Raw genomic sequence first — 57,671 nt, 5'->3', positions numbered from 1 at the left:
CTCGCTGATGTCCTGCGCATCACTGTAGGTGGCAGGCACGCCGTTGACCCACAACACCTCATCTTTCATTTCCAGGGTGTCACCGGGTATACCGACGATGCGCTTGATCAGGCGCATGCCATCCTTGGGCGACGAAAACGTGACCACATCGCCACGCTGGGGGTTATCAAGCTTGGCCAGGGAAATATCCGTCAGCGGCACCTTGAGGTCATACGCTACGCGATTGACCAGCACCACATCCCCCTCCAGCAACGTGGGGCGCATGGAGCCGGACGGAATGGGGTTCCAATCGGCCAGGGATGTACGGAAAATGCCGAAGCACAGCCAGAAAATGATTGCGTAACGGTAACGGCCCAACCAACGTCGCATACATCCTCGCAATACAGAAAGGGGCATTGGCACCCGCCAGACACCCAGATGATTTTTGGCTACGCTCGCTTGTTACACATCAGGATTAAATGACCATTAGCACTTGCGCTCAAGGTCAATGACACAAAAGGAAAGCGGCCCCATGGATATCAAATGCTCTGTCTTTATCGCAGCCAGCATCGACGGGTTTATCGCACGACCCGATGGCGATATCGAGTGGCTTCTTCGGCCGGAGTATGAACGTGCTGTCTTGAACGGCATGACGTTTGAAAGCTATATCGCCACCGTTGATGCACTGGTGATGGGCCGCAAAACCCTGGAGAAGGTGGCGTCCTTCGCCGAGTGGCTTTATGAAGGCACGCCGGTCATAGCGCTTTCGCACCGTCCGCTGGCGCTGCCTGCCCATCTGGAAGGCAAGGTCGAAGTCATGGCAGCCGACGCGCCTGCGGTGGTGGCCCAGCTAGCCGAACGCGGCATGAAGCATCTGTATATCGATGGAGGCCAGACGATCCAGGCATTTCTGGAAGCGGGCCTGATCGACGAGCTGATCATCACGCGTATCCCGGTTTTGCTGGGGCAAGGCATTCCACTGTTCAGCCAGGTTGGTCGTGAGCATGAGCTTCATCACGTCAGCACACATGTGTCGGACAATGGGTTTGTGCAGAGTCGGTATCAAGTGACGACAGACTCTCTCGCCGTGCAATAGGAACTGGAGGTCAGGGTGACTCAACACATTATTGTCATTGGTGGCGAGTCCGCAGAAGACATGACCCGCATGACACGCATTGACGAACACATCGTCGCATCATCAGGCAAAACGCACCCTAATATTCTCTATATCTCGACAGCCAACGGCGATGACCGAGTCAAGATCCGCGACTTCACCGCTAAATATGAAAGCGCTGGCTGCACCGTTAGCAACCTGACGGTATTCATTCCGCCGTTTCCCGATGCGAGCCATGTTTCATCTTTGTTTGAACAGGCCGACATCATTTACGTGGCGGGCGGTAATACACGCGCCATGCTGGCGGTCTGGCGCGAATTTGGTGTCACGGCCTTACTGAAAAACGCCTGGGAAAACGGCAAAGTCCTCAGTGGCGTCAGCGCCGGTGCGATTTGCTGGTTTGACTATGGGCACTCGGATTCAGGCGGAAGGTTTGCGCTGGTTGACGGCATGGGCTTGTTGCCGGGCGCATTGTGCCCGCATTTCAGTTCAGAGGCTGGAAGGGAAGCCTCGTTTGTCGAGCTGGTTCAGCACGAGCATATTCAGCCTGCCTACGCGCTCGACGATGGCGTGGCCCTACATTTCAAAAATGGCAAATGCCACCAGGTCATCCATAACAGCGCAGCAGGGCACGCTTACGAAATGACTACGCAAGCGCCCTATCCAATACCTTTGTCACACCGTTCGGAAAGATAAATGCCAAAGGCATCAACACAAGGAAATTTCCGACAGCGCTTTAGGGGGGGCGCTCGGAAGATGGCGGCCTAATCTCCGGTGGAGCCCGTTCACAGCTAAATCTGAAATCGAAGAATTCGCAAAGTGGGCACGGTAAAAATGTGGGAGCGGGCTTGCTCGCGAATACGGCGTGTCAGCCACTGCGATTGTGACTGGAAGAATGCATTCGCGAGCAAGCCCGCTCCCACAGTGGATCGAGTGGGCCGTTGAAACGGTGTGCAAAAAAAACGCCCCGAACCAGTCGGGGCGTTTTTCATTCAGCGTGCAGCAACCAATGGTCAGTCAGCCAACCGCCACGTCGTCCCGCCCTTCCCGTCTTCCAACACCACACCCATCGCGGTCAGTTGGTCACGGATACGGTCGGATTCCGCCCAGTCCTTGTTGGTACGCGCGGTCAGACGCGCCTGGATCAGCGCATCCACTTCAGCGGCGTCCACACGGCCTTCAGCGCCGGCTTGCAGGAACTCCTCAGGCTTCATTTGCAGAACTCCAAGCACACTCGCCAGCTCTTTCAAGCGCGCCGCCAGGCCCGCCGCTGCGTCGAGATCGCTCTCGCGCAGACGGTTGATCTCGCGCACCATCTCGAACAGCACCGCGCAGGCTTCCGGGGTGCCGAAGTCGTCGTTCATGACTTCGGTGAAGCGGGCCACGAAGGCTTCGCCGCCCGCTGGAGCGACTGCCGGCAAGCCCTTCAACGCATGGTAGAAACGTTCCAGGGCGCCCTTGGCGTCCTTGAGGTTGTCTTCCGAGTAGTTGATCGCACTGCGATAGTGGCTGGACACCAAGAGGTAGCGCACCACTTCCGGGTGATACTTCTCGAGCACGTCGCGGATGGTGAAGAAGTTGTTCAAGGACTTGGACATCTTCTCGCCATTGATGCGGATCATGCCGCAGTGCATCCAGGCATTGGCGTAGGTCTTGCCGGTGGCGGCTTCGCTCTGGGCGATTTCGTTTTCGTGGTGCGGGAACTCGAGGTCGCTGCCGCCGCCATGAATGTCGAAGGTCTCGCCCAGGCAGCAGGTGGACATCACCGAGCATTCGATGTGCCAGCCCGGACGCCCGGCGCCCCATGGCGATTCCCAGCTTGGCTCGCCCGGCTTGGTGGCTTTCCACAGCACGAAGTCGAGCGGGTCTTGCTTGGCTTCATCGACTTCGATGCGGGCGCCGATGCGCAGGTCTTCGATCTTCTTGCGCGACAGCTTGCCGTAACCCATGAACTTGGCGACGCGATAGTACACGTCACCATTGCCCGGGGCGTAGGCGTAGCCCTTGTCGATCAGGGTCTGGATCATCGCGTGCATGCCAGGGATGTGGTCCGTGGCACGCGGTTCCATGTCCGGCTTGAGGATGTTGAGGCGCGCCTCATCCTCGTGCATGGCGGCAATCATGCGCTCGGTCAGCGCGTCGAACGACTCGCCGTTTTCGTTGGCACGGTTGATGATCTTGTCGTCGATGTCGGTGATGTTGCGCACATAGGTCAGGTCATAACCGCTGAAACGCAGCCAGCGGGTGACCAGGTCGAAGGCAACCATGCTGCGGCCATGGCCAATGTGGCAGTAGTCGTACACGGTCATGCCGCACACGTACATGCGCACCTTGTTGCCATCCAGCGGCTTGAAGACTTCTTTGGTCTTGCTGAGTGTGTTGTAGATCGTTAGCACATCGGCTTCCTTAAGACTTGATCACTGGCCCCACGAATCACGCAAGGTCACGGTACGGTTGAAGACCGGAGCGCCTGGTTTCGAGTCCTTGATATCCGCGCAGAAGTAGCCTTCGCGCTCGAACTGGAAACGGTCTTCCGGCTGTGCTTCGCCCAACGAGGGTTCGGCACGACAACCAGTGAGTACTTGCAGGGAGTCAGGGTTGATGTTGTCGAGGAAGCTCGCGCTGTCTTCGGCCTTTTCAGGGTTTGGCGAGCGGAACAGACGATCGTACAGGCGCACTTCGCACTCGATGCTGGCTGCGGCCGGCACCCAGTGAATCACGCCCTTGACCTTGCGGCCTTCAGGGTTCTTGCCCAGGGTGTCCGGGTCGTACGAGCAGCGCAGCTCGACGATGTTGCCCTCGGCGTCCTTGATCGCTTCGTCGGCACGGATCACATAGCTGCCACGCAGGCGCACTTCGCCGTTCGGCTCCAGGCGCTTGTAGCCCTTTGGCGGTTCTTCCATGAAGTCATCGCGGTCGATGTAGATTTCACGGGCGAACGGCAGCTTGCGCACGCCGAGTTCTTCTTTCTGCGGATGACGCGGCAGTTCGAGGTTCTCGACCTTATCTTCCGGGTAGTTGGTGATCACGACTTTCAACGGGCGCAGCACGCACATGGCGCGCGGGGCGTTGGCGTCCAGGTCCTGGCGGATGCTGAACTCGAGCATGCCGAAGTCGACCACACCGTCGGAACGGTTGGTGCCGACCATGTCGCAGAAGTTGCGGATCGAAGCTGGCGTGTAGCCACGGCGACGGAAACCCGACAGCGTGGACATGCGTGGGTCGTCCCAGCCATGCACGTGCTTTTCATCAACCAGTTGCTTGAGCTTGCGCTTGCTGGTGATGGTGTAGTTCAGGTTCAGGCGGCTGAACTCGTACTGACGCGGCTGCGCCGGCACTGGCAGGTTGCTCAGGAACCATTCGTACAGCGGGCGATGGCTTTCGAACTCCAGGGTGCAGATGGAGTGGGTGATGCCTTCGATGGCGTCCGACTGACCGTGGGTGAAGTCGTAGTTCGGGTAGATGCACCACTTGTCACCGGTCTGGTGGTGGTGGGCATGGCGGATGCGATACATGATCGGGTCGCGCAGGTTCATGTTCGGCGAGGCCATGTCGATCTTGGCGCGCAGCACACGGGCACCGTCGGGGAACTCACCGGCGCGCATGCGGGCGAACCAGTCCAGGTTCTCTTCCACCGAGCGGTCGCGGAACGGGCTGTTCTTGCCAGGTTCGGTCAGGCTGCCACGGTATTCCTTGGCCTGCTCCGGGGTCAGGTCATCGACGTAGGCCTTGCCGGCCTTGATCAGCTCGACGGCCCAGTCGTGCAACTGGTCGAAGTATTGCGAGGCATAGCGCACTTCACCGGACCATTCGAAACCCAGCCACTTCACGTCACTTTCGATGGCGTCGATGTATTCCTGGTCTTCCTTGGCCGGGTTGGTGTCGTCGAAACGCAGGTGCGTGACGCCACCGAACTCCTGGGCCAGGCCGAAGTTCACACAGATCGACTTGGCGTGACCGATGTGCAGGTAGCCGTTGGGCTCTGGCGGGAAGCGGGTGACGATCTGCGTGTGCTTGCCCGAATCCAGGTCCGCCTGGATGATCGGGCGCAGGAAATTGACCGGGACGGCAGGTCCGGCCTTGGAATTCGAGGTAGGGTCGACAGTGGGCTTGCTCATAGGATCCTTGAACAGACAGGTACGTGGCCGGTGGGGGCCAGATAAAACAAAGCCGTTATCATAGCTGATGCTGTCAAGCCGCTGACAGGGTACGACCGAAAACTGCAGCTTTAATTGCTGTTTTAATGACGGACGCGGTAAAAAACCACCTCGAAATTCCTGCCAGGCACGCTAAACTGCGCGCCTTGGCTGCCATTGAGCCAAACCGGTCACGGCGCCCAGGCGTCCAACCCACGAATTCCTTGAAAGAGACACGACCATGACCCAAGTCAAACTGACCACCAACCACGGTGACATCGTCATCGAGCTGAACGCCGAGAAAGCGCCGATCACCGTCGCCAACTTCATCGAATACGTTAAGGCCGGTCACTACGAAAACACGGTGTTCCACCGTGTGATCGGTAACTTCATGATCCAGGGCGGTGGTTTCGAACCCGGCATGAAAGAAAAGAAAGACAAGCGCCCAAGCATCCAGAACGAAGCGGACAACGGCCTTTCCAACGACAAGTACACCGTCGCCATGGCCCGTACCATGGAGCCGCATTCGGCCTCCGCGCAGTTTTTCATCAACGTGGCCGACAACGCTTTCCTGAACCACAGCGGCAAGAACGTGCAGGGTTGGGGTTACGCGGTATTCGGTAAAGTCACCGAAGGCACCGCCGTTGTCGACAAGATCAAAAGCGTGCAGACCACCGGTAAAGCCGGTCACCAGGACGTACCGGTAGAAGACGTGATCGTCGAGAAAGCCGAGATCGTTGGGTGATATTACTGATTTCAGATTTGCATCTGGAAGAGGAACGCCCGGACATTACCCGGGCGTTTCTGGATCTGCTCCAAGGCCGCGCCCGTGGCGCCCAGGCGTTGTACATTCTGGGGGACTTCTTTGAAGCCTGGATTGGCGACGACGGCATGACCCCCTTCCAGCGCTCCATCTGCGAGGCTCTGCGTGAGCTGAGCGACAGCGGCACCCCGATTTTCCTCATGCACGGCAATCGCGATTTCCTGATCGGCAAGCGGTTCTGCAAAGCGGCAGGCGCCACCTTGCTCAAGGACCCGAGTGTCGTGCAGTTCTACGGCGAGCCGGTGCTGTTGATGCACGGCGATAGCCTCTGCACCCGCGACGTCGGCTATATGAAGCTGCGGCGCATCCTGCGTAACCCGATTGTGCTGTTTATCCTGCGCCACCTGCCCTTGGGCACCCGGCACAAGCTGGCGCGCAAGCTGCGCAGCGAAAGCCGCGCGCAGACGCGCATGAAGGCCAACGACATTGTCGATGTCACCCCCGAAGAAGTGCCGCGCATCATGCAGCAGTTCGGCGTACGCACCCTGGTCCACGGCCATACCCACCGCCCCGCCATTCATAAACTGCAGATCGGCGACCAGGCGGCCAAGCGCATTGTGCTGGGGGATTGGGATAAGCAAGGGTGGGCATTGCAGGTGGATGAGCAAGGCTTTCAGTTGGCGGCATTCGACTTCACCAACCCACAGTTGGCGCTGCCTGGCGCCTAACCCCCAGACATCACTGCTCCAATGTGAACAAAGATTCAAATGTGGGGGGGCTTGCCCCCTCCCACATTTTGACCGCGTGTCCCCCGGGATCAGTGGCCGGAAGCCGCAGGCCCCGCTTTGGCGGTGAACGGCGGCTTGGCCAGCCACACCAGCAGCATCAACGCCATGAACATCCAGCCCAGCAACGTGAAGTAATCCACGGTGGACATCATGTACGCCTGGCTGGTGAGGATCTGGTCCAGCTGGGTGTAAGCCTTCTGCCCTGCCCCGCCCAACGCATTCAGGGCGTCACGGGTGGCCGAGTCATAGGTGGTCATGTTCTCGCTCATATACGCATGGTGCTGGTCCGCCCGGCGAATCCAGATCCAGGTGGTCAGCGATGCCGCGAAGCTACCGCCCAGGGTACGCAGGAACGTCGCCAGCCCGGCGCCGTCGGCAATCTGGTGCGGCGGCAGGTCGGACATCAGGATGCTCAAGGTCGGCATAAAGAACAGCGCCACGCCGATACCCATGAACAACTGCACCAGGGCAACGTGCTGGAAGTCCACTTCATTGGTGAAACCGGCGCGCATGAAGCAACTCAAGCCGATCGCCAGGAACGCCAGGCCCGCCAGCAGGCGCAGGTCGAACTTGTGCGCGTACTTGCCCACGAAGGGCGACATCAGCACCGGCAAAATCCCGATTGGCGCCACCGCCAGGCCGGCCCAGGTAGCGGTGTAGCCCATCTGGGTCTGCAACCATTGCGGCAGGATCAGGTTGATGCCGAAGAACCCCGCGTAGCCCAGGATCAACACGATGGTGCCGATACGGAAGTTGCGGTAGGCGAACAGCCGCAGGTTGACCACCGGGTGCTTGTCGGTCATTTCCCAGATCACGAACACCGCCAGGGCAATCGCCGAGATCACGGCGCCCATGATGATGAAGTTGGATTCGAACCAGTCCAGGTCGTTGCCCTTGTCGAGGATGATCTGCAAGGCGCCCACGCCGACGATCAGGCTCAACAGCCCGACATAGTCCATCGGCTGATAGCTGGTGACCACCGGGCGTTTCTTCAACTGCGCACGTACCACCATTACCGCAAAGATGCCGATGGGCACGTTGATAAAGAAGATCCACGGCCAGCTGTAGCTGTCGGTGATCCAGCCGCCGAGGATAGGCCCGGCGATCGGCGCCACCACCGTGACCATCGCCAGTAACGCCAGGGCCATCCCCCGTCTCGCCGGCGGATACACCGCGATCAGCAACGTCTGGGTCATCGGGTACAGCGGCCCCGCCACCAAGCCTTGCAGCACGCGAAAACCGATCAGCTCGGGCATCGAGGTGGATACACCACACATAAACGAGGCCAGCACAAACAGGATGGTCGCCCATAAAAACAGCTTCACCTCACCGAAGCGCCGGCTCAACCAGCCGGTGAGCGGCAAGGCAATCGCGTTGCTCACCGCAAACGAGGTAATGACCCAGGTGCCCTGCTCCGAACTCACGCCGAGGTTGCCGGAAATGGTCGGCAACGCCACGTTGGCGATGGTGGTGTCGAGCACCTGCATAAAGGTCGCCAGCGACAGGCCAATAGTGGCCATCACTAGGCTGGGTGGCGTGAAGGAGGCGTTATTGCTCATCAGCGTTGCACAGCCTTGGGTGCGGCGATGCTGTTGTCATGGATCAACTGGGTGATCATGGCGTCGGCTTCGGCCAGTTGGCGGTCATACACATTGGTGGTGAACGAGGCCTTTTGTGGCGCCTGTTGCGCCAGCACCGGGCCGCTCTGGTCGTGCAGGTCGACATTGACCAGGGTGCTCAAGCCGACCCGCAGCGGGTTCTTGGCCAACTCGTCGGCGTTGATGTGGATACGCACCGGTACCCGCTGGACGATCTTGATCCAGTTACCAGTGGCGTTCTGCGCCGGCAGCAGGGCAAATGCGCTGCCGGTGCCGGCGCCGAGGCTGTCGACGGTGCCGCTGAATTTCACGTCGCTGCCGTAGATGTCCGCTTCGATGTCCACCGGCTGGCCGATGCGCATGTTGCGCAGCTGGGTTTCCTTGAAGTTGGCGTCGATCCACAGCTGGTCGAGCGGGATCACGGCCATCAAGGCGGTACCCGGCTGTACGCGCTGGCCCAGTTGCACGGTGCGCTTGGCCACGTAACCGGTGACCGGCGCAATCAAGGTGCTGCGGGCGTTGGTCAGGTAGGCCTGGCGCAGTTGCGCGGCGGCGGCTTGTACGTCGGGGTGCGAACTGATCACGGTGTCATCCACCAGCGCGTTGCTGGTCTTGAGTTGCTGCTCAAGGTTGGTCAGGGCGTTCTTCGCGGCGGTCAGGCTGTCACGGGCGTGGGACAGTTCTTCCTGGGAGATCGCGCCACCCTGGGCCAGGGTTTTACGGCGGTTGTAATTATCCTGTGCGGTCTGCACATCGGCTTTCTGCGCATTGACCTGCGCTTTCATACCATCGACGTTGCTGTACAAGCCGCGCACCTGGCGCACGGTGCGCGCCAGATTGGCCTGGGCACTTTGCAGGCCGACGGCGGCGTCATTCGGGTCGAAGTTGACCAGCACCTGGCCTTCGTGGACCAGGTCGCCATCGTCGGCACCGATGCTGACCACAGTGCCGGTGACCAACGGAGTGATTTCCACCACGTTGCCGTTCACATAGGCGTCGTCGGTACTTTCGCTGAAGCGGCCGTAGAACTCATACCAGCCCCACACGCCCACGGCGCCGAGGATGACGATCAGCGCCAGGAGCAGCAGCATCACCTTGCGTTTGCGCGGGTTGCTGTCGTTGGTGGGTTCGTTTGCGGTGTTGCTGTCGGCAGTGGCCATGACAAATACCTCCAATTATTCCGTGCGTGTGGCTGGGGTGGTTGCGGCCACGTTATTGGCGTTGAACCCGCCACCCAGGGCCTGCATCAATTGAATCGACAAATCGATCTGTGCCGCATTCAGGGTCGCCAGCTGACGCTGGGCCTGCAGCAATTGCTGCTCGATGCTGAGCACGTCCAGGTAGCTACCGATCCCGGAGCTGTAGCGCTGCATACCGGTATCAAAGGACTGCCTGGCAATGTCCGCAGCGTGTTGCTGGGCCTGGATCTGCCGTCCGGTGTCGCGTAGCTGGGACAGGGTGGTGCCGATATCGCCCAAGGCTTGCACCAGGGTTTTGTTGTACTGGGCAACGGCCAGGTCGTAATCGGCGTCGCGGGCATCCAGGTCGGCACGCAGGCGCCCGCCATCGAAGATCGGCAACGAGATCGTCGGCGCAATGCTGAAGAATCGGCTGGCCGAGCCGAACATCGCATCTCCCAGCAACGACTCGGCCCCGGCGCTCGCGCTCAGGTTGAGGTTGGGGTAAAAGCGGGTTTTGCTCGCGTCGATATTTTTGCTCGCAGCCTCCACACGCCAGCGCGCGGCGATCAGGTCCGGGCGACGGCCCAGCAGTTCGGCCGGCAGCACGGACGGCACGGCCACGGCGCTGGCTTTCAATACGTTCGGGCGGGCCAGTTCGTTGCCACGATCGGGTCCTTTGCCGAGCAATACCGCCAGAGCGATCTTGGCGCTCTGCAGTTGTTTTTCCGCATCGATCAGTTGCGATTCGGAGCTGGCTTCCAGGCTTTCGGTCTGTTGGAACTGGTACTCACTGTCGATGCCCGAACTCAGGCGGCGCTTGCTCAGGTCGAGCATCTGGCGCGTGCGCTTGAGGTCGTCATTGGCCAGGTCACGCACGATATGCGCCTGGCCCAGGTCGCTGTAAGCCTTGGCCACGTTGGCGGCCAGGGTCAGGCGCGCGGCCTGCTGGTCGACTTCGGCGGCACGGGCCTGGCCCAACGCGGCTTCCCAGGCGGCGCGCTGGCCACCCCAGAGATCGAAGTTGTAGTTGAAGCCGGCACTGATGTTACGCACCGTGGCGTAGGCATCGCCCTGCCCTCGCGGGTCCTGGTCCTTGGCCAACCGCGAGCGGCTGATACCGGCGCTGGCATCCAGGGTCGGCATGCGTGCGGCGTCGGCGGCAAAGGCAGCCGCTTGGGCCTGGTGCGCACGGGCGCTGGCCACTTGCATGTCCGGGCTGTTTTGCAGGGCCTCGCGAATCAGGCCGTCGAGTTGCGGGTCGCCCAGGCTTTTCCACCAATCGGCGGTCGGCCAGGCGGCCGTCGACAGGGTCACGCCACTGAGGGATTTTCCGGTTTGCAGGGTGTTGGCGTCGAGGCGTTTGCCTTGAGTGTCGAGGCCGCTGTAGTTGGCGCAACCGGCCAAGGTCATCGCCACCAGCAGCAGGCTGAGTGCGCGTGTGTTCATTGATCACCTACCCGCTGGATGACGATGGCGTCACCCGCAGCTATCAGGATTTTCTTGAGGATGCGTTCCAGGGTTTGCAACTCGCCAGGCTCCAGGGCCCCGGCCAGTTCGTTCATCGACTGGGCGCCGATGTACGGCAACATGTCCGCCAGGCGCTGACCGTCCTCGGTAAGCACCAGTTGCACCTGGCGCCGGTCGTGCTCGGAACGCTTGCGCGCGAGCAGGCCCTTCTGTTCCAGACGGTCGAGCATCCGGGTCATGGAGCCGCTGTCCAGGGACAGGTTGCGGCACAGCTCGGCCGGGGTGTCGACGTCGAATTGGGCAATGATGATCAACACCTTGAACTGCGCGGCGGTCACACCGTGGGGTTCCATATGGGTGTCGATGATGCGGTCTTTGAGCAGTGCGGCTCGGCCCAGCAGGAGGCCGAGGTGGCAGTTACGGAAACTGTCAGGGGTGAAGTGGGCCATCGGAAGTCACCTTATTACTGCCTAGGCAGTGAATGTATGACAAGATGTTACTGCTTAGGCAGCGAATGTCAAATGGAATTATTAGCTTGCTTGCTAATGTGGGAGGGGGCTTGCTCCCGATAGCGGTATTTCAGCCAGCTTGTCTGTGACTGATACACCGCTATCGGGAGCAAGCCCTCCCACAATCAAGCCTCCCCGCACTATTTTTTGTGCGAGTAAGACCTAGAAATCCCGCTTGTAGAAAATATCCAGCGAACTGGCCACGCCACTGGCCACTTCCAGATACACCTTCTTGCTGAGCAGATAGCGCAGCGCAATGGTATTGGCCGGCTCGAACACCCCAACCCCATAACGCAGGCTGAGTTTCTCGGTGATCTTGCCGCTGGCCACTACCGCCGTGGTGTTGCCGCTGCCCTGGGTGTCGAGTTCGAAGTCCTGGATACCCAGGTTCTTGGCGATGTCCGAAGTCACCCCGGCACTGCCCATCAACCCCAGGCCCAATGCGGCTTGGGCGAGCATGTTGTTGTCTTCGCCGGTGGTGCTCAGCGGACGTCCCAGCACCAGGTAGGACAGCGCCTGCTCCTGGCTCATGGCCGGCTCCGAGAAGATCTGCGTAGTCGGCTGTTCGGCGCTACCGCTCAGACGGATACCGGCAGTGACATCGCCGGTCTTGCGCACGGCTTCGATGTCCAGATACGGCTGGTCGAGCGGCCCGGCAAACAACAGCCGGGCACGCCGCACATCGAGTTTTTGCCCATAGGCGCGGTAGCGACCGTCGTTGAGCCACAGCTCGCCGCGGGTGTCCATGTTGTCGCCGATATGCACCTGGCCCTGCACCTTGGCGGTCAGGCCGAAGCCTGCGAAGTTGAGCTGGTCTTCGCCCACCACCACGTCGATATCCATGGCCATCGCCATCGGCGGCTTGCCCTCCTCGGTCTGGCTGCCGACGATGATCGTGTCATCCGAGACCTTGACGGTCGACGGCGGCAGTTCACGCACGGTGATATCGCCGCGCGGGATGTGCACCTTGCCAGCAATGGCCAGCTTGTCGCCCTTGAGGCTGATCTTCAGGTCGGGCGCCACTTCCAGCACGGCGTAAGGCTCCACCGTCACCGGCAGTTGCGAACCTTGCAGGCTGAGGTCGACCGCCAGGGCCTGGCCCCAACCGATCTGGCCCTTGAGGCTGCCCTGCCCGGCCTTGCCACTGCGCCAGCCACCATTGAGCTGCACATTCTCGCCGGCGATCAGCGCCTGTACATTCAGGCCCTCCAGGCTCACCGGCAATTGCGCCCCGGAAATCTCGCCGCCCACCAGGTTCACGCTGCCGTTGACCTGCGGCGCGAGCAGGCCACCGGAGATGCGGCCGCTGCCATTGAGCTTGCCGTTGAGTTTTTCCACCATCGGCACAAAGGGCCGCGCCACGGCGAGGTCCAGACCGGTCAGGCTGAAATTGCCGGTCATCGGCTTGTTCTTCGGCAACGGATTGATCTGCGCCTGCACCAGCAGCTCTCCGAGCTTGCCGCCGCGGAAGTTGAGTTGGGTGTCGATGCGGTCAGGTTTGAGGGTACTTTCCAGCTTCAGGGTCTCGTAGGGAAAGTCCAGCCACTGGGCCTTGTCCTTGACGCGCAAGGTGCCGCCACTGGCGTCCACTGCGACCACGCCCTTGGGGCCACTGGCGGGCAGGTCGAGCTGCACATCAGCGTTGAGCTTGCCCTGCCAGGCAAAGTCTTTGGGCAAGAAGGCCGCCAGGCTGTCGATGGGAAACTGCTTGAGGTGGTAGCGCAATTTGGGTTCGGGCATCAGACGCTGATCCTCACCACACAGGCTGGCCGCACCGGACACCCAGCAATGCGCAGCGAAGGTCAGCTTGCCGTCCGCCAGCCGCTCGATCTTCGCCGGGGCCTGCAGGTTCCAGTCCTGGCCACCGGCTTGTACCTCGCCACTGGCCAGGCGCCCGCGCCAGTTGCCTTTGTCGAGATTGCCGTCCAGGGCCAGAGCCAGCTTGACCAGCGGGCCGGCCAGGTCCAACTGGACTTTCTGGCTCTTGATGTCGCCCTGGGCGCTGGCAGTCAGGGTGCCGACCTGGGTTTCGCCGGCCTGAATGCCGCTGCCCTTGAGGTCGAGCCTGGCGCGCTGGGCGCTGTCGAGCGTGGCGTCGAGGCTCAGGCTCTGCAAGCGATTATCGGCGAATGCCAATTGCTGGCCTTTGAGATCAAGCTTGCCTTGCGGCGCCTTCAGGCTGCCGGCGACATTCACCCGGCCATTGATCTGCCCGCGCAGCTGTGGCCACAGCTGGGCCAGACGCGCCAGCTTGATATCGATCTGTCCGGCCAGGCGCTGCTGCAAGCTGCCACTGCCGTTGATGCGGTTGTCGCCGAGGCGGATATCCAGGTTGGCCAGGGTCCATTGCTCGCCCGCCCCTTCGGCCTTGGCGGCCAGTACGGCGGTTTGCCCACGCAGACGGCCCTTGAGGTCGAGGTCGGCGTTGAGCTTGAGCTGTTCATTCTTGAACTCACCCTTGCTGCGCAGTGGGCCGGCCAGGGTGCCCGGCAATTCGGCGACCCAATACGCCGGGTTCAACGCCGACAGGTCCAACGCGGTGTCCCAGGCGATGCCGTCGGCAAATTGCAGGTTCAGGTGGCCCTCGGCCTTGCCTTGGCCGGCGCTCAGTTTCAACTCCGGCAGGAAGACCTGCTTGAGGTCGCCACTGAACGGCGTGACCACATTGAATTTGCCGGCGGGGCCGTCGAGGTCGGCCTTGAGGTTGCCGAGGTAGTTGCCGTCTTTGTAGGAAACTTCACCATTAAAGGTACGCAATACCACCTGCGGCTCGTCGATCAGTGGGTAGAGGCGATGCCAGGGGAAATCCCGCCAGTCGATCCTGGCGTCGGCGCTGAAGCCTTGTTGCCAGTCCAGGTTGGCGTTGAGCTTGAGGCTTTGCTGGGCGCCGGCAGTCAGGTCGAGCCCGGCGATCTGCGCGCCCTTGGCGTCGACCTTGCCTTGCAGCAGCAAGTCCACCGGCCCTTTTTCCGCCGGCAACAGCGCTTTGCCCAGCAGTTGGTAACCGTTGTGCAAATCACCTTGGGCGGTGAGGTCCAGTTGATTGAGTTGCAGGGTGTCGGGCAGGTCGGCGCTGGCTTTGAAGCCATCAGCGGTGAGGTGCAGTTGCGCGGGAAGGTTCTCCACCAGGGGCTGCAGTTCGCCGCTGAGCTTGGCCGGCAGGTAGCCGCTGCTGTCGGCGTCGAGCTTGAGGGTCTTGAGCAAGTCGCCATCGACCTTGAGGGCCACCTTCCACGGCGCGCCGCCCGGGGCATAGGGCAAGCTCAGGTTGCCGGTGGCGGTCAGCGGCCAATCGCCCACAGGTTGCAACAGGCCATTGAGGTCCAGCACCAGCCCATCGCGCTGCAGGTGCACCGAGTCGATCTGCAGACCCGCCGCCGTCCAATGCGCGGCCAATTGCAGGCCCTTGAGCTCTTCGCTGCCATTGAACAACAGGCTGCCGACGCGAACTTCGCCCAACTGGATGGCAACCGGCAATTTCAACTCAGGCAATTGGATCGGCCCGCTGCTGTCTTCCGTACTGGGCGCAAAGTGCAGGTTGACCTGTTCCACGTCCAACTGATTGATGCACACCGTCATGCGCAACAGGCAGGCCGGTGACCAATCGAATTTCGGCGCATCAAGCTCGACGCGGCTGGTGCCCTGCTGCCAAAGGAGGTGATCGGCGCTCCATTGGCCACCTAAATGCCCCTGGAAGTTCTCGACGCTCAAACCCGGCACCTGGCCCAATGCCCAACGGCTGCCCGCCTGGCTGCCAAGCAGCGCCCATAACCCCACAAACACTAAAGCGAGGAGCGCCACCACGGCGAGCCCCGCTATTTTCAAACCACGCATCACAGCTCAGGCCCCATGGAAAAGTGCAATCGAATGCCGCCCGGATCTTCGAGGGCATGGGCCAGGTCGAGGCGGATCGGCCCCACCGGCGAGACCCAGCGGATACCCACGCCGACACCGGTTTTCAGGCTGGGCATGTCCAGGGTGTTGAACGAGTTGCCCTGGTCGATAAAGGTCGCGATCCGCCATTTCTCGGCGATGGAGTATTGATACTCGGCGCTCAGGGCCACCATGTAGCGGCCGCCGATACGGTCACCACGGTCGTTCTCCGGCGACAGGGTCTGGTACTCGTAGCCGCGTACGCTCTGGTCACCCCCGGCAAAGAAGCGCAGCGAGGGCGGCACGGATTTGTAGCCGTTGGTGGCACTGCCGCCGAACTGTGCACGGCCCAGGAAGCGATGGTTGTCCCACAGCGTGGTCAGGCCCTTGATGGTCGCCGTGCCGTAAAGCAGGTTGGTGTCGGAACCGAGCCCTTCCTTGGCGACCTTGGTGTCGAACATCAAGCGGTAGCCGTTGTGCGGGTCGATACGGTTGTCGCTGCGCAGGTAGGAATAACTGATCCCCGGCATCACCAGGTTACTCAAGCCGGAATCATTGCCCAGGCGATATTCTTCACGCTGGTACTTGAGCGAGATGATCCGGGTCCAGCCACTGGGCAACTTGCTGTGCCATTCGGGACCGACCGTGAGCAATTTACTCAAGGTGTCGGTGCCGGCGAGTTCTTCGTTCTGGTAGCCGCCGGCAAAGCGCAGCTTGTCGGTCAGCGGCGGGTCGAGCGGCACGTCGTACCACAGCCCGACGTTTTGGCGCGGCGCCGATAATTCGGCTTCCCAGCCGTAGCTATGGCCTTGGGGGTTGACCCAGTGGCGGGTCCAGTTGGCCTTGCCGCGCGGGCCGACGTCGGTCGAGTAACCCAGGCCCAGGCCCATGGTGCGCGGCTTGCGGGTTTCCAACTGCACCGCCACCGGGATCACATCGTCGGTGGCGGCAGCGGGCGCGGCGTCCACGCGCACGCCTTCGAAAAACCCGCTCGCTTGCAAATTCTGGTTGAGTTCGGCGATCAATTCGGAATCGTAGGGGGTGCCGCTTTTGAACGGCACCATGCGTTGCAGCAGGTCGGCATCGAACGGCGTGTCGCCGGTGAAGTTGACCTTGCCCATGGTGTAGCGCTTGCCACTGTCATAAATGAGTTCGATATCGGCCACGCCCGCCTTGGGGTCCACCGACAGCTTCTGGCTGGTAAAACGCCCGCTGAAAAAGCCGTAGCGTGACGCCTGGTTCTGGATCAGACGCTTGGCGTCTTCATAATGGCCGTGGTTGAGCACGGCGCCGGGCTTGAGGTCGTCACCGGCCGGCACGCGAAACGCCTTGAGGCTAGCCGCCTGGCCGTCGACCCGAATGGTCACGTTGCGCAAATGCACCGGTTCGCCGGGGTCGATGGTGAGGATCAGGCGCGGGTTCTTGCCGCCCTGTACATCACTGGCGATCTGTGGCTGATAGAAACCCAGAGCCTGCGCCGCTTTGCGCGCCTGCTCCTCGGCGCCACGGCTGAACCGCAGCAACGCTTCTTCATCACGATCGCCGACCCCGCCGATATAGCCTTCGATGTTGGCTTTCAACGCGTCGTTGGAGGGTTTGACACGCACGTCCAATTCGCTTTGCGCCAAAGCGCCGCAGCTTGTGAACAGCAGAACCAAGCCGCTGGTAAATCTTCCTGGAAACTTCATAGGCGCGGATGCTACACGAGCTAGGGAGACTGTTTGAACTCGGAATTGTCTGAATAATTCTGTCTTAACCCGTTGCAGCATGTAACGCCTGGGGATTGGGGTGAAAAAACACGTGCTCCAGGATCGGCCCTACGGCGACTTCACCGATTTCCTCATAGCCTTGGCGTTTGTAGAACTCCAGGTAGCGGGAGTTGCCGGTGTCGAGCACCACGCCCGACGAGTGTGGGTCTTCGGCACACCAGTTGTGCACCGCTTCCAGCAGTTGCTCGCCGTAGTGCTTGCCCTGGAATTGCGGGTGAATGCCCAACAGCGGCAGCACATGCACCGCGTCCCCCGGCAGGCACGCCAGCACCGCGTGATGGTATTCCAGGTAACGGCGCGTACCGCGCACGCCGGTGCTCAGCCACATGCGCAATTGCCAGGCCCAGCTCTCGGTGATCCCCAGGCGCCGTTGCGGTGGCGCGATCAAGGCAATGCCGATCAAGCGGTCATTCACCAATAGGCCGATGGCCGGCAAGTTCTGGAAGAAATGCTGCTTGACCAGCTCGCGCACCGTGGCCCGCACGCGCTGCTCGTAGCCCGGACGCTCGGCTTCGAAGATATAGGCGAAGGTCGGCTCATGACGATAGGCCTGGTACAGCAATGAGCGGGCTTCGCGGGAATATCCGCTGTCGAGCAGGTGAATCTGGGCAGTGGTGTCGGGCATACGTTCAATCTCCCTGGGCGCCATTGAAAGGTGGCGTTCTTATGGGTACGAACTTGTACGGCGCGAGTCGTTCCCAGACATTAGCAGTGCATCCACCCTACCGCCACGCTGGCCCCCGTCGGACTTGTCGGCTAGCATCGCCGTTTTGCCAGACTGGACTGCCGACCATGAAAATCGTCTCTTTCAATATCAACGGGCTGCGCGCCCGCCCTCATCAGTTGGCGGCGTTGATCGAGAAACACCAACCCGACGTGATCGGTCTGCAGGAAACCAAAGTCCACGATGACCAGTTCCCCTTGGCCGAAGTACAGGCTTTGGGCTATCACGTGTATTACCACGGGCAAAAAGGCCATTACGGCGTGGCGCTGCTTTCGCGTAAAGAGGCGCTAAGCGTGCACAAAGGCTTTGCCACGGATGAAGAGGACGCCCAGCGCCGTTTTATCTGGGGCACCTTCGCGGATGAAAACGGCCACCCGATCACCGTGATGAACGGCTACTTCCCCCAGGGCGAAAGCCGCGACCACCCGACCAAGTTCCCGGCCAAGCAGCGCTTCTATGCAGACCTGCAGCACCTGCTGGAAAGCCAGTTCAACAATGAGCAGGCTCTGGTGGTGATGGGCGACGTGAACATTTCCCCGGAAGACTGCGATATCGGCATCGGCGCCGACAACGCCAAGCGCTGGCTGAAAACCGGCAAGTGCAGTTTCCTGCCGGAAGAGCGCGAATGGATGGCGCGCCTGAAAAACTGGGGCCTGGTGGACAGCTTCCGGCACTTGAACCCGACGGTAGCCGACCGCTTCAGTTGGTTCGATTACCGCAGCCGCGGCTTTGAAGACGAGCCCAAGCGTGGCTTGCGCATTGATGTGATCCTGGCGTCCAACGGCTTGCTGGCACGGGTCAAGGATGCCGGTGTGGATTACGAGTTGCGCGGTTTGGAAAAGCCGTCGGACCATGCACCGATCTGGCTTGAGTTGAGCTGATTCCCGGCTGAACCTGGTTGTTTAAGTGTGGGAGGGGGCTTGCTCCCGATAGCGAAGGGTCAGTCGGCAGATGTATCAACTGATCCACCGCTTTCGGGAGCAAGCCCCCTCCCACATTTTGTCCCCCGGTGTGGCAGTCATATTGATGTCATCTGCCTGACTTATTCTCCCGGCACTCCCTTTGGCTTAAGAAGGTGCCGGCATGAGGCTGCGCGTTCTGTTCCTGCTGACCCTGTTCCCGCTCGTTACTGTGGCCGCTGCCCTCCCCGTTCCCGACCAAGGCCCTGCGTTACGCATCCAGGGCTCCAACACGATTGGCGCGGCACTGGGACCGGCGCTGGTCAAAGGGTTGATGGAGCATCAGGGGTTGCAGGGAATACACGGCGAACCCACCCCAGGCAGCAATGAACAGCGCTGGGTGGGCAAGACGCGCCAGGGCAAAACGGTAACCATCGAGGTCGCGGCCCACGGCTCCAGCACCGGGTTTACCGCACTGAACATGGCCAACGCCGACCTGGCGGCGTCTTCGCGCCCCATCAAGGACAGCGAGCTGGTAGACCTCGAGCCCCTGGGTGACCTGAAAAGCCCTGAAGCCGAACAAGTGATTGCCATCGATGGCCTGGCGATCATCCTCAACCCGCGCAACCCGCTCACCACCTTGAACACCGAGCAGTTGGCGCAGATTTTCAACGGTGAGGTCAGTACCTGGGAGGCACTGGGCGGGATCGGGGGCGGCATTCATTTGTATGCGCGGGATGATCAGTCCGGCACCTATGACACGTTCAAGGAGCTGGTATTGAGCCGGCGTGGCAAGCCCCTGGCCACCAGTGCCAAGCGTTTCGAGTCCAGCGAGGCCTTGTCCGATGCGGTGAGCCACGATCCCCAAGGCATTGGCTTTATCGGCCTGCCCTATGTGCGCCAGGCCAAGGCCGTGGCAATTGTCGACGGTGACTCCCAACCCATGCTGCCGCTGGCCAGCCTGATTGCGACCGAGGACTACCCGTTGTCACGCCGGTTGTTCTTTTACCTGCCGCCGTCCAACCACAACCCTTGGGCCAAAGCCCTGGTGGACTTTACCCAGAGCGGCAAAGGCCAGGCGATCGTGGCGGCCAGTGGTTTTATTGCCCAGCACGTGCAGGCGATCAGTGTGGAGCCACGCCCATCGATGCCCGAGGACTATCAAGCCATCGCCCGCGACGCCCAGCGCTTGAGCGTGAACTTCCGCTTCGAGGAAGGCAGCGCCAGCCTGGACAACAAGGCGCGGCAGGATTTGCAGCGGGTGGTGGCGTACTTGAAAGGCCACGGCAAGCTCGACAAGCAGGTCACGTTGGTGGGGTTTGGCGACGTGAAGAATGATCCGCAGCGGGCGTCGTTGCTGTCCAAGCTGCGGGCGATGGCGGTACGCCGGGAACTGGTCAAGAGCGGCGTGGTGCTGCGTGATATCCGTGGGTTTGGTGCGCAGATGCCGGTGGCGGCGAATACGGCGGATGAGGGGCGGATCAAGAATCGGCGGGTGGAGGTTTGGGTGTACTGAGATCTGTGGGGGTTGTGTTGTTGGTACTGGCCCCATCGGGAGCAAGCCCCCTCCCACACTTGATTGGATTCGCAAATTTCTATTTGTGAATCCAATCAAGTGTGGGAGGGGGCTTGCTCCCGATTGCAGGCGACGCGGTCCTACTGCCCGCTACGCATCAGTTCCCGCGGCACATACTTGCCGATCTCGAACTTGCCGATCGCCGCGCGGTGCACTTCGTCCGGGCCGTCGGCCAGGCGCAGGGTGCGTTGCATGGCGTACATGTAGGCCAACGGGAAGTCGTCGGACACACCCGCGCCGCCATGGATCTGGATCGCCCGATCGATGACCTTCAACGCTACGTTCGGCGCCACCACCTTGATCTGGGCAATTTCGCTTTTCGCCACTTTATTGCCGACAGTGTCCATCATGTACGCCGCTTTCAAGGTCAGCAGGCGCGCCATGTCGATTTCCATGCGCGAGTCGGCGATCTTGTCGATATTGCCGCCCAGACGAGCCAATGGCTTGCCGAATGCGGTACGGCTGACGGAGCGCTTGCACATCAGTTCCAGTGCGCGCTCGGCCATGCCGATCGAGCGCATGCAATGGTGGATACGGCCCGGGCCAAGGCGCCCCTGGGCAATCTCGAAGCCCCGGCCTTCGCCGAGCAGCACGTTTTCGTAGGGCACCCGCACATTCTCGAACAGCACTTCGGCGTGACCGTGGGGTGCATCGTCGTAGCCGAATACCGGCAGCGGGCGCAGGATTTTCACCCCGGGCGTATCCACCGGCACCAGAATCATCGAGTGCTGCTGGTGACGCGGCGCGTCCGGGTTGCTCAGGCCCATGAAGATCAGGATCTTGCAGCGCGGGTCGCATGCGCCGGAGGTCCACCATTTTTTACCGTTGATCACCCATTCGTCGCCCTGGCGCTCGGCGCGGGCAGCCATGTTGGTGGCGTCTGAGGACGCCACGTCCGGTTCGGTCATGGCGAAGGCAGAGCGGATTTCGCCGCGCAGCAACGGTTCGAGCCAGCGCTGCTTTTGTTCTTCATTGGCATAACGCACCAGCACTTCCATGTTGCCGGTGTCGGGAGCCGAACAATTGAAGGGCTCCGGGCCGAGCAAGGAGCGCCCCATGATTTCGGCCAGCGGCGCATATTCAAGGTTGGTCAGGCCGGCGCCCAGTTCGGATTCCGGCAGGAACAGGTTCCACAAGCCCTCGGCTTTAGCCTTGGCCTTCAACTCCTCCATGATGGCAGTGGGCTGCCAGCGATCGCCTTCGCTGACCTGGCGTTCAAACACCGGCTCGGCCGGGTAGACATACGCATCCATAAAGGCGGTGACGCGCTCACGCAGTTCCTGAACCTTGGGCGAATAGGCAAAATCCATGGGCAGCTCCCTTCTTTGAGAGGTTGTTTAGGGCATGGAATTGATGCTAGAACAGCGCTGATAATTTACCTAGCCTATTCTCGGCGTGTATTAACATTCATCACCGATATATGATCAACGCATGAGCACCTGACAAATCGCCATCTAACAATAAGAGCGCAACGCAATGAATCTGAGCAAGGTCGACCTCAACCTGTTTATCGTTTTTGATGCGATCTATACCGAAGCCAACCTGACCCGCGCCGGGCAGATTGTCGGCATCACCCAGCCGGCGGTATCCAACGCACTGGCGCGTCTGCGCGAAACCTTCAACGACCCGCTGTTCGTGCGTACCGCCCAGGGCATGGTGCCCACGCCCATGGCGCAGAACATCATCGGCCCGGTGCGCAATGCCTTGTCGTTGCTGCGGGTGTCGGTACAGGAAAGCCGGATTTTCAACCCCCAGCAGGCGGCCAAGACCTACCGCATCAGCATGACCGACCTCACCGAAGCGGTGATCCTGCCCCTGCTGTTCCAGCGTCTGCGCCGCCTGGCGCCCACGGTAGCGATCGAGAGTTTCCTGTCCAAACGCCGCGAGACCACCAAAGAGCTGGCGGCCGGGCGCCTGGACTTTGCCGTGGATGCGCCGCTGAACACCGACCCACAGGTGCGCCACGTCAAGTTGATGGAAGACCGCTACGTGTGTGCGATGCGCAAAGGCCATCCACTGGCGGGCAAAGACAAGTTCACCCTGGATGACTACCTGGCACTGACCCATATTCACATCTCCAGCCGCCGCAACGGCCTGGGCCATGTCGACCTGGCGCTGGGCAAGATGGGCATCCAGCGCAAGATCGCCCTGCGCTCGCAGCATTACCTGATGGCCTCGCAGGTGTTGCAGCAGACCGACATGGTGATGACCGTGCCCGAACGCTTCGCCCGCCGCCACGAACTGCACTGGTTCAACCTGCCGGTCAACGACGTGCCGCCCGTGGAAACCCACTTGTACTGGCATGAGAGCACCGACCAGGACCCGGCCAACCGCTGGATGCGTGAGCAAATGATCGAGTTGTGCCAACAAGTCATGGCGCAGGAAAAGAAGTTCGACAGCAAACCGGCTTGACCTTGACGTTTACGTAAAGCTGACACTAGCCTAGCGCCCAAGCCATCCCTTGAGCGCCACCATGAGTACGACCTACAGCATCTCCGACCTCGCCCGCGAACTCGACATCACCACCCGCGCCATTCGCTTCTACGAAGAACAAGGCCTGCTGGCCCCGGAACGCCGGGGCCAGGAGCGCATCTACTCGGCGCGGGACAAGGTCAGCCTCAAGCTGATCCTGCGCGGCAAGCGCATCGGCTTCTCCCTGGCCGAGTGCCGCGAGTTGATCGAACTCTACGACCCCACCAGCGGCAACCACGTGCAACTCAACAGCATGCTGGCCAAGATCGCCGAACGGCGTGCGCAGCTTGAGCAACAGTTGCTGGATATCGAACAAATGAAGCTGGAACTGGACACCGCCGAAGAGCGCTGCACCCAGGCCCTGGCGCACACCATGAGCCAAGCCGGCCATTGATCAGAAGGTAACTGCCATGTCCCTCCCCTCGTATGTCCGCCTGGTCGAAGTCGGCCCACGCGACGGTCTGCAGAACGAAGCCCAGCCCATCAGCGTGGCCGACAAGGTCCAATTGGTGAACGCGCTCAGCGCGGCGGGCTTGAGCTATATCGAAGTCGGCAGTTTCGTTTCACCCAAATGGGTGCCGCAGATGGCCGGGTCGGCCGAGGTGTTTGCACAGATCCAGCGCAAACCTGGGGTGACCTACGGTGCCCTGGCGCCGAACCTGCGCGGTTTTGAAGATGCGCTGGCTGCGGGGGTGAAGGAAGTCGCGGTCTTTGCGGCGGCGTCGCAGGCGTTTTCACAACGCAATATCAACTGCTCCATCAGCGAAAGCCTGGAGCGCTTCGCGCCGATCATGGCCGCCGCCCGGCAGCATGGCGTCAGCGTACGCGGCTATGTGTCCTGTGTGCTGGGCTGCCCCTATGAGGGTGAAGTTGCACCAGAACAAGTGGCGGCTGTCGCGCGGGAGTTGTACGCCATGGGCTGTTATGAAGTGTCCCTGGGCGACACCATCGGCACCGGCACCGCAGGCGCCACGCGGCGCTTGTTCGAGGTGGTGGGCGCCCAAGTGCCGCGGGACAAGCTGGCGGGGCACTTTCACGACACCTATGGCCAGGCGATCGCCAATATCTACGCCAGCCTGCTGGAAGGGATCAGTGTGTTCGACAGCTCTATCGCGGGCCTCGGCGGCTGTCCTTATGCCAAGGGCGCCAGCGGTAACGTCGCCAGCGAAGATGTGCTGTACCTGCTCAACGGCTTGGGTATCGAGACCGGTATCGACCTGGACGCCTTGATACGTGCGGGCCAACAGATCAGCGCGGTGCTGGGACGCCCCACGGGCTCGCGTGTAGCCAAGGCGCGTAACGCCGTTTGAGTAGCGTGGTCGTGACAATGTGTTACCGCCTCGCTACTTAACGAGTAACACGGGAACATATTTTGTCTTATTTGCCGTAGGCCGTTGCCTACTAAAAAATCAAACCATTGATTTTAAAGGGTTTTAAAAAGTTGGCACGGCTTCTGCTATCTCTATGGCATAACAAGAATAAAAAGCGCCAAACCTAATAAAAATAAGACGAAACGACTCTGACATAACAAAAACAACACGGCAGAGACGCAGCTAACAGATTTTTTTGGAGAAGATGTGCTTCGCAGGGTACGGCATGCCGAAACCCGCAACCGGATAGAGAACAATAAAACTACCATCAGGTAGCTACCCACTGGTTGGATCGCACGCGAAGAAGCAGATCAGCGCTCAAAAAAATACGTTTGCTCTTGACCCCGCATGGGGGTCGCCAAAAACAGCGGTAAAGGGTAACGGCTGCCAAAAACAACAATAGGCCGCCCCTCAATAATAAAAAAAGAGCACGCAACGACAAATTAAAGGGGACCTCCGGGTCCCCTTTGTGCTTTCCGGGTTTTACCCCCGCCCTTCTCCCAGCTCTTCGATGGAAATCTCGCGCATGCGGAATTTCTGCACCTTGCCCGTCACCGTCATCGGAAACTCATCCACGAACTTGAAATACCGGGGCGTCTTGAAGTGGGCGATGCGGCCCTTGCACCAGGTTTGCAGTTCCAGCTCATTGGCGGCGTGGCCGGGATGGAACTTGATCCAGGCGACGATCTCTTCACCGTAGCGTGCGTCCGGGATGCCGATGACCTGCACATCCGCCACCGCCGGATGGGTGAAGAAAAACTCCTCCAGCTCACGCGGGTACACGTTCTCGCCACCTCGGATGATCATGTCTTTGTTGCGTCCGGCAATGCTCACGTAGCCCTGCTCATCCATGGTCGCCAGGTCCCCGGTGTGCATCCAGCCGGCATCGTCGATGGCCTCGCGGGTGGCTTGCGGGTGGTTCCAGTAGCCGAGCATCACGCTGTAGCCACGGGTGCACAACTCGCCGATCTCGCCCCGCGCCACAGTGTTACCGGCAGTGTCGATGATCTTGTTTTCCAACTGCGGCTGGGTGCGGCCAACGGTGGTGACACGGCGCTCGAGGTCGTCATCCGGCCCCGTCTGCAGCGACACCGGGCTGGTTTCGGTCATGCCGTAGGCAATCTGCACCTCGCTCATGTGCAGCTCGCTGATCACTCGGCGCATCACCTCAATAGGGCACGTGGCGCCGGCCATGATGCCGGTGCGCAAGGTCGACAGGTCGAACTCGCGTCGGCGTGGGTGATCCAGCATCGCGATAAACATGGTCGGCACACCGTACAGGCCGGTCGCGCGCTCTTCGGCGACGGCGGTGAGGGTCAGCAGCGGATCAAAGCCGTCATTCGGATAAATCATGGTGGTGCCGTGGGTGATACAGCCCAGGTTGCCCATGACCATGCCAAAGCAGTGATACAGCGGCACCGGGATCACCAGGCGATCCTGCGCCGTCAGGCCCAGGCTTTCGCCGACCATGTAACCGTTATTGAGGATGTTGTGGTGGCTCAGGGTGGCGCCCTTGGGGAAGCCGGTAGTGCCGGAGGTGTACTGGAGGTTGACGGCTTGGTCGAAGTGCAGGCTGGCTTGGCGGGTATGCAATTGCTCGGGCGGCACGCCTGCACCGAGCGCCGCCAGCTGCGACCAGGGCAGGAAACCCGCAGGCGGGGCCGGGTCGAGACTGATGATGCCGCGCAGGTCGGGCTTCAACTCCAGCAGCATGGCATGGTAATCGGAAGTCTTGAATGACCCGGCGCACACCAGCCACTGGCAGCCGGACTGCTTGAGCACGTACTCCAGCTCGCTGCTGCGATACGCCGGGTTGATGTTGACGAGGATCACGCCGATCTTGGCGCTGGCGATCTGGCTGATACACCACTGGGCACAGTTGGGCGCCCAGATACCCAGGCGATCGCCGGTTTGCATGCCCAGGGCCAGGAACGCACGGGCGTGCAGGTCCACCGCCTCGCAGAGTTGCCGCCAGGTGTAGCGACATTGCTGGTGACGCACCACCAGTGCCTCGCCATCCGGATACTGCGCGACGGTGCGATCGAATGCCTGGCCAATGGTCATGGCCAGCAAGGTCTTGTCCTGGGAGCCACGGCTGTAGCTCTGATGCGGTTGATCCATAACGACCCCTGTTGTCTTTTTTGTAGGTTGACGTAAACGTAAACTACGATTGACAGCGTCGCAAGGCAAGCTTACGTTAACGTAAAGGTTAGCGACCTCCCCTGGCGCTCAACCCACACAACAACAAAGCTCACATTAAGGTGCCTGTCCATGAGTTACCCGTCCCTTAACTTCGCCCTCGGCGAAACCATCGACATGCTGCGCGATCAAGTGCAGTCCTTCGTGGCCAAGGAGCTGGCACCGCGCGCGGCACAGATCGACAGCGACAACCTGTTCCCCGCCGATATGTGGCGCAAGTTCGGTGACATGGGCCTGCTGGGCATCACCGTCGCGGAAGAATATGGCGGCGCCGGCCTGGGTTACCTGGCCCACGTGGTGGCAATTGAAGAGATCAGCCGCGCTTCGGCTTCGGTCGGCTTGTCCTACGGCGCCCACTCCAATCTCTGCGTCAACCAGATCAACCGCAACGGCAGCCACGCGCAGAAACTCAAGTACCTGCCCCAGCTGATCAGCGGCGAACATATCGGCGCACTGGCCATGAGTGAGCCGAATGCCGGCTCCGATGTGGTCTCGATGAAGCTGCGCGCCGACAAACGCGGCGATCACTACGTGCTTAACGGCAGCAAGACCTGGATCACCAACGGCCCGGACGCCCACACCTATGTGATCTACGCCAAGACCGACCTGGAAAAAGGCCCCCATGGCATCACCGCATTTATTGTCGAGCGCGACTGGAAAGGTTTCAGCCGCAGCAACAAGTTCGACAAGCTGGGCATGCGCGGCTCCAACACCTGCGAGCTGTTCTTCGATGACGTCGAGGTGCCCGAAGAAAATATCCTCGGTACGCTCAATGGCGGTGTCAAAGTGCTGATGAGCGGCCTGGACTACGAACGCGTGGTCCTGGCTGGCGGCCCGATTGGCATCATGCAAGCCTGCATGGACCTGATCGTGCCGTATATCCACGACCGCAAGCAGTTCGGCCAGAGCATCGGTGAGTTCCAGCTGATCCAGGGCAAGGTCGCCGACATGTACACCCAACTCAACGCCTGCCGCGCTTACCTGTACGCGGTCGCCCAGGCCTGCGAGCGCGGCGAAACCACGCGCAAGGACGCTGCCGGGGTGATCCTGTTCAGTTCCGAACGCGCCACGCAGATGGCCCTCGATGCCATCCAGATTCTCGGCGGCAATGGCTACATCAATGAGTTCCCTGCCGGACGCCTGTTGCGTGACGCCAAGCTGTATGAAATCGGCGCCGGCACCAGCGAAATTCGCCGGATGCTGATCGGTCGCGAACTCTTCAACGAAACCCGCTGAGGGAGCACGCCATGGCCACCTTGCACACCCAGCTCAACCCGCGCTCGGCGGAGTTCGCCGCCAACAGCAGGGCGATGCGCGAACAAGTCGACGCCCTCCACGCCTTGCTTGCTCAAGTACAGCAAGGCGGCGGCGCCAAGGCCCAGGAGCGGCACACCTCACGCGGCAAACTGCTGCCGCGTGAGCGCATCAACCGCCTGCTGGATCCCGGCTCGCCGTTTCTGGAACTCAGCCAGTTGGCCGCTCACCAGGTCTACGGTGAAGACGTGCCGGCCGCCGGGGTGATTGCCGGGATCGGCCGCGTGGAAGGCGTCGAATGCATGATCGTCGCCAACGACGCCACGGTGAAAGGCGGCTCCTACTACCCGCTCACCGTCAAAAAACACCTGCGCGCCCAGACCATCGCCGAGCAGAACCGCCTGCCGTGCATCTACCTGGTGGACTCCGGTGGCGCCAACTTGCCGCGTCAGGATGAAGTGTTCCCTGACCGCGAGCACTTTGGGCGGATCTTCTTCAACCAGGCGAACATGAGCGCCCAGGGCATCCCGCAGATCGCCGTGGTCATGGGCTCATGCACCGCAGGCGGTGCCTATGTGCCCGCCATGGCGGACGAAGCAATCATGGTGCGTCAGCAAGCCACCATCTTCCTCGCCGGCCCGCCGCTGGTGAAAGCCGCTACCGGCGAAGTGGTCAGCGCCGAAGACCTTGGCGGCGCGGACGTGCACTGCAAAATCTCCGGCGTGGCCGACCACTATGCCGACAGCGATGAACACGCCCTGGCCCTGGCCCGCCGCAGTGTGGCCAACCTCAACTGGCGCAAGCAGGGTGAGTTGCGGCAACGGCCGCCCGAGGCGCCGCTGTACAGCGGCGAAGAACTCTACGGCGTGATCCCGGCCGATGCCAAGCAACCGTTCGATGTCCGCGAGGTGATCGCACGGCTGGTCGACGGCTCGGTGTTCGATGAGTTCAAGGCACTGTTCGGCACCACACTGGTGTGCGGTTTTGCGCACCTGCAGGGCTACCCGGTTGCGATCCTGGCCAATAACGGCATCTTGTTCGCCGAAGCCGCGCAAAAAGGCGCGCACTTTATCGAACTGGCCTGCCAGCGCGGGATTCCACTGGTATTCCTGCAGAACATCACCGGGTTCATGGTCGGCCAGAAGTATGAGGCCGGCGGTATCGCCAAACACGGCGCCAAGCTGGTCACGGCAGTGGCCTGCGCCAAGGTGCCGAAGTTCACGGTCATCATCGGCGGCAGTTTTGGTGCGGGTAACTACGGTATGTGCGGCCGAGCCTACGACCCACGCTTCCTGTGGATGTGGCCGAACGCACGCATTGGCGTGATGGGTGCCGAACAGGCGGCCGGCGTGCTGGTGCAGGTCAAGCGCGAACAAGCCGAACGTGCGGGCACAGGGTTCAGTGCCGAGGAAGAGGCGGCGATCAAGCAGCCGATCCTCGACCAGTACGAGACTCAGGGCCACCCCTACTACTCCAGCGCACGCCTGTGGGACGACGGTGTCATCGACCCGTTGCAGACCCGCGACGTGCTGGCCCTGGCCTTGTCCGCCGCGCTGAACGCCCCCATCGAGCCGAGCCGCTTCGGCGTGTTCCGCATGTAAATGGAGCTGTACCCCATGAGCGATTTCAACACCCTCGAACTGGTCACCGACACGCGTGGTTTCGCCACCCTGTGGCTCAGTCGTGAGACCAAGAACAACGCGTTCAATGCCGAGATGATCCGTGAACTGATCATCGCCCTCGACCAGGTACAGGCCGACCCGTCCCTGCGCTTTCTGGTGCTGCGCGGGCGCGGCAAACACTTCAGCGCCGGTGCCGACCTGGCCTGGATGCAACAATCGGCCGAGCTGGACTACCACACCAACCTGGACGACGCTCGCGAGCTGGCCGAGTTGATGTACAACTTGGCCAAGCTGAAGATCCCGACCCTGGCGGTGGTGCAAGGCGCGGCTTATGGCGGCGCCCTGGGCCTGATCAGTTGCTGCGATATGGCGATTGGCGCCGATGATGCGCAGTTCTGCTTGTCGGAAGTGCGCATCGGCCTGGCCCCGGCCGTGATCAGCCCGTTTGTGGTGCAAGCCATCGGCGAACGCGCGGCGCGCCGCTATGCCTTGACGGCCGAGCGCTTTGGCGGCCAGCGCGCACGGGAAATCGGCCTGTTGGCGGAAAGCTACCCCGCCGGTGAGCTGGACCTGCAGGTCGAACAGTGGGTCGCCAACCTGCTGCAAAACAGCCCGGCCGCGATGCGCGCCAGCAAGGATTTGCTGCGCGAAGTCGGCAACGGCGCGCTCACCCCGGCCCTGCGCCGCTATTGCGAAAATGCCATTGCGCGGATTCGTGTCAGCGCCGAAGGCCAGGAAGGCTTGCGCGCCTTCCTGCAAAAACGCCCGCCCAGCTGGCAAGCGCAGGAGCCACGTTCATGAGCAAGCTGACCACCGTACTGGTCGCCAACCGTGGCGAAATTGCCTGTCGCGTGATGCGCACGGCCAAGGCCATGGGCCTGACCACCGTGGCCGTACACAGCGCCACCGATCGCGATGCACGCCACAGTCGCGAGGCAGACATTTGCGTTGACCTGGGTGGCAGCAAAGCGACCGACAGCTACCTGCAAATCGACAAACTGATCGCCGCCGCCCAGGCCAGCGGCGCCCAGGCGATTCATCCGGGCTACGGCTTCCTCTCGGAAAACGCCGGCTTTGCGCGTGCGATTGAAGCGGCGGGTTTGATCTTCCTCGGCCCACCCGCCTCGGCCATCGACGCCATGGGCAGCAAGTCGGCGGCCAAGGCACTGATGGAAACCGCGGGCGTGCCGCTGGTACCGGGTTATCACGGCGAGGCCCAGGACCTCGATACCTTCCGCAGCGCCTGCGAACGTATCGGCTACCCGGTGCTGCTCAAGGCCACGGCCGGTGGCGGCGGCAAGGGCATGAAGGTGGTCGAGGACGTCAGCCAACTGGCTGAAGCCTTGGCTTCCGCCCAGCGCGAAGCGCTATCGTCCTTCGGCAATGGGCAGATGCTGGTGGAGAAGTACCTGCTCAAGCCACGCCATGTGGAAATCCAGGTGTTTGCCGATCAGCAGGGCCACTGCCTGTACCTCAATGAGCGCGACTGCTCGATTCAGCGTCGTCATCAAAAAGTCGTGGAGGAAGCGCCCGCCCCCGGCTTGAGCGTGGAACAACGCAAAGCCATGGGTGAAGCCGCCGTGCGTGCGGCCCAGGCCATTGGTTATGTGGGCGCGGGCACCGTGGAGTTCTTGCTGGACGCACGCGGCGAGTTTTTCTTCATGGAGATGAACACACGGCTGCAGGTGGAACACCCGGTCACCGAGGCGATTACCGGCCTGGACCTGGTGGCCTGGCAGATCCGTGTCGCCCAGGGCGAGCCGCTGCCGATCACCCAGGAGCAGGTGCCGTTGATCGGCCATGCGATTGAAGTGCGCCTGTATGCCGAAGACCCGGCCAATGATTTCCTGCCGGCCACCGGGCATCTGGCGCTGTATCGCGAGTCGGCGCCGGGCACCGGCCGCCGCGTGGACAGCGGCGTTGCCCAAGGGGACAGTGTCTCGCCATTCTACGACCCGATGCTGGGCAAGCTGATTGCCTGGGGCGAAGACCGCGAACAGGCACGGTTGCGGTTATTGAGCATGCTCGATGAATTCGCCGTCGGCGGGCTCAAGACCAACCTGGGTTTTCTGCGGCGGATCATCGGGCATCCGGCGTTTGCGGCGGCAGAGTTGGATACCGGGTTTATTCCGCGCTATCAGGATGAGCTGTTGCCGCCGCCCGGCGCCTTGTGCGATGAGTTCTGGCAGATGGCAGGCTCGGCCTTCATGCAGAGCCTGCCGACCGCCGATGGCCCCTGGGCGGACACACGCGGGTTCCGCGCCGGGCTGCCGGCCGAGGTCTCCCTGCATTTGAGCAGCGGCGGGCAAGACCGGCTGGTGACACTGGCGGACAGCACATCGCAGTGGCGCGATGAGCAGTTGCTGACCGAGCAGCACGGCGTGCGTCGCAGCCATCTGGCGGTGCGCCAGGGGGCGCTGCTGTATCTGCGTTGGGACGGTGAGATGCATGCGGTCAGCCTGTTTGACCCGATTGCGGCGGTCGAGGCCAACCAGTCGCATCAAGGCGGCCTCACGGCGCCCATGAACGGCAGTATCGTGCGGGTGCTGGTGGAAGTCGGGCAAAGTGTGGAAGCCGGGACCCAGCTGGTGGTGCTGGAGGCAATGAAGATGGAGCACAGCATCCGTGCCCCCCAGGCCGGGGTGGTCAAGGCGCTGTTTTGCCAGGAAGGTGAAATGGTTGCCGAAGGCAGTGCCTTGGTGGAGCTGGAAACGGCGGACTAAAACTTCGCGGTGGCTTGCACCACGACGCCGAGGATTCGGCAATCGTCGCTGAATACCTGCTTGGGGTAAGTGGGATTGAGCGGTACCAGGTAGAGCTGGCCGCTCTCTTCCTGCAACTGGCGAAAGGTCGCCTGGGCGCTGTCGGCCCATTGGGCAAGCACCAGCTTGCCAGGTGCGGCGTCGATGGCCGGGTCCACCAGGATCAGCATGCCGGCGCCGATGCTCAGACCGCTGGGCGCCGTCATGGCGTCCCCCATCACGGGTAGCCAGAATGCCTCGCCCTGGGCGTGGTAATCGGTCGGTTCAAAGCGCGCAGTTGCGTAGGTGCCGCGCTCTTCGCGCATTTCACAGAGCCCTTTCCAGTCGCTGACCGGGTAGCGGAAATACGGGTTGTAGCGTTGCTCGTGGGCCTCTGCCCCCTCATCGATTCGTTCACGAACCTCAAGCGCGACTTCCAGGTACCCCAGGCCGAGCTCCTTCAGCACCCGGTTCATGTCCGCCAGGCTGGGCACGCGGCGTTTATTCAGCCAATGGCCAACGCCCCCCTGGGACATGCCCAGACGCTCGGCCAATTGATCCTGCGTGACCTTGCGGTCTTTCATGTGGGTTCTGACCAGCGCTATCCATTTATCCATGGCGCCTGACAATACGTTGCGTATTTTCCAGGGCAATAAACAGTTTGTAGTAATCCATAAAACGACATAAATACGATACGTACTATCATCGAACATAAGGTTTTCGACACCCACTCAGAGTAGCGCCCCTTATGATGACCATCCCGTCTTTACTCGCTCAAACACCTGAATACGACGAACTGCACGGCATGCGCAGCAGCGGCGCGGCCCAGCGCGCGTTGGACTTCTACTTGAAAGAAGATATGTCTGCATCGATGCCGGAAGAGGCCTTGTTCGCCATCCACCCCGGCATCAGCCAGGAGGAAGCCCTGGTCCACGCTTCAGACCTGTTGCGCAGCGCGGCAGCCACGGCCTACGAATCGGCGAGCAACCATCAGGGCAACCAACGGGACCTGGCATTTTCAGTGGTGTATTTGATTGATATGGCCAAAGCGATGGTGGAACGGTCGCTGCAGGCATCGGTGCCGCAGTCACAGGCATGACGGGCACGCAGGAAAAATATTTCTATCCGACGGATAAAAACATTTGACTTGCAAATGATAATGATTATTATTGGGCTCAGCTGATCGCGAGATCAGTCGATAGACCAAGGGACCTTAGGTCGGACTCTTGGAATATCTCCTCATCAGGCTAATCACGGTTTTTGACCCGGCTCTTTGGCCGGGTCTTTTTTTTGCCAGTTTCCCTGGCATGGCTTCAGGCTAATGAAGACTGTGTGTTGCTCGATGGCGCGCATGGTAGCAAAAGAGCATCAACCAAAGAAAGTCGCGTGAACGCTCTAGCTCGTATCTTTGAGAAATAGCGCTTGAGAATCAATCTCATAGATTCTAAGCTGCCAGAGCGTCAAGGATGACGCCCCCTCCCCCTGCAACAATTTTGCATCCAGATTTTTCCTCGCGCCTGTGTAAGATATCCGCCACAACAACTCATAATCAGGCAGCCAGACTATGACCGTGGCCTTGACCTCCATCAAGATCAGCACCGACTTCGACAGCGGCAATATCCAGGTCCTGGATGCCAGCGACGCTTATCAGTTGCTGCTGGCGATCAAACCCGATACCCGCAGCCCGCACTTCCAATGGTTCCACTTCAAGGCTGAAGGCATGCACGTGGGGCACACCCACACCTTCCGCCTGAGCAATGCGGGCCGCTCCTCTTATAAACATGCCTGGAGCGGCTATAACGCCGTGGCTTCGTACGACCATATCAACTGGTTTCGCGTGCCCACGCGCTTTGATGGCGAAATCCTGCACATCAGCCTCCAGACTCGCGAGAAACAAGTGTGGTTCGCCTACTTCGAACCCTACAGCCGTGAACGCCATGACTGGCTGATCGACCAGGCCCTGAATCGCGCCGGCACTGAGTTGCTCGCTACCGGCAAAAGTGTCGAAGGCCGCGATATCCAGCTGCTGCGCCGTGGCAAGGGTGGCGAAGGCCGACGCAAAGTCTGGATCATCGCGCAGCAACACCCCGGCGAGCACATGGCCGAATGGTTTATGGAAGGCATCATCGAACGCCTGCAACAGGACGGTGATACCGAGCTGAAAAAACTGCTGTCCGTCGCCGACCTGTACCTGATACCGAACATGAACCCCGATGGCGCCTTCCATGGGCATCTACGTACCAATGCCATGGGCCAGGACCTCAACCGTGCCTGGCAGAGCGCCAATCAGGAAACCAGCCCCGAAGTGCTGTTCGCCCAGCAGCAGATGGAAAAGTATGGCGTCGACCTGTTCCTCGATATCCACGGCGACGAGGAAATCCCCTACGTGTTCACCGCCGGCTGCGAAGGCAACCCCGGCTACACCCCGCGTATCGAGAAACTGGAAAAACACTTCCGCAGCCACTTGAGTGGGTTGACCCGCGACTTCCAGACCACCCACGGCTACACCCGCGACCTTCCGGGCGAGGCCAACATGACGCTGGCCTGCAATGCCGTCGGCGAGAAGTACGACTGCCTGTCGCTGACCCTGGAGATGCCCTTCAAGGACAACGACGACGCGCCCAACCCGAAAACCGGTTGGTCAGGCGAGCGCTCCAAGCAATTGGGCAAGGACGTCTTGAGCACCGTGGCCGATATCGTCACGGCGCTGCGCTAACCTCCCCGCCCCCGGCATCAGCCCTTGGTGCCGGTCATGCTTTGCAATACACCATCGCGCCGGATCAGGCCGTGGAACAACGCCGCGGCCAGGTGCAACAGCACCGTCAGGAACAACAGGTAAGCGAGATAACCATGGGCCTTGCGCAACAGCGCAAACAATGGCGCGTTCGCCCCAACCAGTGCCGGCAGTTGTACCGAACTGCTGAGCATCACCGGATCGCCGGCCGCCGAAATCATCGCCCAGCCCAACAAGGGCAACACCAGCATCAATGCGTACAGCACCAGGTGGGAGGCCTTGGCCGCCAAGACTTGCCACAGCGGCAAATCGGCGGGCAGCGGCGGTTGCCGGGTCGAGAAACGCACTACCAAGCGTATGATCACCAGCGCCAGAATCGCGATACCCAGCGGCTTGTGCAGGTGAATCAGCCACTCGTGACGTTCCGACACGGATGCCACCATGCCCGCGCCGATAAACAACATGGCGATGATCATCAGCGCCATCAACCAATGCAGCAGACGCGCCAGCGGTGCGAAAAACCTGGGTTGAGCGTTCATGGCTTCGACTCCTGTGGGGCGCTGTGCAGTGGGCTGACTTCACCCGCGCGGCGCAGGTAGGAACTGGCGTAAGCGGCCGAACGGGCTGCCAGCAATGGGTCGTTGGAGGCTTCGATGCCGCTGGGCAGAATCAGCGGGTCGAAGTTGATATCGCGGCAATCACCGTCCGCCTGGGGCTGGCTGCTTTGCAGCACCAGGGTGCCGGCGTTGAGCACCTTGTGCTCACCGGTCCAGGGCTTGCTGGCGTCGTCCACCGGGTCGCCGGGGTTGGCCAGGGTCATGTTCAACTGCCAACGCAGCGGCCCGGCCGCCAACCGCTGCACCAAGTCTGTTTCCAGGAAATCGCTGCCCGGCGGCGCGCTGTCACCGCTTGCGTCCTGGCTCTGTGGCACCACGCCCCAGCGTACGGCCTGGCGCTTGCCATCAGTGCCTACCAGGTAAAACGCATTGATGCCGTTATAGGTTTGCGTGGCATAGCTGGCCGACGGCTTGGCGGTCTTGACCCACGCCAGGAACGGCGCCGTCTCCGGGTGTGCGGCAAAAAAAGCGGGCATGCTCGCAGGATTCGGCTTGCCGGTGGCCGGGTCCGGCGCGCCGGCCTTGAGCAACTGGTAAAACGCCTCGGGCGTGCCCACCGGGAACACCGGCATGCTGTTCATGCCCGTGCGCCATTGCTGGCCGTTGGCCTGGCTGAACTGCAAGGCCAGACTGCGGATCGGCACGCTGCTGTCCGGCGCATAAGGGTTACCGCTGGGCAGGGCAAACCGGCCAATCACCGGGGTTTTCGCCGCGCTGAATACCTCGGCGCTGGAGTAGGCACGCACCTCAGGGCTGCTTTCGAAATAACCGGCTACGCACACCCCCTTGGCATGATTGCGCCGGAAGCCCGGGTGCTGGCCGTTATTGGTTTCCAAGGCATTGACCAAGGTCTTGGGGCGCAGGCGCTGGGGGTCGAGGGTGCCATTGACGTAGGCAAACGCCCCAGCCATAACCGCCACCACACCACCAATACACGCCAGCCTGACGACCAGACTGGCTGTACTGAGTGGCGGCCGTGGGGGTGATGAATGATCTACCATGAAAAGCTCCAGGGCACGTGGCCGTAGGGGGAAATGAGCTATGAGACGAATCCCATGTAGGTTTATTCCCCTTTTACTGTAGTTATTTTCAAAGTAGATGCGCCGCCCTTCTACCTCTGGTTAAACGAAGCCGCGCGCTTGCCCAAGAACGCCTGCATGCCCTCCTGCTGGTCCGGCGTGGCGAACAGGCCGTGGAACAATCGGCGCTCCAGCCGCACGCCCTCGTGCAATCCCACCTCAAGGGATTGCTCCACAGCCTCTCGCGCCGCCCGGGTAGCCGTGCGAGAGAATCCAGCGATTTGTGCTGCCACCGCCAACGCCTGCTCCAACAAAGCCGCCGACGGATAAACACGCGACACCAACCCAGCCTGCTCGGCCTCCTGGGCCGTCATCGGCCGGCCGGTCAATATCAGGTCCATGGTCTTGGCCTTGCCGATCAACCCTGTCAAACGCTGGGTGGCGCCCATGCCAGGCATCACGCCGAGCTTGATTTCAGGCTGAGCAAACGTGGCGGTGTCGGCGGCAAAAATCATGTCGCACATCAACGCCAGTTCACACCCACCACCAAAAGCGTATCCGGCGACTGCGGCGATGGTGGGCGTACGCAGCCGGGTGAACGCTTCCCAGCCGACGAAATAGTCTTCGTTGAGCATCTCCAGATAGGACTTGCCACTCATCTCCTTGATGTCGGCCCCCGCGGCAAAATAGTCCGTGCCGCCGGTGATCACAAAACAGCCCACCTCAGGATCTCGGTCAAGGGTTTCCAGACAAGAAACCAGTTCGGTCATCAGCGCCGAACTCAGCGCATTTTTGACTTCAGGGCGATTGAGCCTGACCAGAATCACCCGGCCATGACGCTCGACCAATACATTCATAAGCACCTCCACTGATTGATAATCTTCAACGACCCCACGTTCTCAGGAATCCCAGATCGCGCCATAAGCGGGTATCCCCTGGGCTTCCAACGCCTGCACCACACGCTGCGTCAGGTTCTGGTTGGCGATGCAGATGACCGCCTCGATGCCATAAGCCTGGACAGCGCCATAGGCCAGTTGCACAAGGTCAGGTTTACCGCGCTCATCGGTGTCCCAGATCAGCGCCTGGGGGTGTGCCCGGAGAATTTCATCCACCAATGCGTCACCGTAAGTTTTGCGCGGGCTGCGGGTCGACCAGATCAACCGTATCGGCACGTTGCCTGCCAGCAGGTGCGGCATGACCGGACCGATGCCACTGCCGGTGGCGACGTAGAGCACCGACTTGAACAGCGTCTCCACATTCGCGACCCCTGCAGTGGTAATGCCCTTGACCCAGACCTGGGCAGGCGGTTGCTCAATGAACCGCCCCGTCCAGTCCCCAGCCCGTGAAATGATCAGGCGAAACCCCGCCTGATCCGGCGCAGGGATATTGGCGAAGGAATGCCATTCCAGCAGCGGGTTCAGGCTGATCGCCGTGGATGAGCCGGCAAACGGCGTGGTGTGGGTCAATTGTGCAATTGCCGCATGCCGGGAAGGCCGCAGCGTTTCGATCGGCACCCGGCGCAAGCGCAGCCACGGCAGGGCGATACTCAAGGTCAGTAACACCAGCACCCAAAATGCACCGCTGGACAGTGGGTTCCCCCCATCTTCGACGGATGCCGTCAGTGTCAGCCCCCAAAACAGCAGCAGCACCCCCCATCCGGCAAACCGGTGAACACGCTCGAAAGCGTTGTGAAAATGCCCACGCATCCAAGGCAGCGCCATGATCAGCATCAACAACAGCAATGCCATCAACACCGCACCCAGCCACATTGCGCTTGACGAAGCATCACCAGGCTCGCGCAAGTACAGAGCTACCTGCATACCGAACATGGCGCAGAACCAGGCTGTCGCCGCCACTGCCCCGCCACTGTGCAGCCCGCCGAAGTGATACACCTTTGCCACCCGGCGCCGAATGCCCAGCGGCCATCCCAGCGGCACGCGGGTGGCCAGCCAGAACAGCCCATTGATCAGGTATTGCTGGCGCACCAAGGTCGCCAGCGAAAGGTTGATCAACACCATCGTCGACACTGCCTGCGTCCCCATGGCCTGCACCCCCGCGCCCAGCCATAGCACCCCTGCATTGCAGGCGATGACCAGTGCAAAGAGACGGTTGTAATAGGAAAACACCGACCACGCGCGCAGGCGCCGCCAGAACCTCGGCTGGGGAGGAATCTGGGCTCGGGCCAGTGCATCAAACATGACCGGCCTCCTTCACGTCCTGCCTCTGTTGCGCCCATTGCAGCAACAGCGCTTTGTCGACCTTGCCTCTGGCCGTCAAGGGCAATTGTTCCAGCGCATAGATCGCCGACGGCACGCAGTAGTAGGCCAAGCGTTGTTCGCTCTGATGCCGGCAAGATTCAATATCGGCGCTGGCCGGTGAAACAAAGGCGATCAGGTTTCGCTCGTCCAGTTTCAGCGTGACGGCGCGTACGCATCCCTCCCCGGCTTCCAGTGCAGCCGACACCGCATCCAGCTCCACACGAAAACCGCGCACCTTGACTTGATCGTCCACACGCCCCAGGTGCTCAAGTTGCCCGTCACGCGTCCAGCGCCCCAAGTCCCGCGTGCGAAACATCCTCGCATCGCCGCCCAGGAACGGGTCCGGCCGGTAACGCTGCGCAGTCAGTTGAGCATCATCCAGGTAGCCGGCTGTCACGCCTTTGCCACCGGCCCACATTTCACCGGTTTGCCCTGGTTCACAGGCACGCCCTTGTGCATCGAGGACATACACCGTGTTGTTGGGCGTCGGTGTGCCGATGGTCAGCAATGTGCCGGGGACATGCCGGTGCAAGGTATTGACGATGGTGGTTTCAGTCGGCCCGCAGCCGTTATAGAAATCGCAGTGGCTGGCCCAGCGGTCAGCCAGGGCCTGGGGGCAAGGTTCGCCGGCCACGGCGACCTGCTTGATCGTGGGGCAACGTTGCGGATCGAGCGTGGCCAGGATCGAAGGTGTCGCGATCAACACATCACACTGTGCTGCCGTTTGCGCAATGTCCTTGCCACGGATCAGCAGGGTTGCACCGTGGGCCAGGCAGCCAAGCATTTCCCAGGCGGCCATGTCAAAACCGATATTGAGGATCTGCCCCACGGTGCGGCCAGGCGCCATCCCCATCCGCCCCGGTTCCGTGAGCAGGATATTGCATAGGTTGCGATGGGTGACGCGCACACCGTTGGGGCGCCCGGTAGTGCCGGACGTGAACAGCACAAAACACAGATCGTCCGGGTAAGTAACGGCAAATAGACGATGATTGTCCTGGGCAACCCAGGGTTCTTCGGCGAGAAAGTCATCGAGACACAAGCAGCGCTGCGTCGGTGTTTCAGGGATACGTCCCCTCAGGTTCGACAGGGTCAATATGACCGGGCTGGTCAATGTGTCGAGGACCATGGCCAGTTGCACGGGCGGCACGATCCTGGCGTCCTGGGGGACATACGCCGCGCCGATCTTCATCACCGCCAGCAACCCCACCAACATAGGGATCGACCGTTCGACGAACAGCGCCACCGTATCGCCGCGCTTGACCCCCTGCTCGATCAATCGCACCGCCAGGCGGTTAGCCTGGCGGTTGAGTTGTTCATAACTGATGGGCTGGCCCAAACCGACCGCAGCTATGGCCTGAGGAGCCCGTGCCGCTTGAGCTTCGATGGCGTGGTGCACACAGCTATCGTCGAGCGGAACCAACGGCCCCCGGCCCCACTCTTCAAGCATGTACTGCTGCGCGGCGGGTAAATGAGCGAATGCTTCTGGTGAAAAATACGCTTTATCGGTTGGTGACAACGTCATGGACACACCCTCATCGTTTCACCGCCAACCACGTGCTGGCAGTTACAAGGGTGGAGAGACGGCAACTCCCGCGATTACAGCCTCTCAAGCTATGCAGAAACGTCTGACTCAACACAGAGTGAATTTCTTTTCTCGGCTGATGGAATAACCTACAAGGGCCTGCGTCTTCCTCAGTACAACCGACCAGACTTCCACTGCCATGCATGAACTCGACGAACAGTTACGTGAACTCATCCCCAGGTTGCGGCGTTTTGCCGTGTCCCTGACGCGTAACACCAGCAGCGCCGACGATCTGGTGCAGTCGACCCTGGAACGGGCAATCACCCGCTGGGCCGATAGACGCAGCGAAGGTGACCTGCGCGCCTGGCTGTTCTCGATTCTCTACCGGCAGTTCCTCGACGCTCACCGGCGCAGCCGTCGGTATGCGCGCATGCTCGAATTCTTCACCGGCCGTGACGACGCGCACCCTTCGGCAGAACGCACGGTCATGGCCCAGTCGACCCTGCAAGCCTTCGACCAGCTCAACACCGAACAACGCGCCCTGCTGCTCTGGGTCAGTGTCGAGGGCTTGAGCTATAAGGAAGTCGCCGACATCCTCGACGTACCGCTCGGCACGGTGATGTCGCGTCTGTCCCGGGCACGCCAAGCCTTGCGCCAACTCAGTGACGGCGACATCGCCAGCCCTTCCCTGCGGATACTCAAATGATCAGCCTGCCCCCCAGCGAACGCGATTTGCATGCCTATGTTGACCACCAGTTGTCGGAGAGCGACCGCCGTGTGCTCGAAACCTGGCTGGCCGCCCACCCCGACGCCGCGGCTCAAGTGCACGCATGGCAACGCGACGCGCAGTTGCTGCGCGCTTCCTTGAGCGGCGCCTTGCAACAGCCGGCCAACCCCGAGCTGGACCCGGCGCTGGTTCGCCGGCGCCTCAAGCATCAGACGCGCCGCCACGTCGCCAGCGCCGCAGTCCTGCTGATCGCCGTAAGCCTCGGCGGGCTGGGCGGCTGGCATGCCCGCGAAGCCACTCAAGCGCCGACGTTGCCGATGGCCGATGCGATGCAAGCATTCCGCTTGTTCGCCCAGGACGGCATCATGCCGGCCGACTACCAGACCCAGGACGGCGGCGCCATGCAGGCGTGGCTGGACCGTTACTTCAACCGCGCCCATCGCCTGCCCGACCTCAGCCCATCGGGCTTCAAACCGGTCAGCGGGCGCCTGCTCACGACCGATCAAGGCGCGGCCGCCATGGTGCTGTACGAGGACGCACAAGGTCACCGCCTCAGCTTCTACATCCGACCACCCGGCCCGAACAACGGGTTCCTGCCCCGTGGCAGCCGCAGTGCCGACGGTTTAGAGGCGCAGTATTGGTCCGGCGGCGGTTACAACTACGCCATGGTCAGGCCGGCGGACCAGCCGGGCACGCCGCTGCTGAAGTTCTAGAACCCCACATCCAGCACCACGTTGTCGAGGTAGGTGCCACCCGGTGGCGTGGTCTGGTCGGTGTAGATCCGGGCGTTGTAGTTGAACACCTGGCTGCCGGTGCCCAGGCCGTTGCCGGGGTTGATTTCCGCCGAGGCACTGGCGCGCCGCGACGCGCCCACGCTGCCCCAACGGGTGGTGCCGGCGCCCTGGAAGATGTCGTAGGCCAAGAGATTACTGCCGGAAATCATCTGCCGTCGTCCGCCCACACTCACCGGGTTCTGCCCGTCGCCCAGGCCGACGGTGTAGGCGCTGCCCTTGGTGCAGGCGACACTGGCCTGGCCGTTGACGGTGGTGAAGGCGCTGACCACCGGCGCACTGCCGAACGCGATCGCCGGCGTGGTGATCTGACAGTCATTGGCAACGGTCATGCTGACGTTCAGCGTGCTGGTGCCACTGCCGATATCGCGCCCTGCGCAGATACCGCCGATGCCAATGCCCGCGCAATAATTCCAGCTCCATAAAATACTCAGTGTCTCGCTGTACACGCCTGCCGCCACGTTACTGCCAACGGTGGTGGCAAAGTAGAGTGGCAAGGTTTTGGTGCCGGGGCCGAACACCAGCCCCAAGTTCGCGGCAATGCCGCCACTGCCGCCGAAATCAAATGCGCTGCCCCGCGTTATCGGGAACGAGGCGGTGTTGTTGCCGTACACCGTGTAGCTGATGACATCACCCGTCGGCCCGAGCATGCCGCCTTGCGCCGAACCGGTAATGGTCGCGTAGAAGTGATCACCGGACGTCAGTACCGACAGCAACGCCGGTGTGCAGTTGATGCCACCGTTGGTGGTCGAACTGGGCTGGGACGTGGTACGTACCGTCATCGAGCTGACTGCCGTGCCGAAGCTGGCCGGCACGGTGGCCACCGCCGAACAGGCGGCTTGCACCGGTATCGATACGGCCAAGCTCGCCACCCCCCACAGCCATTCCTTGACCCGCACACGCACACTCCTTATGTCATTGGCACACCAGCGGCCCGATCAGCGGCACCTGTTCCCGAGTGGTATCCAGTTCAAACCTGGCCTGGCACGTCTGGCCATTGCCGAGGGTAACTTGCAAGGTGTTATGGGCCGCCAGGTTTTCCAGGTACACCAGGCCATCCCAGCCCACCACCGCCAACGCGCCGCTTTGCTCGTGACGTACCTGGCTGCCCAGGGGCAGTTCCGCATGCAGGGCATCGACCAGCGTGATACTCGCCGAAAGCACCCGACGCATCGGGAACTCGAGCAGATAACCGCTGCCCCGGCGCACGGCCACGCGTTGCTCAACGTTGGGGACTTGCACACTGGCCGGCAGGTTCAGCGGGTCAATCTCGTATTTGGCGCGGTAATACGCGCTGGTCCACGGCACCAGCAGGTGGCCGTTGCGATCGGTCTGGCCCACCACCTGGTTTTCATAGCGCACCGGTACACCGCTGAAGCCATCGGTACTCACCACCACAAATGCATCGTTGACGCGGTTGGCGGCGAACACCTGATGGTCCATCCACACCAGTGAGCCGCTGGCATCCGCCCAACGGGTTTCGCTGTCGCGGCTGCCATACACGCCCGCCTGCAACTGCACCGACTGCAAACGCCAGGTCAGGTCGGCCTGACGATAAGCCGGCCCATCACCGCTGGCGTAACCCAGGTTGACGCCCACCCCGCCTTCGGCCGGCACGGCGCGGCTGTAATTGACCCGTTGCAGGCTTTGCCCGGTCTTGCTGCGTTCGCTGCCGACGCTGAGGCTGCCGTAAACGTCGAACGGAATCACCAGTTGCGCCTGCACCGCCCAACTGCTGTCGCCCACCTCATGGTTGGCCGACAGGTAAAAACTGCTGTTGCGCCACAGCGGTTTGCTCCAGGTCAGGTTTACCAGGCGCGTACGTGAATCATCCGCCGCCTGCACATCAAAATAACCGACGCCCAGGCTGCCGAAATCGTTGAGGTTCAGACTCAAGGTCGCCTGCTGGCTGCGTTTGCTGAGGCTGGCGTAAGGCGTGTCGATCAGGCTCAGGTCGGCGTATTGATCGCGGCGCTCTACCCGTTGGTACGACAGGCTGTAGAGCGGGTTGCTGTATTGGTAGCCCAGGCTCAATTGCTGGCCGGTCCTGCCGTCATACTGGCTTTGGCTGATCGCCGTGTTGAGCACACCGAAGGTGCCCATTCGCAGGTTGCCACCCACGCCGCCCAGGGTCAGGTCGTTAGAAGCTTCCGCGTGGCTTTCCAACGTGAAGGCATCGGACAGCCCATGGCGAAACGTAGCGCTGACCAGCCCAGGGCCATAACCAAAATCACGCACGGTGTAGTCGCGACGCAGATTGCCCGCCGCTACCGAAAAGTCCGATAAGCCCTGTTGCAAAAGCGTACTGGTGACATAGAAGGGTACTGTAGTCGACACTTGTCGGCCCAAGGTGTCGGTGGTGACCACCACCGCTTCCCCAGCGCCGTTGATAAACGGCACGTTGGTCAAGGTGTAGGGGCCTGGCTGCAAATCCGCACTGCTGGTTTTATAACCATTGATAAACAAATCCACCGACGACGGCACCGCCGCCTCGCCCGAGAATTGCGGCAATGGGTAGGTCACCAGGTCCGGGCGTACCGCAAAGTCCCGCGACACCTGCACCCCGCCCAGGCGCACCGAAGTGCTCCAGGGCAACGCGGCGCTGATCACATCCCCCGCTTCGTAGGTCAGCAGGCGTTCATCATCGGAAAACCGCCAAGTCGTGTCATACCGTCGGTAGCCGTTATCCAGGCTGCTACCGACGGTCTCACGACCAATGGTGGCGCGGTACTGCCCGGTGTTGGACAAGGTTCCCCAGGTATCGAACAGCCGCACTTCGTTGAAGACGCCCAGGTAAGTAGCCGCGTCATCGGTGTCGTTCAGATAGGCGTCGTAGTTGAGCATTGCGCCAAAGCTGGTCAACGCGGGAGTGCGTGGGGAGTTGTCGCGATTGCCGATAAACTGTTCAGGCAACCAGAGGGGCGGCACGGTGAGCACCAGCCGCTGGCCCTGGCTGTCGTAGTCGCTGTGCAGGCCCGGCAGGTTATCCAGCGCGATTTCGCTACCGACGTCGGCAGGCAGTTTCATGCCCACCTCTTGCAATACCGAGGCCGGCAGGAACAATTGCCCGGCTCTCTGATTGACCGCGACCACACGGCCGGTGTCCTGCTGGTTGACCACCAGTTCCAGGAACAACTGTGCATCAGCAACGGCCTCCATGCTGCTGGGCGGTGGCGGCAACGGTGCAGCCATGCCCAGCGGCGCAAGCGCCAGGCCGGACAAGCCACCCACCCACACCCTTCGCCATAACCCTGGAGCCTGACCTTGGCTCACCACTACTTTGTGTCCGTCAATGGACATCTCCATCCGTTAACATCCGGGGCTGCTCCATGCCCTAGCGCATTGCCCTACCGCCCCGGCGCCAGGCTCTCCAGCTGCGTTGCACCATTGATGCGGACCTGTAGCGGCTGATCAACGGGTAAACCGTCCGGCACCGGCCAGCGCATGGTCGCGCCCGGCAACACGTAGCCCAACAAGCCCTCCACCAGCGGCCGAGGCTGGCCGCCCTGTTTGAACGCGGCATCGGTCAAACGCGCATGCACGGCGCCCTGGTTGCGCATTTCGACGTAGTTGCGTGCGCCCACCGTGACCTTCTTCCAGCTCAAGTCCGGTTTGCCCGCCCCCTTCGGGTCGCGATCACGGGTGCCGTCGTCCTTGCTCCACAAGCCCGGCCCATAGGCGAACAGTGGCACCGAATAACGCATCTGGAAGCGGATCGCTGCAGCGGTCTTGCCATCGGCCGGCGTGGCGATGGGTGTGGCCGATGGGATTTCATCGATGATGATGCGATAGGCCAGCTCCTGGCCCGGCGGCACGTCTTTGGTACGGGTCAGGCGCACCAGTTGCTTCTGCCCCGGCTCGATCTTCGCCACCGGCGGGCTGCCGATCACGTCGCGCTGGTTGTGGTACTGCTCGTCGAAACCCTGTTGGGTCCAGGCAAACACACGGATTTGCAGGTTGGCGGTCTCGGTGCCGCGGTTCTCCAGCCACAGGGCGCTGGCCTGTTGATCGGCCTCCAGCACCGGGTCAATCGGCCAGATCAACACGGAGCTGGCAGCCCGCACATTCGCCACGCCCAGTACCATCATGCTGATAACACCCGCGATCCATCCTCGCCGGGAAGCTGCATCCATAAATCCCACTCCTTGTGCCGATCGCTTTACCACGACAGCTGCACCTGCAGCGTATCGCTGTACGTCCCCCCAGGCTGGTTGCCCGGTAACTGCACTCGCCCATAAATCGGCAAGGTGATGTTGTTGGCGTTGCTGTAGGTCACGCTGACGCTCTGGCTGATCCCCAGGCTCTGGCTGAAGGCCGCGTCCCGAAACAACTGGTAAGCCACTTGGGCGGTGCCGCTATTGAGCTGCATCCGCCGGCCGCTGGCGTTATACAAACCGCCATCGACACTCATGTTCAGCGCGACCCCTGGCGTGCATTGCAAGGTCAAACCCCCGGTGAGCGCGACGGACGCCGTGCTGGTCGCCAGCGCTGAGTACGTGCCGAACGCCAGGCTGCCGTAATTCGTGCCGCCGCCGACCACCAGGCACCCCGGGGTGATCGTCGCACTGACCTGGAACGACTGGCTGGTCACCGCCAACAACGACACCGGCATACCCCAGCCCAGGCACACCAGCAAGGCCGCCCACACGACGCGATTCATGCGCTTAGAAGGTCAGGGTCACGGCAACGGTGTCTGTGTACGTGCCGGCCGGCAGCCCCGCCTTGCCGGTAGCCTTGCCGTAGATATTCACGGCCTGGGCAACCCCGGTGCTCGGCGCCAGGTTGATCACCCCACCGATGGCCAACAGGTTCGAGTGACCGCTGTCGGTGTAAAGGTCGTAGGGCACGTAATTGGCCACGCCGTCGTACAGCGCGCGCCCACCACCGGCGGACTTGCCATCGTTGGCCCCTGCGGACACCGTCAACGAGGGTGAAGTACCGGCCGAACACAAGATCGACAACGCTCCGCCGCCGCCGCCCAGCACCTGGCCGGTCGCTTGGGTGAACAGGCTATTGGCGGTACCGAAGTTCAACGCACCGAAACTCATCCCGCCGGTCGCCGCCGCACCGTTGACCAGGCAACTGCTGGTCAACACCAGGGTGGAGGTCACCGTGCCAGCCACCGTGGCCGCCTGCGCAGCCGACACCCACGCCAGCGCCATCAAGGGGAAAACTGCTTTGGAGACAAGTGCATGCATGATATTCATCCTCATGGTTTACCAATCCAGAGTCACCGTCAGGGTGTCTGTGTAGATGCCGGCCGGTAAGGCCTTGGTATTCGCCACCACCAAGCCGAATAACAGGATCGGGATGTGTGTGCCCTTGGTCATGACGAAATGGTGTTGCTGACCGATGCTGTAGGAGATTCTCCCCAGCGGATCGGCCGACAACTGATACGGAATGCTCTGACGACCATTGCTCAGGCGCCGGACAGTGCCGTCACCATTGGTGCCACCGTCGATGGTCACTTTAAAACTGCTCACCACCGACGGGTTGCAGGACACCGACAACGGTGCCTTGGTGACGTCGGTAACGACCGCGCCCACAGGGTTGGTCCAGGTCGGGCCCTGGCTGCCGAAGTCGAGCATGGCGGTGCCGCCTGTAGCATTGAGCGGCGTAGTCACCCCACCTTTGCTCACCTCGCAACTGGCCGTGATCACCAGGCGCGCCTGAATCTGCCCGCTGACCGCCGCCTCAGCGTCACCCGCCAGCAGCAACAAGCCGCCCATGGCTACAAAGGCCCAACCCCGGCTTACCATGTGACGGTGACCTTGAGCAGGTCGGAATAGCGGCCGACGGCGGGAATATCCCTCAACGGTTCGATACGGCCATACAGCGGCAGGTCGACGCTGCCGGAGTCAGGCACGCGCCCGCTCAACGGTTCATTTACAGGCAAGGGGATGCGACGCGCGGCGTCAGCGTACAGGCGATAGGGAATGGGCCGGGCCGAAGGCGCAGCCGTGGCGAGGTAACGCACTTCACCGACGCCACCATGCAGGCCACCGTCCACGCGCACTTGGTAGGGCGTATCGGGGTTACATTCAAGGCGCGGTTGACGCTGGCTGATCAGGGCCGCGCTCAAGGGACCGGCCGGGTCGTCCAGGCGCGGGCCACTGCCGAAGTCCAGCACACCCAGCTGTTCGATACCGGCACTGCGGGTGGTGCCCACCAATTGGCAGCCACGCTGTACGTCGATGCGCACCACCACTTGCAGTTGCGCGCCGTAGACCGTACTGCCAAGCATGGCGCCCATGACGGCCAATACTGTGTGTCCCTTCACAGCCCCAATTCCTTATACAGGGGTACAAACTTTGTATGAGGTTAGTCATTTAGCAAGAATCTGCCAGTTTGCGCAGGATCCCCCACCCGTCATGCCTTTTTGAGATAACGGCTTGCCTGCTTCTCTATTGGTCAAATCGCGCTCAGGCCCCTAAAGTAAGCGACCCCCGCCACACAGAGCGACTCGTATTGGCCGTGCTTTCCCTGATTCAACGCCTGCTGGGTAAAAAAACCGACGCCTCGGACACCTCGCCCATCGCCGCTTTCTTTGCACAAAAAGCCGCGCAACAGGGCTACACCCTCAGTACCGGCCAGACCCAGGCAATTGCCGCCCTGGCCCGAGAAACCCGGCAACTGCTCGGCGGTCAGCGCACACGCAGCCTGTACCTGCATGGCCCGGTGGGGCGGGGTAAAAGCTGGCTGCTCGATGGTTTTTTCCAGGCGCTGCCGATCGACGAGAAGCAGCGCGTGCACTTCCACGATTTTTTCGCCCGCCTGCACCGGGGCATGTTCCAGCACCGCGAACACACCGATGCCCTGGCCGTCACCCTGGATGAACTGCTGGCAGGTTGTCGCGTGCTGTGTTTCGACGAGTTCCATGTCCACGACATCGGCGATGCGATGCTGATCAGCCGCTTGTTCAAGGCGCTGTTCCAGCGGGGCATCTGGGTGTTAGTGACGTCCAATTACCCCCCCGAAGGGTTACTGCCCAACCCCCTTTACCACGAACGCTTCAAGCCGGTGATCGACCTGATCGCCGCACGCATGGACGTGTTGGAGGTCAGTTCGCCGCAGGACTTCCGCAGCCTGCCCCAAGCCCATGCCGAACAACGGTTTACCGAAGGGCAATATGTGTGGCCGGGCACTGCACAGCAGCGCGAAGACCTTGGGCTGCCCGCCACCGACTCGCCACCGCACCGCTTGAGCGTCGGCACCCGGCAATTGACTTACCGCCATCGGCAGACACGCACCATCGCTTTCACCTTCAACGACCTGTGCGAGCAACTCACGGCGGTGATGGATTACCTGCTGCTGTGCCAGGACTACGACCATTGGATCATCGACGGCCTGCCCCAACTGGCAGAATGCCCCATCGCCGTGCAACAGCGTTTTATCAACCTGGTGGACGTGCTTTACGACCGCGATAAGCGCCTGACCCTGATCGGCCACCAGCCCCTGCCGCTCGCCATGGAAGGCCAGGCCATCGATCTGGCCCGCACGGCGAGCCGCCTGAGTCAATTACAAACGGTCTGCCCGCAATGGGCATCCGACCCGGTATCATGAGCGGCATTTACACCTACCTTGCCGAGTGATCGCGCCGTTCATGAATACCCTCGCCCAACTCAAGGCCGGCCAATTGGCCGGCACCCGACGCCTGGACCTGTCCTGTGGGCTGACCGAATTCCCGCCGGAAATATTTGAACTGGCCGATTCCCTGGAGATCCTCAACCTCACCGGCAATGCCCTGAGCAGTCTGCCCGACGATCTTCACCGCCTGACCCACTTGCGCATCCTGTTCTGCTCGAACAACGCCTTTACCGAGTTGCCGGAATGCCTGGGCCAATGCGCCCAGCTGAGCATGATCGGCTTCAAGGCCAACCAGATCAGCCATGTGCCCGCCGCCGCCCTGCCACCGCGGCTGCGCTGGCTGATTCTCACCGACAATTGCATCCGCCAATTGCCCAACGAACTGGGCGAGCGGCCACTGCTGCAAAAGCTGATGCTGGCCGGCAATCAACTGGAGCACTTGCCGCAAAGCCTGGCCCACTGCCACAACCTCGAGCTGATCCGCATCGCCTCCAACCGTTTCACCCATTTGCCCGAATGGCTGCTGAACCTACCGAGCCTGACCTGGCTGGCCTATGCCGGTAACCCGGTGGAAATGGCGGCGGTAACGGCCGATGAGCACACGACGGCGAGTATTCCCTGGCCTGAGCTGGAACTGGCCGAGGTACTCGGCGAGGGCGCGTCCGGGATCATCCGCAAAGCCCTGTGGAAGCCTTTGGCCAAACCTGTCGCGGTCAAGCTGTACAAAGGCACCATCACCAGCGACGGCTCGCCCTTGCACGAAATGCAAGCCTGTATCGCCGCGGGCCTGCACCCGAACCTGATCAAGGTACAGGGCCGCGTCGTCGGCCACCCCGACGACCAGGCCGCGCTGGTCATGGACCTGATCGATGCGAGTTACCGCAACCTGGCCGCCCTGCCCAGCTGGGACTCTTGCACCCGGGATATCTACGAAGCCGATACCCGCTTCAGCCTTGAGGTGGCGTTGCGCATGCTGCGGGGCGTGGCGTCGGTGGCGGCGCACCTGCATCGGCAGGGCATCACCCATGGCGACTTGTACGCGCACAATATCTTGTGGAATGCAGCGGGCGATTGCCTGCTGGGCGATTTTGGCGCGGCCTCGTTCCATGCTATGGCGGACACGTTGGAAACCAGGGCGTTGCAACGTATCGAAGTGAGAGCGTTTGGGGTGTTGCTGGGGGAGTTGTTGGAGCGAGTTGAAACGGGCGGGAGCGGCGAACTCGTAGCGCTGCAAAAGCGTTGCTGTCAGCCGCAGGTAATGGCCCGACCAAGCTTTGAAGAAATTGAAGCGCTGCTGCAATCTGCACAACAGCACTGAAACCCTGTGGAAGGGAGCAAGCCACCTCCCACATTTTGACCTTATCTCTCGAGTTGCAGATCAGCCGGCCAAACCGACGAACATATCCTGCACGTCATCATGGTTGTCCAGGCCTTCCAGGAAGGCTTCGACTTCGGCCATCTGCTCATCGGTCAAGCCACTGACCGGGTTCTTCGGCACATAACCCAGCTTGGCCGACAGCACGGTGAAACCCTGCTCCGGCAGCGCTTTCTGCACAGCGTCGAGGTCGGTGGTCTCGGTGATGAACAGGGTGGTGCCCTCTTCCTCGCCGTCTTCGAAATCCTGGGCGCCGGCTTCAATAGCGGCCATTTCCGGGTCCGCGTCCGGGGTGTCCGGCGAGGCTTCGATCAGGCCGACATGGTTGAAGTCCCAGGCCACGGAGCCGGAGGCACCCAGCTGGCCCTTGCGGAATGCCACGCGGATTTCCGCCACGGTACGGTTGATGTTGTCGGTCACGCATTCGACGATCAACGGCACCTGATGCGGGGCAAAACCTTCATAGGTGACACGGTGGTACTGCACGGTTTCGCCCAGCAGGCCGGCACCTTTCTTGATGGCGCGGTCCAGGGTCTCCTTGGGCATCGAGGCCTTTTTGGCCTGCTCCACCACCAGACGCAGGTGGGCGTTGGTCGCGGTGTCGGCACCGTTACGGGCGGCGATGGTGATCTCTTTCACCAGCTTGCCGAAGATCTTGCCCTTGGCATTGGCTGCCGCTTCTTTATGTTTGACTTTCCACTGTGCGCCCATGACTCACTCTCTTTTATCCATCGCGCCGAAACGTCTACTGGCCGGCGCTTTGGGGGCAGAGTTTATAGGGCAAAAACGCTCCAATCCACCAAAAAACCGTCAAGAGGCCAACTCGAAAAACGCCTGGATCAAGCGCAATGAGCGACGTCGCTCCAGGCAACCGAGCAGGTGCCGGTTGACCAGCCCATCACCTTGCAAGGCAATCGCCTGTACCCGAGGGTCGGGGCTGACCTCCATTGAAGACACCACGCCCACGCCCAATTGCGCGGCGACGGCTTCGGTGACCGCTTCACGGCTGTCCAGCTCCAGCAACACCCTGGGCTGTACACCGCCCGCCTGGCAGGCGTCATCAAAGGTACGCCGGGTGATGGACCCGGGTTCACGCAGCACCATGATCACCTCGTTGAGCTGCTCCAGGTCAATGCCGCCAGGCTGCTTGGCCCAGGCATGGCCCGCCGGCACCAACGCGCAGATGCGCGACTCACTCAAGGGCTGCAAATGCAGGCCGTGGCGCGGCTCCACCTCGGTCAGCACCGCCACGTCCGCATGCTCGGACAGCAGCGCCGCCAGGGTTTCCTGAGCATTGCCCAACCGCAGGTTGACGGTGATGCCCGGGTAACGCGCGCGCAGGCTGGCAATCATCGGCATCACCAGGTGCGGGCCATCCGCCGCCACTTCCAGGCGCCCGGTCAGCAGTTGCCGGTTGGCCTCCAATAGCATCTGCGCCTCATCCACCAGGCCGAAGATCGCCCGCGTGATCGCGGCCAGGCGCGTGCCCTCCTCGGTCAACTCCACCCTCCGGGCCGTGCGGCGCAGCAACGGGATCTGGTAGTGCTCTTCCAGGGCCTTGATATGCCCAGTCACCGCCGGCTGGCTGATAAACAACCGTGCCGCCGCACGGGTAAAGCTGCCCTCGCGGGCCACGGCATCGAATGCGCGCAGTTGAAACAGGTTCATAGCTATCGACCTCACTGATAGCTCGCATAACAACAAACAATTTGATTGATAACAAGCCAAACTGCAATTTAGGCGCCGTAGATTGACTCGACCGCTTCACGAGGAGCTGCAATGACCCCGCCGATTCTGCTCACGCCCGGCCCCCTGACCACGTCCGCCCGCACCCGCCAGGCAATGCTGATGGACTGGGGCTCATGGGATGACCGTTTCAACCAACTCACTGCCGGTGTCTGCGAGCAGTTGCTGGCGATTATCAACGGTGCCGCCAGCCATTATTGCGTGCCCTTGCAAGGCAGCGGCACCTTTGCCGTCGAAGCCGCCATCGGCACCCTGGTGCCCCGCAACGGCAAGGTGCTGGTGCTGATCAACGGCGCCTACGGCAAGCGCCTGGCGAAGATCTGCGCAGTGCTCGGCCGCGCATTCACGGCCTTTGAAACCGCCGAGGACGAGCCGACCACCGCCGCCGACGTGGACCGCCTGTTGCAGGCGGACCCCACCCTCACCCACGTCGCGTTGATTCACTGCGAAACCAGTACCGGCATTCTCAACCCGCTGGCGGCGATCGCCCGGGTGGTGAAGTACCACGGCAAGCGCTTGATCATCGACGCCATGAGCTCGTTCGGCGCCTTGCCGATCGATGCCCGCGAGGTGCCGTTCGACGCCCTCATTGCCGCTTCGGGCAAATGCCTGGAGGGTGTGCCGGGCATGGGTTTCGTTTTTGCGCAAAAGCACGCCCTGGCCTCCGCCGAGGGTAATTGTCATTCCTTGGCGATGGACCTGTTCGACCAACACCGCTACATGGCCAGTACCGGTCAATGGCGCTTCACTCCGCCGACCCATGTGGTCGCAGCCCTGCACGAAGCGCTGGTGCAATACGCCGAGGAAGGTGGCCTGCCTGCGCGCTATCAACGCTACGCCAGTAATTGCCAGGCGCTGCTGGACGGCATGGCTGAACTGGGCCTGCACAGCTTTTTGCCGGCAGCGATCCAGGCGCCGATTATCGTGACCTTCCACGCCCCGCAAGACCCGCGTTACCAGTTCAAGGCGTTTTACGAACGGGTCAAGGCCAAGGGGTTCATCCTGTACCCCGGCAAATTGACTCAGGTGGAAACCTTCCGCGTGGGCTGTATCGGCCAGGTCGACGCCAGCGACATGCACGCCGCCGTCGCCGCCATCGCCGAGGCACTGCAATCCATGCATATCAACCTTTCTTCTCAGGGATCGCCGGCATGAACTATCAAACCCCCAACACCCTCCAGGCCGTGATCCTCGACTGGGCCGGCACCGTGGTCGACTTCGGCTCCTTTGCCCCCACGCAGATCTTTGTCGAAGCCTTCGCCGAGTTCGGTGTGCAGGTGTCCATCGACGAAGCCCGCGGCCCGATGGGCATGGGCAAATGGGACCACATCCGCACCTTGTGCGATCAGCCGCAGGTAGCTGAACGCTACCGCAAGGCGTTCGGCCGCAGCCCGACCGACGATGACGTCACCGCGATCTACCAGCGTTTCATGCCGCTGCAGATCGAAAAGATCGCCGAGCACTCAGCGCTGATCCCGGGCGCCCTCGACACCATCGCCCGGCTGCGCGTGCAAGGCATCAAGATCGGTTCCTGCTCAGGCTACCCCAAGCAAGTGATGGACAAGGTGGTTGCCCTTGCCGCCACCCACGGCTACATCGCGGACCATGTGGTTGCCACCGACGAAGTGCCCAACGGCCGACCATGGCCGGCCCAGGCCCTGGCCAACGTGATCGCGCTGGGGGTCGATGATGTGGCGGCGTGCGTGAAGGTCGACGACACCGTGCCAGGCATTCTTGAAGGTCGTCGCGCCGGGATGTGGACCGTGGCCCTGACCTGTTCCGGCAATGCCCTTGGCCTGACCTACGAGCAGTTCCGCGCATTGGACAGCGCCACGTTGGCCTGCGAACGCAAACGCATCGAGCACCTGTTCGAAGGCTCGCGCCCGCACTACCTGATCGACACCCTCCTGGAGCTGCCGGCAGTCATCACGCAGATCAACCAGCGCCTGGCTCGCGGCGAAATGCCGCAAAGCGGCTGACAGAGGTCAAAACAACGGTATTTGCGCCAGGCAAACCACTCAAAATCGGCATACAGTTAAAGCACTCCGTCGCCAAAGAACGGAGGTTTGCCCTGATGAGTGAGGAACCCAGCGATGCCGTGGAAAAATTCCGATACGCGTTACAGCACCATGTCGATAGCGTTGCACTGGGTGATGGTGGTGCTGCTGGCGGTGGTTTACGCCTGCATTGAGTTTCGTGGGGTCTTCCCCAAAGGCAGTGGCGGTCGGGCATTGATTGTGGAAATGCACTTCATGTTCGGCCTGACCATCTTTGTACTGGTCTGGCTGCGGCTGTTCGCACGCGCACTGGGCGTGGCACCGAAAATCGTGCCGGCACCGCCACCCTGGCAGGCGGCACTGGCGACACTGATGCACGTGGCACTCTACGTGTTCATGATCGGCACGCCGATCCTGGGCTGGTTGATCGTCAGCGCCCAAGGGCATTCCGTAATGTTCTACGGAATAGAGTTGCCGCCCCTGATCGGCGAAAACAAAGACTTGGCCAAGCAGATCAAGGAGTGGCATGAACTGAGCGGCACCGTCGGTTACTGGCTGATCGGGCTGCATGCCTTGGCGGGGATCTACCACCACTACATCGTGCGCGATAACACCGCGCTGCGCATGATGCCGGGCAAGCGCGCTACCCCGTGAACCCTCGGCGGCCTTGCAAGCCGCCGGTATGAATGAAGATCAACCGGGTGCCGGCCCTGAAACGTCCGGCCTCGATCTGCTGCTTTAACGCCAGCAGCGCTTTGCCGGTATAGAGCGGCTCCAGCGGCAAGCCACACGCCTGTTCGGTAGCCTCGATAAAGTCACGCAACACCGCGTCGATTTTGGCGAAGCCGCCCCGGCAGGCGTCCAGCAGTTCGTAACCGCCCGGCACGAGCGCCTCGATGTTCTGCGCAACACCGTGATCATCCGGCACGGCCATGGCGCCGTACACCGGATGCGCTCCCGCCTCAGCCAGGGCCAGGCCCGCGAGCGTCGTGCCGGTACCCGCCGCCAACCACCAGCCGTCATAGTCCGCCCAACCCAAGGTGTGCAATTGCGCGCGCGCCTGTTCCAGCAGCACCGCGCAGCCCAATGCGCCGGCCATTCCGCCTCCGCCTTCGGGCACGGGATGCAGGTGCGGGTATTGCTCGCGCCAAGGCAACCAGAAGTCCGGCGCATGCCGCGCGCGATAGCCGCCGTAGCCCAGCCAATGCAGCTGCATGCCGAACGCTTTCAGGTCGAGCACGGTGGGCGTGTCTTGAGGGTGGCCGCGCAACAGGCCAACGGTGGGGAAACCCAAGCGTTGCCCGGCCGCCGCCAAGGCGTGCAAATGGTTGGAGTAAGCGCCGCCCAGGCTGATGATGCCGCTGGCGGTTTGCGCCTGCGCCAGATGCCCGGTGAGCTTGAACCACTTGTTGCCGCTGATCAGCGGGTCGATGCGGTCCAGGCGCAGTACCGCCAACTCGACGCCCTTCAACCAGTCCAGGTGCAAGGGTTCAAGGGGAGCGCGGGGAAGCCAGTCGAAGGGGCCCATCGGGGGATCTGCATGAAAAACGGGGCGGTAGTCTAACACCGCCCCGCTTGCGGCCTTACAGCTCGGCCGCCAGACGTGAACCCTGGTTGATCGCACGCTTGGCATCCAGCTCGGCCGCCACGTCGGCACCGCCGATCAGGTGCACGTTCTGGCCCGCCGCGACCAGGCCATCCTGCAATTCACGCAGCGGGTCCTGGCCGGCGCAGATCACAATATTGTCCACCGCCAGCACCTGAGGCTCGCCTTCGGCACCAATACGGATATGCAGGCCCTCATCGTCGATCTTCAAATACTCGACACTGTTGAGCATCTGCACCTGCTTGTTCTTCAGACCGGTGCGGTGAATCCAGCCGGTGGTCTTGCCCAAACCGTCACCGACCTTGGAGGTCTTGCGTTGCAGCAGGAACACTTCACGTGCCGGCGCATGGGGCTGGGGCTTGATCCCGGCCACGCCGCCACGGGCCTGCAGTTGCGTGTCGATGCCCCACTCCTTCCAGAAGGCTTCGCGGTCAAGGCTGGTGGACACGCCTTGGTGCACGAGGAATTCCGAGACGTCAAAACCAATGCCGCCGGCGCCGATCACCGCCACGCGCTTGCCCACCGGCTTGCGCTGCAGAATCACGTCCAGGTAACTGAGCACCTTGGCATTGTCGATGCCCGGGATCGCAGGGGTGCGCGGTGCAATACCGGTGGCCAGGATGATCTCGTCGTAACCGCCCGCCGCCAGTTGCGCCACCTCCACGCGAGTGTTCAGGCACAGTTCGACGTGGGTGGTCTGCAGCTTGCGCTTGAAGTAGCGCAGGGTTTCAAAAAACTCCTCCTTGCCCGGCACTCGCTTGGCGATGTTGAACTGGCCGCCGATTTCGCTGGCCGAATCGAACAGCGTCACTTGGTGGCCACGCTCGGCAGCCACCGTCGCCGCTGCCAGGCCGGCCGGGCCGGCGCCGACCACGGCAATTTTCTTGATCTGTTTGACCGGCAGGTAGTTAAGTTCGGTCTCGTAGCACGCTCGTGGGTTGACTAGGCAGGTGGTCAGTTTGCCGCCGAAGGTGTGGTCCAGGCAGGCCTGGTTGCAGCCGATGCATGTGTTGATTTCATCGGCACGCCCGGCCGCAGCCTTGTTGACGAACTCAGGGTCCGCAAGAAACGGCCGCGCCATCGAAACCATGTCGGCATCGCCTTCGGCGAGGATCTGTTCGGCGATTTCCGGGGTGTTGATACGGTTAGTGGTGATCAGCGGGATCTGCACCGCACCGCGCAGCTTGGCGGTGACTTTGCTGAACGCGCCACGCGGCACCTTGGTGGCGATGGTCGGGATACGCGCTTCGTGCCAGCCGATACCGGTGTTGATCAGGGTCGCACCAGCCTGCTCGATGGCCTTGGCCAACTGCACGATCTCTTCCCAGGTGCTGCCGCCTTCCACCAGGTCGAGCATCGACAGGCGGAAGATAATGATGAAGTTCGGCCCGACGGCCTCACGCACACGGCGCACGATTTCCACCGCCAGGCGCATGCGGTTTTCGTAGCTGCCGCCCCAACGGTCGGTACGGTGGTTGGTATGGGCGGCGAGGAACTGGTTGATGAAGTAGCCCTCGGAGCCCATGATTTCAACGCCGTCGTATTCGGCGACCTGGGCCAGCAACGAACAAGTGACGAAATCCTGAATCTGTTTTTCGATGCCCTCTTCGTCCAGTTCCTTGGGCTTGAACGGGTTGATCGGCGCTTGAATCGCGCTC

Annotated in this window: 51 protein-coding genes (2 of these 51 running past the window's edge); 22 read left to right on the top strand and 29 right to left on the bottom strand. The window is 61.7% G+C overall.

The features are described from left to right. A protein-coding gene (gene lepB / locus MJP36_RS13460; RefSeq protein WP_060756705.1) for a signal peptidase I crosses the window boundary here: on the bottom strand, nt 1-369 show its 5' portion. It extends 300 nt beyond the left edge of the window; the window shows 369 of its 669 coding nt (coding positions 1-369); it begins with the start codon at nt 367-369; its stop codon lies off the left edge, out of view. 142 nt (nt 370-511) lie between these two features. On the opposite strand from lepB, the gene MJP36_RS13455 reads away from it, so the two are divergent. Next, complete coding sequence (locus MJP36_RS13455; protein ID WP_104994168.1) at nt 512-1,075, top strand: dihydrofolate reductase family protein; 564 nt, start codon at nt 512-514, stop codon at nt 1,073-1,075. 15 nt (nt 1,076-1,090) lie between these two features. Then, the gene (locus MJP36_RS13450) at nt 1,091-1,789 is read left to right on the top strand and encodes a Type 1 glutamine amidotransferase-like domain-containing protein (protein WP_244385542.1); all 699 of its coding nucleotides are present in this window, start codon (nt 1,091-1,093) and stop codon (nt 1,787-1,789) included. Nucleotides 1,790-2,106: 317 nt separating this feature from the next. Here MJP36_RS13450 and cysS read toward each other — a convergent pair whose 3' ends face one another. Then, the gene (gene cysS, locus MJP36_RS13445; RefSeq protein ID WP_060756708.1) at nt 2,107-3,489 is read right to left on the bottom strand and encodes a cysteine--tRNA ligase; all 1,383 of its coding nucleotides are present in this window, start codon (nt 3,487-3,489) and stop codon (nt 2,107-2,109) included. A gap of 21 nt (nt 3,490-3,510) precedes the next feature. Continuing rightward, entirely contained in the window at nt 3,511-5,211 is a 1,701-nt protein-coding gene (locus MJP36_RS13440; RefSeq protein WP_198761793.1) for a glutamine--tRNA ligase/YqeY domain fusion protein, read from the bottom strand. A 259-nt stretch (nt 5,212-5,470) separates the two neighbouring features. Here MJP36_RS13440 and MJP36_RS13435 point away from each other — a divergent pair, with 259 nt between their 5' ends. Continuing rightward, nucleotides 5,471-5,974 (top strand): peptidylprolyl isomerase, encoded by a 504-nt coding sequence (locus MJP36_RS13435; RefSeq protein ID WP_060756710.1) that lies wholly within the window; start codon nt 5,471-5,473, stop codon nt 5,972-5,974. Beyond that, nucleotides 5,971-6,720 (top strand): UDP-2,3-diacylglucosamine diphosphatase, encoded by a 750-nt coding sequence (lpxH, locus tag MJP36_RS13430; RefSeq protein ID WP_090370170.1) that lies wholly within the window; start codon nt 5,971-5,973, stop codon nt 6,718-6,720. Before MJP36_RS13435 ends, lpxH begins: the two co-directional genes overlap by 4 nt. A gap of 89 nt (nt 6,721-6,809) precedes the next feature. On the opposite strand, the gene MJP36_RS13425 is transcribed toward lpxH, so the two are convergent. The 7 genes from MJP36_RS13425 to MJP36_RS13395 form a co-directional block, all read right to left on the bottom strand. Further along, nucleotides 6,810-8,339, bottom strand: coding sequence for a DHA2 family efflux MFS transporter permease subunit (locus MJP36_RS13425; RefSeq protein ID WP_104994171.1), 1,530 nt, complete (start codon nt 8,337-8,339; stop codon nt 6,810-6,812). Further along, nucleotides 8,339-9,538, bottom strand: a complete 1,200-nt coding sequence (locus MJP36_RS13420; protein WP_244385541.1) for an HlyD/EmrA/EmrK family protein — start codon at nt 9,536-9,538, stop codon at nt 8,339-8,341. The genes MJP36_RS13425 and MJP36_RS13420 overlap by 1 nt, the downstream gene beginning before the upstream one ends. A 15-nt stretch (nt 9,539-9,553) precedes the next feature. Continuing rightward, the gene (locus tag MJP36_RS13415; protein ID WP_244385539.1) at nt 9,554-11,005 is read right to left on the bottom strand and encodes an efflux transporter outer membrane subunit; all 1,452 of its coding nucleotides are present in this window, start codon (nt 11,003-11,005) and stop codon (nt 9,554-9,556) included. Further along, a complete protein-coding gene (locus MJP36_RS13410; RefSeq protein ID WP_060756715.1) occupies nt 11,002-11,475 on the bottom strand; it encodes a MarR family winged helix-turn-helix transcriptional regulator in 474 nt (157 codons plus the stop codon). Before MJP36_RS13410 ends, MJP36_RS13415 begins: the two co-directional genes overlap by 4 nt. 222 nt (nt 11,476-11,697) lie before the next feature. Continuing rightward, entirely contained in the window at nt 11,698-15,369 is a 3,672-nt protein-coding gene (locus MJP36_RS13405) for a translocation/assembly module TamB domain-containing protein (protein ID WP_244385538.1), read from the bottom strand. Continuing rightward, a complete protein-coding gene (locus MJP36_RS13400) occupies nt 15,369-17,096 on the bottom strand; it encodes an autotransporter assembly complex protein TamA (RefSeq protein ID WP_161549178.1) in 1,728 nt (575 codons plus the stop codon). The genes MJP36_RS13405 and MJP36_RS13400 overlap by 1 nt, the downstream gene beginning before the upstream one ends. A gap of 64 nt (nt 17,097-17,160) precedes the next feature. Continuing rightward, complete coding sequence (locus MJP36_RS13395; RefSeq protein WP_060756718.1) at nt 17,161-17,802, bottom strand: GNAT family N-acetyltransferase; 642 nt, start codon at nt 17,800-17,802, stop codon at nt 17,161-17,163. Between the two features lie 167 nt (nt 17,803-17,969). On the opposite strand from MJP36_RS13395, the gene xthA reads away from it, so the two are divergent. Both xthA and MJP36_RS13385 read left to right on the top strand, forming a co-directional pair. Next, complete coding sequence (gene xthA, locus MJP36_RS13390; protein WP_060756719.1) at nt 17,970-18,782, top strand: exodeoxyribonuclease III; 813 nt, start codon at nt 17,970-17,972, stop codon at nt 18,780-18,782. Nucleotides 18,783-18,984: 202 nt separating this feature from the next. Further along, nucleotides 18,985-20,316: a phosphate ABC transporter substrate-binding/OmpA family protein gene (locus MJP36_RS13385; protein WP_244385536.1), complete on the top strand. Its 1,332-nt coding sequence runs from the start codon at nt 18,985-18,987 to the stop codon at nt 20,314-20,316. Nucleotides 20,317-20,456: 140 nt separating this feature from the next. Here the strand turns inward: MJP36_RS13385 and MJP36_RS13380 are convergent, their stop codons facing one another. After that, the gene (locus tag MJP36_RS13380; protein ID WP_244385535.1) at nt 20,457-21,686 is read right to left on the bottom strand and encodes an acyl-CoA dehydrogenase; all 1,230 of its coding nucleotides are present in this window, start codon (nt 21,684-21,686) and stop codon (nt 20,457-20,459) included. 166 nt (nt 21,687-21,852) lie between these two features. Between MJP36_RS13380 and MJP36_RS13375 the strand changes: the two genes are divergently transcribed. From MJP36_RS13375 to MJP36_RS13365, 3 genes are all read left to right on the top strand, one after another. After that, entirely contained in the window at nt 21,853-22,788 is a 936-nt protein-coding gene (locus MJP36_RS13375; protein WP_090370153.1) for a LysR family transcriptional regulator, read from the top strand. A gap of 61 nt (nt 22,789-22,849) precedes the next feature. Next, nucleotides 22,850-23,242: a MerR family transcriptional regulator gene (locus MJP36_RS13370; protein WP_060756723.1), complete on the top strand. Its 393-nt coding sequence runs from the start codon at nt 22,850-22,852 to the stop codon at nt 23,240-23,242. A 16-nt stretch (nt 23,243-23,258) separates the two neighbouring features. Beyond that, the gene (locus tag MJP36_RS13365) at nt 23,259-24,158 is read left to right on the top strand and encodes a hydroxymethylglutaryl-CoA lyase (protein WP_244385534.1); all 900 of its coding nucleotides are present in this window, start codon (nt 23,259-23,261) and stop codon (nt 24,156-24,158) included. A 543-nt stretch (nt 24,159-24,701) separates the two neighbouring features. Here MJP36_RS13365 and MJP36_RS13360 read toward each other — a convergent pair. Continuing rightward, nucleotides 24,702-26,339 (bottom strand): AMP-binding protein, encoded by a 1,638-nt coding sequence (locus MJP36_RS13360; RefSeq protein ID WP_104994174.1) that lies wholly within the window; start codon nt 26,337-26,339, stop codon nt 24,702-24,704. 150 nt (nt 26,340-26,489) lie between these two features. Here MJP36_RS13360 and MJP36_RS13355 point away from each other — a divergent pair, with 150 nt between their 5' ends. Genes MJP36_RS13355 through MJP36_RS13340 form a run of 4 tightly spaced genes read left to right on the top strand, consistent with a single transcriptional unit; the run spans nt 26,490 to nt 32,016 of the window. Then, nucleotides 26,490-27,653, top strand: a complete 1,164-nt coding sequence (locus tag MJP36_RS13355) for an isovaleryl-CoA dehydrogenase (protein ID WP_244385533.1) — start codon at nt 26,490-26,492, stop codon at nt 27,651-27,653. Nucleotides 27,654-27,664: 11 nt separating this feature from the next. Beyond that, entirely contained in the window at nt 27,665-29,272 is a 1,608-nt protein-coding gene (locus MJP36_RS13350) for a carboxyl transferase domain-containing protein (protein ID WP_060756727.1), read from the top strand. 15 nt (nt 29,273-29,287) lie between these two features. Beyond that, the gene (locus MJP36_RS13345; RefSeq protein ID WP_244385531.1) at nt 29,288-30,094 is read left to right on the top strand and encodes a gamma-carboxygeranoyl-CoA hydratase; all 807 of its coding nucleotides are present in this window, start codon (nt 29,288-29,290) and stop codon (nt 30,092-30,094) included. Further along, a complete protein-coding gene (locus MJP36_RS13340; protein ID WP_244385530.1) occupies nt 30,091-32,016 on the top strand; it encodes an acetyl/propionyl/methylcrotonyl-CoA carboxylase subunit alpha in 1,926 nt (641 codons plus the stop codon). The genes MJP36_RS13345 and MJP36_RS13340 overlap by 4 nt, the downstream gene beginning before the upstream one ends. Here the strand turns inward: MJP36_RS13340 and MJP36_RS13335 are convergent. Next, nucleotides 32,013-32,651 carry a LexA family protein gene (locus tag MJP36_RS13335; protein WP_161549185.1) on the bottom strand — a complete coding sequence of 213 codons (639 nt, stop codon included), beginning with the start codon at nt 32,649-32,651 and terminating at the stop codon, nt 32,013-32,015. The two genes, MJP36_RS13340 and MJP36_RS13335, sit on opposite strands and share 4 nt — an antisense overlap. Before the next feature lie 131 nt (nt 32,652-32,782). On the opposite strand from MJP36_RS13335, the gene MJP36_RS13330 reads away from it, so the two are divergent. Together MJP36_RS13330 and MJP36_RS13325 are read left to right on the top strand one after the other, a co-directional pair. Then, nucleotides 32,783-33,133 carry a DUF6124 family protein gene (locus MJP36_RS13330; protein ID WP_244385528.1) on the top strand — a complete coding sequence of 117 codons (351 nt, stop codon included), beginning with the start codon at nt 32,783-32,785 and terminating at the stop codon, nt 33,131-33,133. A gap of 465 nt (nt 33,134-33,598) precedes the next feature. Further along, nucleotides 33,599-34,750, top strand: a complete 1,152-nt coding sequence (locus MJP36_RS13325; protein WP_205343618.1) for a M14 family metallopeptidase — start codon at nt 33,599-33,601, stop codon at nt 34,748-34,750. 17 nt (nt 34,751-34,767) lie between these two features. Here MJP36_RS13325 and MJP36_RS13320 read toward each other — a convergent pair whose 3' ends face one another. The 5 genes from MJP36_RS13320 to MJP36_RS13300 form a co-directional block, all read right to left on the bottom strand. Next, nucleotides 34,768-35,307: a cytochrome b gene (locus MJP36_RS13320; protein ID WP_244385527.1), complete on the bottom strand. Its 540-nt coding sequence runs from the start codon at nt 35,305-35,307 to the stop codon at nt 34,768-34,770. Further along, nucleotides 35,304-36,386, bottom strand: coding sequence for a catalase family peroxidase (locus tag MJP36_RS13315; protein ID WP_244385526.1), 1,083 nt, complete (start codon nt 36,384-36,386; stop codon nt 35,304-35,306). The genes MJP36_RS13320 and MJP36_RS13315 overlap by 4 nt, the downstream gene beginning before the upstream one ends. Nucleotides 36,387-36,496: 110 nt before the next feature. Next, complete coding sequence (locus tag MJP36_RS13310; RefSeq protein ID WP_090370131.1) at nt 36,497-37,261, bottom strand: enoyl-CoA hydratase-related protein; 765 nt, start codon at nt 37,259-37,261, stop codon at nt 36,497-36,499. A 42-nt stretch (nt 37,262-37,303) separates the two neighbouring features. Next, nucleotides 37,304-38,602: a hypothetical protein gene (locus MJP36_RS13305; protein ID WP_244385525.1), complete on the bottom strand. Its 1,299-nt coding sequence runs from the start codon at nt 38,600-38,602 to the stop codon at nt 37,304-37,306. Beyond that, the gene (locus MJP36_RS13300; protein WP_060756737.1) at nt 38,595-40,184 is read right to left on the bottom strand and encodes an amino acid adenylation domain-containing protein; all 1,590 of its coding nucleotides are present in this window, start codon (nt 40,182-40,184) and stop codon (nt 38,595-38,597) included. The genes MJP36_RS13305 and MJP36_RS13300 overlap by 8 nt, the downstream gene beginning before the upstream one ends. Before the next feature lie 199 nt (nt 40,185-40,383). On the opposite strand from MJP36_RS13300, the gene MJP36_RS13295 reads away from it, so the two are divergent. Both MJP36_RS13295 and MJP36_RS13290 read left to right on the top strand, forming a co-directional pair. Continuing rightward, nucleotides 40,384-40,890 (top strand): sigma-70 family RNA polymerase sigma factor, encoded by a 507-nt coding sequence (locus tag MJP36_RS13295; protein ID WP_161549189.1) that lies wholly within the window; start codon nt 40,384-40,386, stop codon nt 40,888-40,890. Next, entirely contained in the window at nt 40,887-41,624 is a 738-nt protein-coding gene (locus MJP36_RS13290; RefSeq protein WP_244385524.1) for an anti-sigma factor family protein, read from the top strand. Before MJP36_RS13295 ends, MJP36_RS13290 begins: the two co-directional genes overlap by 4 nt. Here the strand turns inward: MJP36_RS13290 and MJP36_RS13285 are convergent. The 7 genes from MJP36_RS13285 to MJP36_RS13255 are packed head-to-tail and all read right to left on the bottom strand — an operon-like array spanning nt 41,621 to nt 47,955. Then, nucleotides 41,621-42,601, bottom strand: coding sequence for a Csu type fimbrial protein (locus MJP36_RS13285; protein WP_244385523.1), 981 nt, complete (start codon nt 42,599-42,601; stop codon nt 41,621-41,623). The two genes, MJP36_RS13290 and MJP36_RS13285, sit on opposite strands and share 4 nt — an antisense overlap. A gap of 16 nt (nt 42,602-42,617) precedes the next feature. Beyond that, on the bottom strand, nt 42,618-45,008 hold the full coding sequence (locus MJP36_RS13280) for a fimbria/pilus outer membrane usher protein (protein ID WP_244385522.1): 2,391 nt from the start codon (nt 45,006-45,008) through the stop codon (nt 42,618-42,620). Between the two features lie 41 nt (nt 45,009-45,049). Beyond that, nucleotides 45,050-45,835 (bottom strand): fimbrial biogenesis chaperone, encoded by a 786-nt coding sequence (locus tag MJP36_RS13275; protein ID WP_060756742.1) that lies wholly within the window; start codon nt 45,833-45,835, stop codon nt 45,050-45,052. Between the two features lie 26 nt (nt 45,836-45,861). After that, complete coding sequence (locus MJP36_RS13270; RefSeq protein WP_244385521.1) at nt 45,862-46,362, bottom strand: Csu type fimbrial protein; 501 nt, start codon at nt 46,360-46,362, stop codon at nt 45,862-45,864. Between the two features lie 4 nt (nt 46,363-46,366). Then, nucleotides 46,367-46,900 (bottom strand): Csu type fimbrial protein, encoded by a 534-nt coding sequence (locus tag MJP36_RS13265; protein ID WP_060756929.1) that lies wholly within the window; start codon nt 46,898-46,900, stop codon nt 46,367-46,369. An 18-nt stretch (nt 46,901-46,918) separates the two neighbouring features. After that, complete coding sequence (locus MJP36_RS13260) at nt 46,919-47,461, bottom strand: spore coat protein U domain-containing protein (RefSeq protein WP_244385520.1); 543 nt, start codon at nt 47,459-47,461, stop codon at nt 46,919-46,921. Continuing rightward, entirely contained in the window at nt 47,455-47,955 is a 501-nt protein-coding gene (locus MJP36_RS13255) for a Csu type fimbrial protein (RefSeq protein WP_425226343.1), read from the bottom strand. Before MJP36_RS13255 ends, MJP36_RS13260 begins: the two co-directional genes overlap by 7 nt. 215 nt (nt 47,956-48,170) lie before the next feature. On the opposite strand from MJP36_RS13255, the gene zapE reads away from it, so the two are divergent. Further along, nucleotides 48,171-49,265, top strand: coding sequence for a cell division protein ZapE (gene zapE, locus MJP36_RS13250; protein WP_104994189.1), 1,095 nt, complete (start codon nt 48,171-48,173; stop codon nt 49,263-49,265). 40 nt (nt 49,266-49,305) lie between these two features. Further along, the gene (locus tag MJP36_RS13245) at nt 49,306-50,607 is read left to right on the top strand and encodes a protein kinase (protein ID WP_060756930.1); all 1,302 of its coding nucleotides are present in this window, start codon (nt 49,306-49,308) and stop codon (nt 50,605-50,607) included. A 60-nt stretch (nt 50,608-50,667) separates the two neighbouring features. On the opposite strand, the gene MJP36_RS13240 is transcribed toward MJP36_RS13245, so the two are convergent. After that, a complete protein-coding gene (locus MJP36_RS13240) occupies nt 50,668-51,375 on the bottom strand; it encodes a YebC/PmpR family DNA-binding transcriptional regulator (protein ID WP_090370111.1) in 708 nt (235 codons plus the stop codon). A 99-nt stretch (nt 51,376-51,474) separates the two neighbouring features. Then, nucleotides 51,475-52,332 carry a LysR substrate-binding domain-containing protein gene (locus MJP36_RS13235; RefSeq protein ID WP_104994190.1) on the bottom strand — a complete coding sequence of 286 codons (858 nt, stop codon included), beginning with the start codon at nt 52,330-52,332 and terminating at the stop codon, nt 51,475-51,477. Between the two features lie 111 nt (nt 52,333-52,443). On the opposite strand from MJP36_RS13235, the gene MJP36_RS13230 reads away from it, so the two are divergent. The 3 genes from MJP36_RS13230 (at nt 52,444) to MJP36_RS13220 (ending at nt 55,061) form a co-directional block, all read left to right on the top strand. Continuing rightward, on the top strand, nt 52,444-53,565 hold the full coding sequence (locus MJP36_RS13230) for a 2-aminoethylphosphonate--pyruvate transaminase (RefSeq protein WP_244385519.1): 1,122 nt from the start codon (nt 52,444-52,446) through the stop codon (nt 53,563-53,565). After that, nucleotides 53,562-54,389 (top strand): phosphonoacetaldehyde hydrolase, encoded by an 828-nt coding sequence (phnX, locus tag MJP36_RS13225; protein WP_244385518.1) that lies wholly within the window; start codon nt 53,562-53,564, stop codon nt 54,387-54,389. Before MJP36_RS13230 ends, phnX begins: the two co-directional genes overlap by 4 nt. A gap of 114 nt (nt 54,390-54,503) precedes the next feature. Continuing rightward, nucleotides 54,504-55,061, top strand: a complete 558-nt coding sequence (locus tag MJP36_RS13220) for a cytochrome b (protein ID WP_161549196.1) — start codon at nt 54,504-54,506, stop codon at nt 55,059-55,061. On the opposite strand, the gene MJP36_RS13215 is transcribed toward MJP36_RS13220, so the two are convergent. Then, nucleotides 55,051-55,935: a 1-aminocyclopropane-1-carboxylate deaminase/D-cysteine desulfhydrase gene (locus tag MJP36_RS13215; protein ID WP_244385517.1), complete on the bottom strand. Its 885-nt coding sequence runs from the start codon at nt 55,933-55,935 to the stop codon at nt 55,051-55,053. The genes MJP36_RS13220 and MJP36_RS13215 overlap by 11 nt on opposite strands. A 55-nt stretch (nt 55,936-55,990) precedes the next feature. Next, on the bottom strand, nt 55,991-57,671 hold the 3' portion of the coding sequence (locus MJP36_RS13210; RefSeq protein ID WP_244385516.1) for an NADPH-dependent 2,4-dienoyl-CoA reductase. 359 nt of this gene lie beyond the right edge of the window; 1,681 of the gene's 2,040 nt are visible here — the last part of the coding sequence; the start codon falls outside the window, past its right edge; it ends in the stop codon at nt 55,991-55,993.

The sequence above is a fragment of the Pseudomonas palleroniana genome (genome assembly GCF_022836895.1).
In the GTDB taxonomy this organism is placed as follows: Bacteria; Pseudomonadota; Gammaproteobacteria; order Pseudomonadales; family Pseudomonadaceae; genus Aquipseudomonas; species Aquipseudomonas palleroniana.
This window is presented reverse-complemented; position numbering and strand designations above follow the sequence as displayed.

Coding starts and splice junctions, on each gene's coding strand:
- MJP36_RS13455 (WP_104994168.1), top strand. CDS start 512: ATGGATATCAAATGCTCTGTCTTTATCGCAGCCAGCATCGACGGGTTT.
- MJP36_RS13440 (WP_198761793.1), bottom strand. CDS start 5,211: ATGAGCAAGCCCACTGTCGACCCTACCTCGAATTCCAAGGCCGGACCT.
- MJP36_RS13435 (WP_060756710.1), top strand. CDS start 5,471: ATGACCCAAGTCAAACTGACCACCAACCACGGTGACATCGTCATCGAG.
- MJP36_RS13425 (WP_104994171.1), bottom strand. CDS start 8,339: ATGAGCAATAACGCCTCCTTCACGCCACCCAGCCTAGTGATGGCCACT.
- MJP36_RS13420 (WP_244385541.1), bottom strand. CDS start 9,538: ATGGCCACTGCCGACAGCAACACCGCAAACGAACCCACCAACGACAGC.
- MJP36_RS13415 (WP_244385539.1), bottom strand. CDS start 11,005: ATGAACACACGCGCACTCAGCCTGCTGCTGGTGGCGATGACCTTGGCC.
- MJP36_RS13410 (WP_060756715.1), bottom strand. CDS start 11,475: ATGGCCCACTTCACCCCTGACAGTTTCCGTAACTGCCACCTCGGCCTC.
- MJP36_RS13405 (WP_244385538.1), bottom strand. CDS start 15,369: ATGCGTGGTTTGAAAATAGCGGGGCTCGCCGTGGTGGCGCTCCTCGCT.
- MJP36_RS13400 (WP_161549178.1), bottom strand. CDS start 17,096: ATGAAGTTTCCAGGAAGATTTACCAGCGGCTTGGTTCTGCTGTTCACA.
- MJP36_RS13395 (WP_060756718.1), bottom strand. CDS start 17,802: ATGCCCGACACCACTGCCCAGATTCACCTGCTCGACAGCGGATATTCC.
- xthA (WP_060756719.1), top strand. CDS start 17,970: ATGAAAATCGTCTCTTTCAATATCAACGGGCTGCGCGCCCGCCCTCAT.
- MJP36_RS13385 (WP_244385536.1), top strand. CDS start 18,985: ATGAGGCTGCGCGTTCTGTTCCTGCTGACCCTGTTCCCGCTCGTTACT.
- MJP36_RS13380 (WP_244385535.1), bottom strand. CDS start 21,686: ATGGATTTTGCCTATTCGCCCAAGGTTCAGGAACTGCGTGAGCGCGTC.
- MJP36_RS13375 (WP_090370153.1), top strand. CDS start 21,853: ATGAATCTGAGCAAGGTCGACCTCAACCTGTTTATCGTTTTTGATGCG.
- MJP36_RS13370 (WP_060756723.1), top strand. CDS start 22,850: ATGAGTACGACCTACAGCATCTCCGACCTCGCCCGCGAACTCGACATC.
- MJP36_RS13365 (WP_244385534.1), top strand. CDS start 23,259: ATGTCCCTCCCCTCGTATGTCCGCCTGGTCGAAGTCGGCCCACGCGAC.
- MJP36_RS13360 (WP_104994174.1), bottom strand. CDS start 26,339: ATGGATCAACCGCATCAGAGCTACAGCCGTGGCTCCCAGGACAAGACC.
- MJP36_RS13355 (WP_244385533.1), top strand. CDS start 26,490: ATGAGTTACCCGTCCCTTAACTTCGCCCTCGGCGAAACCATCGACATG.
- MJP36_RS13350 (WP_060756727.1), top strand. CDS start 27,665: ATGGCCACCTTGCACACCCAGCTCAACCCGCGCTCGGCGGAGTTCGCC.
- MJP36_RS13345 (WP_244385531.1), top strand. CDS start 29,288: ATGAGCGATTTCAACACCCTCGAACTGGTCACCGACACGCGTGGTTTC.
- MJP36_RS13340 (WP_244385530.1), top strand. CDS start 30,091: ATGAGCAAGCTGACCACCGTACTGGTCGCCAACCGTGGCGAAATTGCC.
- MJP36_RS13335 (WP_161549185.1), bottom strand. CDS start 32,651: ATGGATAAATGGATAGCGCTGGTCAGAACCCACATGAAAGACCGCAAG.
- MJP36_RS13330 (WP_244385528.1), top strand. CDS start 32,783: ATGATGACCATCCCGTCTTTACTCGCTCAAACACCTGAATACGACGAA.
- MJP36_RS13325 (WP_205343618.1), top strand. CDS start 33,599: ATGACCGTGGCCTTGACCTCCATCAAGATCAGCACCGACTTCGACAGC.
- MJP36_RS13320 (WP_244385527.1), bottom strand. CDS start 35,307: ATGAACGCTCAACCCAGGTTTTTCGCACCGCTGGCGCGTCTGCTGCAT.
- MJP36_RS13315 (WP_244385526.1), bottom strand. CDS start 36,386: ATGGTAGATCATTCATCACCCCCACGGCCGCCACTCAGTACAGCCAGT.
- MJP36_RS13310 (WP_090370131.1), bottom strand. CDS start 37,261: ATGAATGTATTGGTCGAGCGTCATGGCCGGGTGATTCTGGTCAGGCTC.
- MJP36_RS13305 (WP_244385525.1), bottom strand. CDS start 38,602: ATGTTTGATGCACTGGCCCGAGCCCAGATTCCTCCCCAGCCGAGGTTC.
- MJP36_RS13300 (WP_060756737.1), bottom strand. CDS start 40,184: ATGACGTTGTCACCAACCGATAAAGCGTATTTTTCACCAGAAGCATTC.
- MJP36_RS13295 (WP_161549189.1), top strand. CDS start 40,384: ATGCATGAACTCGACGAACAGTTACGTGAACTCATCCCCAGGTTGCGG.
- MJP36_RS13290 (WP_244385524.1), top strand. CDS start 40,887: ATGATCAGCCTGCCCCCCAGCGAACGCGATTTGCATGCCTATGTTGAC.
- MJP36_RS13280 (WP_244385522.1), bottom strand. CDS start 45,008: ATGGAGATGTCCATTGACGGACACAAAGTAGTGGTGAGCCAAGGTCAG.
- MJP36_RS13275 (WP_060756742.1), bottom strand. CDS start 45,835: ATGGATGCAGCTTCCCGGCGAGGATGGATCGCGGGTGTTATCAGCATG.
- MJP36_RS13270 (WP_244385521.1), bottom strand. CDS start 46,362: ATGAATCGCGTCGTGTGGGCGGCCTTGCTGGTGTGCCTGGGCTGGGGT.
- MJP36_RS13265 (WP_060756929.1), bottom strand. CDS start 46,900: ATGCATGCACTTGTCTCCAAAGCAGTTTTCCCCTTGATGGCGCTGGCG.
- MJP36_RS13260 (WP_244385520.1), bottom strand. CDS start 47,461: ATGGTAAGCCGGGGTTGGGCCTTTGTAGCCATGGGCGGCTTGTTGCTG.
- MJP36_RS13255 (WP_425226343.1), bottom strand. CDS start 47,955: ATGGGCGCCATGCTTGGCAGTACGGTCTACGGCGCGCAACTGCAAGTG.
- MJP36_RS13245 (WP_060756930.1), top strand. CDS start 49,306: ATGAATACCCTCGCCCAACTCAAGGCCGGCCAATTGGCCGGCACCCGA.
- MJP36_RS13240 (WP_090370111.1), bottom strand. CDS start 51,375: ATGGGCGCACAGTGGAAAGTCAAACATAAAGAAGCGGCAGCCAATGCC.
- MJP36_RS13235 (WP_104994190.1), bottom strand. CDS start 52,332: ATGAACCTGTTTCAACTGCGCGCATTCGATGCCGTGGCCCGCGAGGGC.
- MJP36_RS13230 (WP_244385519.1), top strand. CDS start 52,444: ATGACCCCGCCGATTCTGCTCACGCCCGGCCCCCTGACCACGTCCGCC.
- phnX (WP_244385518.1), top strand. CDS start 53,562: ATGAACTATCAAACCCCCAACACCCTCCAGGCCGTGATCCTCGACTGG.
- MJP36_RS13220 (WP_161549196.1), top strand. CDS start 54,504: ATGCCGTGGAAAAATTCCGATACGCGTTACAGCACCATGTCGATAGCG.
- MJP36_RS13215 (WP_244385517.1), bottom strand. CDS start 55,935: ATGGGCCCCTTCGACTGGCTTCCCCGCGCTCCCCTTGAACCCTTGCAC.